The sequence below is a fragment of the Pseudomonas sp. KH_017 genome, from assembly GCF_057840285.1.
On sequence record NZ_CM174509.1, the window covers coordinates 1,179,819 to 1,236,873 of the forward strand.

Here is a 57,055-nt window from a genome sequence, read left to right on the forward strand (position 1 = left end):
AATTGCGGCTTGGCCGAGGTGTAGTGGAAGTGTGCGTACCACAGGGTTTGCGCCGGTTCGCTGCGCAGGTCGCGCACCTCGTACTCCTGGAGGAAATCCCGTCGTCCGTCCGGGCGTTTGCCCAGGTCGCGCAAACCGCCTTCCTTGCGGATGTCCACCACTTGCTGTTCAAGCAGATAGTCCAGATAACCTTCGGTCGGGGTTTTGCTGTTCATGCTTTGATCGATGCGCAGGGTACGCCCCGTGCGCAGCATTTCATCCGCCCGTGTGCGCAATTGCAGCGTCACGGCCTCGGCGGTGGACAACTGTTCGATGGCCTGGGCGCGCAGGGTCAACTCCGCAGCTTCGCTGCTCATCATGTGCTCAAGGTCGACCGGCAGCATGTTTTGTCGCGCGTAGCCTTCGACTTTGTGGGTGTAGGCGTTTGCCGCCTCCAGCCTTTTCCCGGCTTCTACCAGTAACGGCCTGACATCGGTCGGCAGTTCTGGCTGCGCGGATCCCGGTGCTTCGCTCAGGTGATATTTGCCGCTGGAGCGCGGGAGCCAGGTTTCCGTACGGCCATCGACGCCTTCGATGGTGAAGCGCTTTTGCCGGGTGACCGCGTCGGTGCTGGCGATGCCGATCAACAACTGGTTGTCTTCGGTCTCGAACAACTGCTGCCCGGGCCGTCCTTCCTTGGGAACCACCGAAGGGCGGGTCTTGATGGCATTGCGGGCAAGTCCTCGACCCTGTCCAGATTGTCCAGAAATACGGTGACTTGCTCCAGATCCAGGTGCTGCGAATAGCCGATGGTCCAAGCGCCCAACTGGCGGCGGAACTCGGTATAGGCAGCCAGGCAGTCTTCGAGAACTTTGTTGCGCTGGCTGACGGTGGCGCTCACCTGGGGCAGGTGATGTTGTGTCAGTAACGCGCGGCCGACCTTGTTGCGGGCTGTTTTCAACTGCACGTGGAAGTACGCCCAGGACAGGTCGGTTAACGCGTCATAGTGGGTGATGATTTCCAGGGTATGTGCCGTTTTCAGGTAGAAGTGATTGGCGTCGCTGAATTTTTCATTCACGGTCGCCATGTCCTGCGCCATCTTCGATTTTTGCATCCGATTGGTGATCCGGCGGTTCCATCGATTGGCCTCCTCGACCGTCGTATGGAGCTGATCGAAGTCTTTGAGAAAGTCTTTGCGGACCTCCTTGCGCTGCGCCATGAGTTGCAAGTGCATGGCGGTATCGGTGACCGGTGTGGTGTCTGAACGGGCGATCAACTGATCGACACGGTCGAGGTGCTCCAGCAGCCGTTCCTTGACCAGGCTGATCCGCTGCAACGAACGGTCGACGATGATCCAGGCACAGCGGCTTTGAATGTCTTCGATCTGCACACGTTTGCGGCCATGGCTGTACAGCATCAGCTCATCGAGATTCAGGTATTGGGCCTGGGCAAGGTCGATATCGTTCGCGCAGGTGATATCGGCACGGGCGCGAAGGGCCGGGCGCTGCTGGAGTTCGAGACCGAAGTAGTGCTCCAGCGTGACGTTGCTGCTGCGGGTCTGGGTATCGAGCCGTCGCAAGTAGGCGTCGGCGGTATGAGTCAGGGTCAACTGCCGACGCAAGGCCCGATCCGTCCACCAGCGTGGCAGCCAGCGGCGAATGGCGACGGGCCAGAGAGGGTCCAATCCATCGGCCATGTGCCCAAGCACCGCGCCACCTCCCACGCCGCCGCCTTCGATCACGGTGCCGTACACCGCGTAGTGGGTGTTCCAGTGGCCTGACTCATCGAGGGCGACCGGCTGTTTGTAGGTCCGGTTGCTGGTGCCGCTCAAGCGCCAGCGAGGTGGTGTGCCTTCCAGCTCGATGCGATAGATTCGCCCCTGGCTGACCATGAAATGGCCGTCAGCGTGACGATACACCTGGTGATAGAGGCCCTCGGTGCCCGGTTGCAGGCCTGCGAGGGAGATCATCGGTTCGTATTCATAGCCCTTGAAACGTTCCAGGGTTCGTTGTGCCTGGCGCTGAGTCGAACTGCGCAGGGCGCCGACGCTTTTGCTGACGGCGCGCAACTGGCGCTGGCGGGTGATGGCAAGCGCTGCCGAAGGTGCTGCACTGGCGCCGGGCAGCACATCCATGGCCGCGTCGATAAATGACAACAGCACCGCTTCGACCTCCGCCAGCCCGTGACCAACATCCCCACGCATGAACGCCGCCACCGCCAGGTTGGCGCTGTTCCAGGCGTCGTACAGGGCGATGGCCGTACCGACGAAAGGCAGCATGCCCACGGCCATTTTCAGGTAGTTGAACATCGCGCCGGACTTCAGGGCGACTTGCTCCAGGTACAAGGCGTCGTTGGAGCGCGATGTCGCTCGATGAGCCTCCAGCAAACGGCCCATGTGCACGTTCAGCAGATGCGCCGCCAGGGAGGTGCTGGATGGCCAAGGCGTACCTACGCCGATCAGGCCGTCGAAGTTTCTCACTCGTGCCTCGTTGATTCGGCTGACGTGACGGGCGAACTCTCCGGTCAAGGCCCGTCCGGCGAGATAGGTCACCATGGAGCTGCGCAGGCAATCGTTGAACAGCCGCATCCGCGCCTGCTCAAGGTTGTCGAACTGGCGCACAAACACACCGTCCGGGCTGTCCGGCAGGTAGAGCAGGGTCAGGCCGCTGATCCGCTCGACAATGAAGGTCACGCCGGACAGGGTGCTCGGCCCTTGGCCAGGAGTGTCCTTGCCGCCCACCGTCAGGTGCGCCGGCAGCAGTTCGATGCGTTTGCCATTGGCACTGAAGGCTTCACGGCTGCTGGCATCGATGGCGATGTCCAGGACTTGTTGGCCATCGGCATTGATGTCTTTGGCGAGCACGGCGAACTCGCCTTGCAGGCGCAGCATCAGGCGCCAGGGTTCGCTCAGGCATTCGTGGCGGTATTCATTGCTGAAGGCCGGCGCGGTCGAGGTGCCGAGGAAGGTTTCACGGATCAGCGTTTCATACTGTCCGGCCAGGTCCAGTTCGGTGACCATCTTGCGCAGCCAGGTCGGGGTGATGCCTGTTTTCAGCTTCTGTTGATCTGTTTCCTCACCGCCACTGGTCTCGACTTGCATGAACGACAGTCGCCACGACATCGCCTGATCAATGTTGCCTTGCGCCAGGTCGCCGAGGGACAACTTGCCGCGTTGCTGGCTGGCGACCAGCTCGCTTTTCTGGGGTGTCCCCGGTGCCGCCCCCTCGGTGACGACCTTGCGCCAGGTGGTGGAGTCAGGCACGTCCAGCAGCACGTCAACGTTGCGGGTCAGGCCGAACGCCTGGCGCAGGTGGGCATCAATGGCCTTTTTGCTGAAGGCGTCGCGGGGCGGCAGCTCGCGCGCCAGCCATTCATGGGAGCGCTTCATGGCCGTGATGTATGAGGTGAACAGCGTCTTGATCCGCTCACGTTGCTCGGCGGACAAGGCGCTGTGCCACGCCGGCAAGCGTGCGGCCAGCGCACTGCTGTGAACTTGCTCGACAATGTGCTGGTGCGCCAGCTCCCGGGCTGCGGGCACAGGAACCGTCAGGCAGGCGAGGGTCTGTTCGCGCAGTTTTTCCAGTTCCGTCTCGCGTTGACTGGCGCGAGACGGAACCGGGTTGGCGGTCAGCAGCCGGGCCACTTGTTGTTCACAGCTGTGAAGCTGGTTCTGCAAGGCGTATTCGAACGGGTTTGCAGTCAGTGGCAGCAGATGCAGTGCTTGATTGCTGTCGTTGGCCGCCAGTTTGAACAGCGTCTGTTCCAGCGCCTGTCGAGAGGCGAACCGTTGCAGGCCACCGAAACGTCCGGGCCAGTAGAGCAGCAGGCTTTCGGTCGAGGACGGCAGCAGGGCCGACGGTTGGGCAAACAGCAATACACCGTCCAGCTCCTGGGATTGTGTGCGGGTGGTGTCACCTTCGGTGTCCGTCATCGACAACACCAGGCGCGCCACCACCACCCCGGCCGGGCGTGGTTGATCTGGTGCATCCAGCACGCTGATCAGCCATTGATGTTCCTCGTGGCTGATCTGGTTCAGGCTCAATTGCAGCCCGGCTTCGGCGCGCAGGCCGTCCAGGCGCGCCTGGTGGAGGGCGGCGTAGTGCGGGCGGTTTTTGTGGCGCAGTTCCAGCATTTCCTGCGCACTGTCGCTGTGCAGCAGTGCGGTTGCGGCGGTGGTGCTGGCCTGCTCGGCCTTAGTGAGGGCGTCCATTTGCTGCTGCAGACGTTGCAAGCGCGGGTCAGTGTGGTCGCCCTGAAAGTTCTCGCCCAGCAAGGTATCCAGTGCCGTGAGCTGTTGCACCAGTGCCTGGCGACGGATGCCCAGTGGAATATTGGGGCTTAACTGGCTGAACAGGACATCTTCGTCGTTGGTATCCGCGTCCGGCAGGGTGGCGGGCAGGGCCAGGATCAATTCGTTGCGCGATCGGTCGTCAGGTGCGACGAGCAGGCGCGACCACAGGGATTCGGCGCTGCTCTGCAGCACTCTCTGCTCAAGTACTGTGTAATCGACACTGACTGTACCTGTCGGTAGCCGGGTTTGGCCGAACGTCTGCGGCTGATGTTCGATCAGCCAGCTTTCCATTTCATCGCGACTTTGAAAGGTCATCCAGACGGTTGTCTGGTAAGGCAAGTACAGCAGTTGAGTGACCGGTTGCTTCGTGTCCCGGGTGATGACCAGCGCGCCCGATAGCTCCACTGATCGCGCAGTGTCATCCTTGAGACGCAGTTGCTCGACGTAGAAGCGCGGGGTGCCAGGTGTTGCCGCCTGCACGGGCGGGTCGATGATCGCCTGCAATGTCTTGATCTGTTCGGCTTGCAGAATGCCTTGCGCAAACGCCCATTGGCTCGACGCCTCGAAATGCTGGCGGTACAAGCGGTTTGCCTGTGCCTTGCGTGACTGATCCGTACCGCGCGCACGGGCATTCCACCAAGTGCTGGCGAGCGGCGACTGCGGGTTTTGCGCCATAAGGGCTCGCCACTGTTCACAGCATTCATTCCAGCGTTCCGAGGCGCTCAGGGTCAGACCTTGATCAGGGTTGGTGGGCAAAAGGAAGGCAAGGCCGAAATAGGCCGTTAGGGGGGTGTTTTCGTCAACCATGACGATGAGTCTCCAAAAGGCCGGGCCGTGCCGGCGGTACGGGCATTAGGAGGCAGTCGTCAAACGGTCGGGTGGTACATAGTTATCGCCAGGCTGAATCTGCCGCCGGATGACCGCCCGGCACTCTTCATCAAACTGTCATGGAACTGTGGCAGCGCGCTTGAACAAACTTCATCAGACTCGCGCTCTACTGGGGTTCTGCGTTTTGGTGTTTTTTCATGGGTGCTTCATTCTTTTCACGAGTCGTATTGTTGGCCGCGCTGTTGTTCGGCCTGCCGTCCCTGGCGGCTTCGCGTTGTGACGTCAATGTTCCGACCGAACGGGTGGATCTGGCCCAGGTAAGCCTGGCGTACCAGAGTATCGGCCGTGCGTCGGATCCGGCATTGCTGCTGGTGATGGGCCTGGGCGGGCAATTGATTCACTGGCCGGACGAGGTGGTGGTCGCCCTGTGCCAGCAGGGATTCCGGGTGATCCGCTATGACAATCGCGATGTCGGCCTGTCGACCTGGCGGCAAGCACCGGCCGAAGCCAACCTGACCTTCGAAGTGTTGCGTTACAAACTCGGATTGCCGGTGTCGTCGCCGTATTCGCTGACCGACATGGCCGACGATGGCCTAGGACTGATGGACGCCTTGCACATCGATCAATTCCACGTGTTGGGCGCCAGCATGGGCGGGATGATCGCCCAGCACATGGCGGCCATGGCACCGCAACGGATCGAGAGCCTGACCCTGATCATGACCACCTCCGGCGCCGAAGGCTTGCCGGCGCCGAGTGCGGCGCTGGTGCAGTTGTTGGCCCGGCGCGGTGCACCGAACCGCGAAGTGGCCCTGGAGCAACAAGCCGACTTGCTGGCGGCGCTGGGCAGCCCGATGGTCACCGATGATCGTCAGTCGCTGCTGCATCAGGCGGCACTGTCCTATGACCGGGCGTTCAATCCCGAGGGCGTGAAACGCCAGATCATGGCCATTCTCGCCGAGCCGAGCCGGGTGACCCTGCTCAATCAATTGCGGGTGCCGGCGCTGGTGGTGCATGGCACGGCCGATCCGCTGCTGCCGGTGATGCACGGGGTGCATCTGGCGGCGCATCTGCGTGGCAGTCAGTTGGTCTTGATTCCGGGCCTGGCCCATCGCTTCCAGGAGGCGTTCAAGGCGCCGTTGCTGGGGGCGGTGTTGCCGTATTTGCGCGAGCACCGTGAAGACACTTCACATTGGGCGCAGATCGAGCCTGTGGCCGATCGCAACCTCCTCTAAACCCTCGATCCAATGTGGGAGCGGGCTTGCTCGCGAAAGCGCTGTATCAGTCGACATCATTGCAGGCTGACACAGCGCTTTCGCGAGCAAGCCCGCTCCCACAGGAGAATGCATTTAACCGTGAAAGTGTAACCAGGCAGTCACCAAGGCAGTGGCCGCCATCAATCACACCACCACCACCGATCAGGTCCACGCATTAATGGCTCAGGCCGTACTTTTTCACTTTGTCGAACAGCGTGGTCTTGGCCATGCCCAGTTCCTGGCTGGCCTGGGTCAGGTTGCCGCCGCTGCGTTGCAAGGCGTCGCTGAGCAGGTTGCGCTCGAACGCTTCCACTGCTTCGGCAAAGGCCAGGCCCTGATTGCCGCCGCCGGCACCGGTTTTCTTGAACGCCGGCAGGCCCAGGGCAAAGCGCTCGGCAACGTTGCGCAGTTCACGCACGTTACCCGGCCAGTCGTGGCTCATCAGGTTCGAAACGGTCTGGTTGTCCAGCTCCGGCACCGTGCGGTCGAAGCGCAGGGATGACAGCTGCAAAAAGTGTTCGAACAGTTGCAGGATGTCCTCGCGGCGCTCGCGCAGCGGCGGCAGTTCCAGGGTCACCACGTTGAGGCGGTAATACAGGTCGCTGCGGAACTCGCCGGCCTTGCTCGACTCGACGAGGTCGGATTTGGTCGCCGCGATGACGCGGCAATCCACCGCTACGCTCTGGTTCGAACCGAGGCGTTCGAGGGTGCGTTCCTGCAACACCCGCAGCAATTTGATCTGCAGGGGCAGGGGCATGCTTTCCACTTCGTCGAGGAACAATGTGCCGCCGTCGGCGTGTTCGATCTTGCCGATCCGCCGTTTTCCCGCACCGGTAAAGGCGTTGGCTTCGTGGCCGAATATTTCACTTTCGAACAGGTTTTCCGGCAGGCCGCCGCAGTTCAGCGCGACGAATTGCTTGGTGTGCCGTCGACTGAAATCATGCAGGCAGCGCGCAACCAATTCTTTGCCGGTGCCGGTCTCACCTTCGATCAGCACGTTGGCCGAGGTATCGGCAACGTTGGCGATCAGTTCCCGCAGGTTCTGCATGGCCGGCGAGCGACCGATGATCCGCCCTTCGAGGGAATCGCGCTCGGCCAGTTGCCGACGCAACGACGACACCTCCCGCGCCAGGCTGCGTTGCTCCAGGGCGCGGCGGGCGACGTCCACCAGGCGTTCGGGGGAGAAGGGTTTCTCCATGAAGTCGTAGGCGCCTTTCTGCATCGCGCCGACGGCCATCGAAATGTCGCCATGGCCGGTAATCAACACCACCGGCAAGCTGCGATCACGCTCCTTGAGTCGTGTCAGCAATTCCAGGCCATCGATGCCCGGCAGGCGAATGTCGCTGACGACAATGCCGGCGAAGTTGTCGCCGACCCGCTCCAGGGCTTCTTCGGCGCTGCCCACGCCAATGCAGGGAATGTCTTCCAGGGTCAGCGCCTGTTGGCAGCCGAGCAGCACATGGGGGTCGTCTTCGACGATCAATACACTAAGGTCGTTGTTCATATTGGCTCGGCGGGAGTGGGGCTTACCAACGGTAAACTGAGGACGAATGCGGTACCACCGCTGGCCGGGTGCTCGACACCCAGGTGACCGCCGGTGGCGGCGGCGAGGCTGGCGGAAAGGGTCAGGCCCAGGCCCAGGCCCTGTTCGCCGGGTTTGGTGGTGAAGAACGGTTCGAACAGGTGCTTGCGCGCTTCGGCGTCGATGCCGTGGCCGTTGTCACGCACCCGCAGGCGGTATTTGCCATCGAACGCTTCGCCTTCGAGCCACAACTCGGGTTGCGGCTGCGCTTGCATGGCGTCGAGGGCGTTGCCGATCAGGTTGACCAGAATCTGCTCCAGGCGGGTCTGGTCGATCTGCACCTGCACATCGGTGAAATCGCGGTGCAGTTGCAGGTGAATGTTTTCCACCCGGCCTCCGAGCAATTGCAGGGCCGCGTCCACCGCTTTGCCGAGGCAGGCCTGGCCCTTGTCGTCCCCGCGCCGGGCGAACGAGCGCAGGCTGGCGGTGATCCGGCCCATGCGGTCGATCAGTTCGTTGATGGTCTTGAGGTTGGTGCTGGCCACGTCGAGCTGGCCACGTTCGAGGAAGCGCACGGTATTGCCGGACAAGGTGCGCAACGCCGCCAGCGGCTGGTTCAGTTCGTGGGCGATGCTGGTGGACATCTGGCCGATGGCCGCGAGTTTTCCGGCCTGTACCAATTCATCCTGGGCGCGGCGCAAGGTCTCTTCGGCCTGCCGGCGCTCGCGGATCTGGCCCTTGAGCCGTTCGTTGCTGGCGCGCAGGTCGGTGGTGCGTTCGGTAATCCGACGCTCCAGCTGATTGTTGGCTTCCTGCAAGGCTTCCCGGGCCGCGAGGCGAGTGGCGATCACCTTGCGCCGCTCGTTCCAGGCGATCAACAGGAATGCCAGGAGGGCAAACGCCACGGCCACCAGGATCCCCTGGTTGATCGCTTCGCGGCGCAAGTCCTGGAGTGGCGTGAGCAGGGTGAAATTCCACGGCGTATCGCCGAGCGGCCGGGTTTGCGCCAGGTAGCTGATGTTTTCGTCGTCGGACACCAGCTCGCTGTTGGCCGGGAATGTGAGTTTTTCCACGCCTTCGGACAGGGTTTCCCGGGCCAGCGGCTGCAATTCGTTGAGCGGGAACCAGTAGTACTGCAGGCTGCGGGCGAGTTTTTCCTTGGTTTCTTCGCTCAGCGGCACCACCGATTTCAAGCGTCGCGCCGGATCGCTGGACAGAATGATGATGCCGTTTTCATCGCTGACGAAGGCTTCCAGGCGCGCCCGTTGCCAGCGTTCTTCCATGGCTTCCAGGCGTACCTTGACCACCGCGACGCCGATGATCTTGCCGTGTTCTTCCAGGCCATGGGCCAGGTAGTAACCGGGTTCGCCGTTGGTGCTGCCGATGCCGTAGAAACGCCCCGGCTGACCGCGTACGGCGTTCTGGAAATAGGCGCGGAAGGACAGGTCTTCACCCAGGTAACTGTCGACATCGCGCCAGTTGCTGGTGGCCATGACGCGGCCGGTGGTGTCCATCACGTAGATGGCCCGACTGCGGCTGCGCCGGTTCAGGCCTTCGAGGTAATCGTTGACCGTCTGCCGGTGTTCCGGGGTCGGGTCGGCCAGCAACTGCGGAACGCTGGTTTCGAGTTCCAGCAGGCTGGGCAGGTAGGTGTATTTGCTGATTTCGCTTTCGACGGCGCGGGCGTGCAGTTCCAGCTGACGCTGGCCGTTTTCGCTGAGACTGCGGATGCCGTAGTGCTCACTGATCCAGAAGCCGACATAGCCCAGGCCGATCATCATGGCGATGATCAGCGGCGGCAGGAACAAATGACGAACCAGACGGGGTTTCACGGCGAGTGATGGCATTGCTGCGCGATAAAGAGTGGGGTCGCATTTCATCACAGATGCCTTGGGTCAACCACAACACAAATCTCAAGATCATCACTGAACCAGTGTGGGAGCGGGCTTGCTCGCGAAAGCGGTGTGTCAGTCACATCTATGTTGGATGTGCCGCCGTCTTCGCGAGCAAGCCCGCTCCCACATTTGGGGAACGGTGTTTGCTTAGTGCTGCAGAATCTTGTTGAGGAAGTGCTGCGTACGTTCGGCTCGGGCGTTGATGTCGCCGAAGAACTCTTCTTTCTTGCAGTCTTCGATGATCTTGCCCTGGTCCATGAAAATCACCCGGTCCGCCACTTTACGGGCGAAGCCCATTTCGTGGGTCACGCACATCATGGTCATGCCTTCGTGGGCCAGTTGCACCATCACGTCGAGCACTTCGTTGACCATTTCCGGGTCCAGCGCCGAGGTCGGTTCGTCGAACAGCATGACGATCGGGTCCATCGCCAGCGCACGGGCAATCGCCACACGCTGTTGCTGACCACCGGACAGTTGGCCTGGATGCTTGTGGGCATGGGCCGAGAGACCGACGCGTTCGAGTAGTTGCAGGCCTTTCTTGGTGGCTTCTTCCTTGCTGCGGCCCAGCACCTTGATCTGCGCGATGGTCAGGTTTTCGGTGATGGTCAGGTGCGGGAACAGCTCGAAGTGCTGGAACACCATGCCCACGCGCGAACGCAGTTTCGGCAGGTTGGTCTTCGGGTCGGCGATGGAGGTGCCGTCGACCACGATGTCGCCTTTCTGGAACGGTTCCAGGGCGTTGACGCACTTGATCAGGGTCGACTTGCCGGAACCGGACGGCCCGCACACCACGATCACTTCGCCTTTTTTGACCTCGGTGCTGCAATCAGTCAGTACCTGGAAGTCCCCATACCACTTGTTGATGCTTTTGATAGAGATCATACGGCGAACCTTTTTTGCAGACGCTTGACCAGCTGCGAGGCGGCAAAGCTGATGATGAAGTACACGAGACCCGCGAAAATCAGGAACTCATTGGAGCGGCCAATGATGTCGCCACTGGCGCGCGAAGCATTGAGGAAGTCCACCAGGCCGACGGCGTAGACCAGCGAGGTGTCCTGAAACAGGATGATGCTCTGTTGCAGCAACAGCGGGGTCATCTTGCGGAACGCCTGCGGCAGGATGATCAGGCGCATCATCTGCCCGTAAGACATGCCCAGTGCCTGGGCAGCGCCCATCTGGCCCTTGGGAATCGACTGCACACCGGCGCGGACGATTTCGCAGAAGTACGCCGCTTCGAACATCATGAAGGCCACGATGCACGAGGCGAACGCACCGATCGGCGTGTCTTCGCCGGTGATCCAGCGCAGCACGAACGGCACCGCCAGGTAGAACCAGGTGATCACCAGCAGCAAGGGGATCGAGCGGAAATAGTTAACGTACGCGCCGGCGATGTTCGACAGCAGCTTGCTGTGGGACAGACGCATCAACGCCAGGAGGGTGCCGAGGATGATCCCGCCGACCACGCCCATGGCCATCAGCTTGAGGGTCATGACCATGCCGTTCCACAGTCCCGGCAGGGACGGGATGATGCCCGAGAAGTCGAATTCCATCATTTACCCCCTACGGAGATCAGGCCCGGTACGGCGACTTTCTTCTCGACCAGGCGCATCAGCAACATCAGGCTCATGTTCAGGGTGAAGTAGATCAGCGTTGCCAGGGTAAAGGCTTCGAACAGGTTGGCGGAGAACTCGGCGGTCTGCTTGGTCTGCGCGAGCAATTCCATCAAGCCGATCAGCGAGGCCACGGAGGTGTTCTTGAAGACGTTCAGGAATTCCGAGGTGAGCGGCGGAATGATGATCCGGTAGGCCTGGGGCAGCAGCACGTTCCAGTAGATCTGCGGCAGCTTGAAACCCATGGCGCGGGCCGCGGATTCCTGGCCTTTTGGCAGGGCCTGGATACCGGTGCGCACCTGTTCGCAAACCCGGGCGGTGGTGAACAGGCCCAGGCACACGACGACGCTGAGGAAGGCCGAGGTGGTCGGGTTCAGATCCTGCTTGTACCACTCTTGCAGGTCCGCCGGCAGCAGGTCGGGTACCAGGAAGTACCAGATGAACAGCTGAACCAGCAGCGGCACGTTACGGAAGAGTTCGACGTAGCAGGTGGCGATGCCCGATACGATGCGGTTCGGCACGGTACGCATGACGCCCAGGATCGAGCCCAGAGTCAGGGCGATGATCCAGGCCGCGATGGCGATGCCGATGGTCCAGGCCAGACCGGACACGTACCAGTCGAAATAGGTCTCGCTGCCCACGCCGGTGGACTTGAAGAACACGCCCCAGTCCCAGTTGTAATTCATTAGGGTCTCCCCTCAGTTCAATCGATGTACAAGTGCCCGCTTGGGGGAAGCTCCGTTCCCGCCTGTCCTTGAGGGACAGGCACACGCGCTCGGCTCGACAGCCACCGGTTCGAGTGTTTCCAAAAAATGCCAGCAGGAAGTGACCACCTCCTGAAAGGGCCAGAGCCCTCTCAGGAGATAAGGTTAGTCAGAAATCAGGACTTCTTGTCGTCAGCCGCTTTATCAGTCGGTTTGGCGATCAGGACCTTGAGTTCTTCGCTCATCGGGAAGTTCAGGTTCAGGCCTTTTGGCGGGATTGGCTGCATGAACCATTTTTCGTAGATCTTGTTGATCTCGCCCGATGCGTAGGTGGCCTTGATGGCGTCATCCACAGCCTTTTTGAACGGCTCGTCGCCTTTGCGCACCATGCAGCCGTAGATTTCGTAGGACTGTGGAGTGCCGGTCACGGCCCAGTCGCTTGCCTTCTTGGCCTTGGCGGCTTCACCGGCCAGCAGGGCGTCGTCCATCATGAAGGCCACAGCGCGGCCGGTTTCCAGCATCTGGAACGACTCGCCGTGGTCTTTGGCGGAGATGACGTTCATGCCCATCTGCTTGTCGGCGTTCATCGCCTTGAGGATGCGCTCGGACGTGGTGCCGGCGGTGGTCACGACGTTCTTGCCGGCCAGGTCAGGGAAATCCTTGTATTTGGAGTCTGCCTTGGACAGCAGGCGAGTACCGATTTCGAAGATGCCAACGGAGAAGTCAACTTGCTGCTGACGCTCGACGTTGTTGGTGGTGGAGCCGCACTCGAGGTCCACGGTGCCGTTCTGCACCAGCGGGATACGGGTTTGCGAAGTCACCAGGTTGTACTTGACCTGGAGGTTCGGCATGTCGAGGTCTTTTTTCAGCGCTTCGACGACTTTCAACTGGATGTCGTGGGAGTAGCCGACCGGTTTGCCGGAAGCATCCGCGATATAGGAAAACGGAATGGAAGCGTCGCGATGGCCCAGGGTGATGGTGCCGGACTCTTTGATCTTCTTCAGGGTGCCGGTGAGTTCGGCGGCGAAAACTGGCGTGCTGATCAGAGCGGCAGCAATGGCTGCGCCCAGGATATGGGGAACGATGCGCATCAAATTTTCCTCGACATTGTTTTTTTTATGGAGCCAGTTCATCGGCCCTTTTGTGCTGCAAAACACCTGAGCGCTATTGAGAGTCGGCGCAAAGGACATTCGTCGAAGAAGTGTAGAGCATGACTCGTGCCAGACCAGTGCTAATTGATCAAAATATTGATTTATAAGGGAATTAAATATTTTTTGCGTTGAGATTTCACTGAGATGATCCGGTTAACCGAACCGACCCACAGGTCGCGTTCGGAAAACCGAATGGTGGCAGGGTGCTACCCGATCATCAGGTGTACTTGCGCTTGTCGGGAGCCGGCGGGAAGTACTGGTACAACCAGGTTTCACTCAGGGTGCGGTCGTTGGTGCGAATGAACAGGCGCAGCTCCACAGGCTCGACGCTGTCATTGGTCGGGTACCAGTCAAACAGGATGCGGTAGCCCTTGATGTCATCGAGCTTCAGGATGCTGAAATCCTTGACCTCGCCGTTCGAGCAAGAAACGACCGGCTCGATGCCCGTACCTTCGGGCAAGCGGTCCAGGCCGCCACCGGTGAAGTCCACGGCAAAGCGCCGCGCCCACACTGGCGGGTAGTGTTCGCCTGGCGCCCAGCCTTCGGTGAAGCCGCCCATGCCCGAACGAGTCGCGTTGACCCGTGCCAACGGCGTTCCGACTGGCGGCAATGCGCTCCAGTACAGTTTGTAGCCGTAGTTCAGCGAATCCCCCGCAGCCACCGGTTTCTTCGGCGTCCAGAAGGCGACGATGTTGTCCATGGTTTCGCCGGTGGTCGGAATCTCCAGCAGATCGACCGAGCCTTCGCCCCACGCGGTGGTCGGTTCGACCCACAGGCTCGGGCGGCGGCTGTACCAGTCGACCGTGTCCTGATAGCTGGCGAACTCGTGGTCGGTCTGCACCAGGCCGAAGCCCTTCGGGTCGGTATCGGCAAAGGCATTGAATTGCAGCGTCGCCGGGTTGTTCAGCGGACGGCAGATCCACTCGCCGTTGCCGCGCCACATGGCCAGGCGGTCGGAGTCGTGGATTTGCGGGTGAATGGTGTCGCACATCCGGCGTTCGTGGGTGCCGCAACTGAACATGCTGGTCATCGGCGCGATGCCCAACTGGTCGATGGCGGTACGTGCATTGACGTGGGCATCGACCTCCATCACCACGCGCTCGGCCTGGCAATCGATATCGAAACGGTAGGCACCGGTGGCGCTCGGCGAGTCGAGCAGGGCGTAGACCACGAAGCGGGTGCTGTCCTTGTTCGGTGTCTCGAACCAGAACTTGGTGAAGTCAGGGAATTCTTCACGCTTCTTGGCGTAGGTGTCGATCGCCAGTCCGCGGGCCGACAAGCCGTACTGGCCGGTGGCGTCCACCGCACGGAAGTAACTGGCGCCGAGGAAGGACACGACATCGTGCTTGTCCAGTTCCGGGGCCTTGAACAGCTTGAAGCCGGAGAAACCCAGGTCGCCCTTGAGCTGTGCGGTGTCGACCGTGGTGTTTTCATAGTTGAACAGCGACGGGCGGAAATGCACCTCGCGGGCCATCCGGGTTGTCGGATCGACGCTGTACATGCGCACCGGCTGCTTGAACCCCATGCCGACGTGGAAGAACTGCACGTCCAACTGGCCCTTGAGCTCTTTCCACAACGAATGATTGCCGTCGTAGCGAATCGCATTGAAGTTCTGCGGCGTCATGGTCGCCAGGGTCGGCGGCAACTGTTGCTTGGTGTCCTGGTAGCGATTGCTGGCGAGCTGTTTGGCCTGGAGCTTCAGCGCCTCGAAATCGAACGCGGTGGCCTCGCCATCAGCGGTGCCGCCACTGGCGGCCCAGGCCTGGGCGGCCAACAGGCCCGTGGCGGACAAGCCGGTGTAGGCCGCGATGGCCATGGAGGCTTTGAGCAAGTTCCTGCGGTGCATAAATACAACCTGTCGTGAGCAATCCCGCGCCGTTCCTGGCACGTGCTGGATCAGAAATATCGGTTCGGACATGCCTTCGGCCAAACGCAACGGACTTTTAAACAGATGCCCGATAGCTTAAACCGTTCGATTGCAGAGCAAAATTGATTGATGGCACTGCGCCGGCTCGGCAATGAAACAAGACATGTCGGGAAACAATTCCGACAGGGGTTTCTGATTTACAGGGCATTTCTGCTTTTTTCGACTAATTACTCTAAAAACTGCTTTTCAGCGCCCGGAATATTTCTATTCTGTGCACATGACCGGTTTATGCCCGAAAGACCGGTGCGATTCAGTCGGCACGATGCGGCTGCTGAAAAGGGGGAGGGCGATGCGGTTTTTTGCAGTTTTCTTTGACGTTTAGAAGGACATCGTCCATGTCGAAAGTACAAGGCATCACCGAAATGTTGGGAATCTTTCCGTGTCTGGCCCTGGGGCGACGAACACGCCGGCTCAATAGCGAGGAAATGAAACTGGTGGAACGCTATCGGGAGCTGTCGGAGAGCGACAGGATCGCGATGAGGTATCTGGTGGATGCGATGAGGAGTGTTTCGAGGTTTTGAAGCAATGGGGCATCCCGTCCTGGCTGGATGCCCTCATCTACCAATCCTGGGAACGCTCGGATCGCTGATGCAGCACGCGCAGAACTTGTACCTGGCCTTGGGAAAATCGGTAAGGGGCGATAAAGGGAAAACGGCCAAGTACCAACTCTCGGACATCGGGCATGCCAGAAGGCCTGCCCGAGCCGGGAAACTGTTCCAACAGTTCAAAGGATTGCAACATCGTGGAAATGATTTCGAGAGCGGCTTTTGCGCCAACTACCTTTCGGTAGTGCTCGTGAATGGCATCAAAATCGCTATCGGCTTTTTCAGTCAGTACTACGCTCGGCACGTTTTGCCCACTTAGCCTTCACGGCATCCAGATCGGTGAGTTTCCCCGCGTCGGCATCGGCGATGCCGTCACTGATGGCTTGCAGATGCCAGGACTCGGCTTCCACATATCGAACCAATGCACGCTTGAGATGGTACTGACGATCTCTGTCGGTCGCCGCAGCCAATAAATCCAGCTGATGTGCCAATTGTTCTTCGACGCGAAAAGACAAAACGGGTGAGGCCATGATGGCTCTCCTAAGGTGTATACGCTGTAAACGACGTAAACACCCTAGGCCGAGCCAGAGTTTTCGTCAACCGCAGGCGTGCATGGGCTGCACGAAACTCTAGTGCGGCGAACACGAACGAGAGAGAGGGATGTGTTGCCAGATGCTAACGCAACGAGATGGGGTTAACCGACTCAACGCCCGTCGGGGGGGGGGATATCCATATTCAATCCTTGGTGGTTTTTTCAGATCGCCCCGGTACCACGACGGCGCCGGGGCGAATGCCGTTACCGGCTGACTTTCCAGGCATCGCCCGCCGGGGCGGTGCCATGGTCATATGGCTTGGCGATCCACATGTAGAGCAAACCCAGACCAATCACGATGGCCGTGCTCAGCACCATCGCGTAGTTGATGTACCACGCGGCATCCGGGGTGCGTGGCCAGGCCATGTTGATGATGGCGCCGACACCATAGACCAGCGCGCCGATGTTCACCGCCCAGCCCCAGGCGCCGAGGGTGAATTTGCCGCTGGGTTTCCAGCCCTTCAGGCGGGCGTACAGGGCCGCGAGTACGATCATCTGGAACGCCAGGTAGATGCCGATGGCCGCGAAGCTGACGATGGTGGCGACAGCGTCTTGCAGGAAGAAGCCGAGGATGATGATCAGTGCCGGCAGGACACCAGAGACGAACAGAGCCGCGACAGGAACCTGAGTCGTAGGGGAAATCTTCTTCAGCAGTCGGCTGCCGATGACCATTTCGTCACGGGCGTAGGAATACAGCAGACGACTGGCCGCCGCTTGCAGGCTGATCACGCAGGAGATGAAGGAAATCATCACCACACCCATCACCACTTTCGAACCGACCGGGCCGAAGGCGTTGTTGAGGATGGTGGTGACCGGATCCTTGTCGGTGCCGTTGATCACCGCTTGCATGTCCGGCACAGCCAGGATCAGCGCCAGGCAGGCGAACATCGCCGCGATGCCGCCGATGTAGATGGTCATGCGCATGGCCACCGGGATTTTCTTGCTCGGGTTCGGGGTTTCTTCGGCCACGTCGCCGCAAGCCTCGAAGCCGTAGTACAGGAACATCCCCGCCAGCGACGCGGTGAGGAACGCCGGCAGGTACGAGCCGTCGACGCTGATATCAAAGGTGTTGAACAACACGCTGATGGGCTGATGACGCTCGAAGATCAGCAGGTAAACGCCGACGATCACTGCGCCCACCAGTTCGCAGAGGAAGCCGAACATGGCAATGCGCGCCAGCACTTTGGTGCCGCTGAGGTTGACCAGGGTGGCGAACAGCGTCAGGAACAGGGCGATGATGATGTTGGTGTTGTTGCTCGGTTCAAAGCCCATCATGGCGGCGAGGTACGGACCGGCACCGACCGCAACGGCGGCGATGGTTACGCACAGGGCAATGGAGTAGATCCAGCCGACCATCCACGCCCAGCGCTTGCCCACCAAGCGGCGAGCCCACGGGTACACACCGCCGGAAATCGGGAACTGCGAAACCACTTCACCGAAGATCAGGCACACCAGCAACTGGCCGCAACCAACCAGCAAGTAAGCCCAGAACATCGGTGGCCCGCCGGCGGCCAGGCACAGGCCGAACAGGGTATACACCCCGACGACCGGGGACAGGTAAGTGAAGCCCAGGGCGAAGTTTTCCCACAGGCTCATGCTGCGATTGAAGTTGGAGGTGTAACCCAGCTTGCGTAGTTGCTCGGCATCGCTGTCGGCAAGGGCTACAGAGAGATCGGGTGATGCACTCATGTGTGATTGCTCCGGAAAATCGGCAGATTTCGGATGTCCGAAACCGTGACGGGGCCTTGGGGGCGCCGCCCGGATCGGTGGTTATTGTTTTGTCTTCTTTGGGGTGGAGCCTGGTGGTGCGTACTGCCGGTTTCTGCCTTGAAACCGAGGTGACCCGTTCGCTGTAGGAGCGAGCTTGCTCGCGAAAAACCTGAGGACACCGCGGGGCGTCAGGATCCCCGCGTCATCGTTGACGTCCATCGTCGGAACGCCGCCCGGAGCAAGCTCGCTCCTACAGGCGATGCGTTTCTTAGTGCTTGAACATCACATGCCGCACAACGGTGTAGTCCTCGAGCCCGTACATGGACATGTCCTTGCCATAGCCGGACAATTTCTGACCGCCGTGGGGCATTTCGCTGACCAGCATGAAGTGCGTATTCACCCAGGTGCAGCCGTACTGCAAACGGGCCGACAGGCGATGGGCGCGGCCGACGTCGGCGGTCCACACGGAAGAGGCCAGGCCGTACTCCGAATCGTTGGCCCAACCCAGCACCTGTGCTTCATCACTGAATCTGGTCACCGACACCACTGGCCCGAACACTTCGCGACGCACGATCTCGTCGTCCTGCTGCGCATCGGCCAGTACCGTCGGTTCGAAGAAGTAGCCGTTGCCCTCGACAGCCTTGCCGCCAGTGATCAAACGAATGTGCGGCTGGGCGATGGCGCGCTCGACGAAACCGGCAACGCGGTCGCGGTGTTGCGCGGTGATCAGCGGGCCGAGTTCGGTCGACGGATCGTCCTGCAAGCCGTACTTGATGCTGCTGACGGCGGCGCCGAGTTTCTCCACGAACTTGTCGTAGATGCCTGCCTGGGCATAGATGCGGCAGGCGGCGGTGCAGTCTTGCCCGGCGTTGTAGAAACCGAAGGTGCGGATGCCTTCGACGGCGGCGTCGATGTCGGCGTCGTCGAAGATGATCACCGGGGCCTTGCCGCCCAGTTCCATGTGCATGCGTTTGACGCTGTCGGCGGTGCTGGAAATGATGTTCGAGCCGGTGGCAATCGAACCGGTCAGCGACACCATGCGCACTTTCGGGTGGGTGACCAATGGGCTACCGACGGTAGGACCACGGCCGAACACCAGGTTGAGCACGCCGGCCGGGAAAATGTCCGACGCCAGTTCGGCCAGGCGCAGGGCGGTCAGCGGGGTTTGTTCCGACGGCTTGAGCACCACGGTATTACCGGCGGCCAGGGCTGGGGCGATTTTCCAGGCGACCATCATCAGCGGGTAGTTCCACGGCGCGATGGAGGCGATCACGCCGACCGGGTCGCGGCGGATCATCGAGGTGTGGCCGGGCAGGTACTCGCCACCGGCCGAACCGCTCATGCAGCGGCTGGCGCCGGCGAAGAAGCGGAACACGTCGGCAATCGCCGGGATCTCGTCGTTCAGCGCGGCGCTGTAGGGCTTGCCGCAGTTGTCTGATTCCAGTTTGGCCAGCTCTTCGCCGTGGGCTTCGATGGCATCGGCGAGTTTGAGCAGCAGCAGCGAGCGCGCTTTCGGCGGGGTATGCGACCAGCTGTCGAACGCGGCGTCGGCGGCACGCACGGCGGCATCGACCTGGGCTTCGCTGGCTTCGTTGATTTCCACCAGCACACTACCCAAGGCTGGGTTGAATACGGGTTGGGCGGGACCTTCGCCGCTGAGCAGTTGGCCGTTGATCAAGAGTTTGGTTTGCATGGCTTTGTCCTCTTCGGAACTGTTGTTTTTTCTCTGTGGAAACCGGCTCTAACTGTGGGAGCGGGCTTGCTCGCGAAAGCGGTGTGTCAGGCACCATCACTGTTGAATGTGATGGCCTCTTCGCGAGCAAGCCCGCTCCCACATTGAATTCGGCTCCTACCGGGAGTAATCGTTGTCAGTTACTTACCGCCACTCCCCGCAACGCTCTCACCACCCCGGGTCAGGTAATAGGCGCCGAGGATCGGCAGCATGGTCACCAGCATCACCAGCATCGCCACGACGTTGGTCACCGGCACATCCCGTGGGCGGCTGAGCTGGTTGAGCAGCCACAGCGGCAGGGTGCGTTCATGGCCGGCGGTGAAGGTGGTGACGATGATTTCGTCGAACGACAGGGCAAACGCCAGCATGCCGCCGGCCAGCAACGCCGAGCCGAGGTTCGGCAGGATGATGTAGCGGAAGGTCTGCCAGCCGTCGGCGCCGAGGTCCATCGAGGCTTCGATCAAACTGTGGGCGGTGCGGCGCAAGCGAGCGATGACGTTGTTGTAGACGATCACCACGCAGAAGGTCGCGTGGCCGACGATGATGGTGAACATCCCCGGCTCGATTCCCAATGTCTTGAAGGTTGCCAGCAGCGCGATCCCGGTGATGATCCCCGGCAGGGCAATCGGCAGGATCAGCATCAGCGAGATGCCTTGTTTGCCGAAGAAGTCGCGGCGGTACAGCGCGGCCGAAGCCAATGTGCCAAGGACCATGGCGATCAGGGTGGCAATCGAGGCGATCTGCAACGACAGCTTGATCGCTTCGAGCACGTCCGGCCGCGAGAACGCCACGCTGAGCCAATTCAGAGTGAAGCCCTTGGGCGGAAAACTGAACGCCGCGTCTTCGGTGTTGAAGGCGTACAGGAAGATGATCAGGATCGGGAAGTGCAGGAACACCAGCCCGCCCCAGGCTGCTATGCGTAGCCCGAGAGATGCTTTCTCAGAGTGCATCGAAGGCCCCCATTCGTTTGACGATGGACAGGTAGATGGCGATCAGCACGATCGGCACCAGGGTGAAGGCGGCAGCCATCGGCATGTTGCCGATCGCGCCTTGCTGGGCGTACACCATGCTGCCGACGAAGTAGCCGGGCGGGCCGACCAGTTGCGGCACGATGAAGTCGCCCAGGGTCAGCGAGAAGGTGAATATGGAACCGGCGGCAATGCCCGGGATCGACAGCGGCAGAGTCACTTGCATGAAGGTCTGGCGCGGCTTGGCGCCGAGGTCGGCGGAGGCTTGCAGCAGCGAGGGCGGCAGGCGTTCCAGCGAGGCCTGGATCGGCAGGATCATGAACGGCAGCCAGATGTAGACGAACACCATGAAGCGCCCCAGGTGCGAGGTCGACAAGGTACTGCCGCCAACCCCCGGAATGCCCAGCACGAACTGCAGGACCGGCTCCAGCCCCAGGTGCTGCACGAACCACTGCGCCACGCCGCCCTTGGCCAGCAGCAGTGTCCAGGCGTAGGCCTTGACGATGTAACTGGCCCACATCGGCATCATCACCGCGATGTAGAAAAACGCCTTGGTCTTGCCGGTGGTGTAGCGCGCCATGTAGTAGGCAATCGGGAACGCGACAATGGCACTGGCGATGGACACCACAACCGCCATGCCCAGGGTGCGCAGGATGATGTCGAAGTTCGACGGCTGGAACAGCGCGGTGAAGTTCGCCAGGGTCAGGTCGGGAGTGACCGCCATGGTGAAGTCGTCGAAGGTGTAGAAACCTTGCCACAGCAACGTCAGCAACGAGCCGAGGTAGATCGCGCCGAACCACAGCAACGGCGGCACCAGCAGCATCGACAGGTACAGGTTCGGCCGGCGATACAACAGGTTGGAAAACCTGCGCAACGGCGAGCCGCCTGACGAGGTTTGAGTAATAGCCAAGGTGCTCATCTCACACCCCGCCTGCAAGGGTGTCGTGCAACTGGACCATCGCTTCCCGCGCCCAGCGTGCGTTGAGGCGCTGCCCGGTCTGGTGTTGCGCGCTGCTGTCGATCCACTGATTGTTGGCCTGGCTGATGTTCAGGGTCTGGCCGTTTTCCAGTTTCAACTCATAACGGGTGGCGCTGCCCTGGTACTGAATGTCGTGGAGCAAACCGCTGACCTCGATCTCGTGGCTGGCCAGCGGTCCTTCGGCGAAACGCACATGTTCCGGGCGAATCGAGAACGGCTGCGGATTGCCACTGAGCTGCTTGGCCAGCTCGCCGCGAATCACGTTGGAGGTGCCGACGAATTCCGCCACGAAGGTGGTGGCCGGTTTCATGTACAGGTTACGCGGGCTATCGACTTGTTCGATGCGGCCCTTGTTGAACACGGCCACGCGGTCGGACATCGACAGCGCTTCGGTCTGGTCGTGGGTGACGAAGATGAAGGTGATGCCGAGCTGGCGTTGCAGCTTCTTCAACTCGCCCTGCATTTGCTCGCGCAACTTCAGGTCGAGGGCGCCGAGAGGTTCGTCGAGCAGCAGCACCCGCGGACGATTGACCAAGGCGCGGGCCAAGGCCACACGCTGGCGCTGACCACCGGAGAGCTGAACCGGTTTACGCTCGCCGTAGCCGCCGAGGGCGACCATGTCGAGGGCTTCTGCGGCGCGCTTGAGGCGTTCATCCTTGGCGACGCCTTTGACTTTCAAACCATAGGCGACGTTGTCGCGAACGTTCATGTGCGGGAACAGCGCGTAATCCTGGAACACGGTGTTCACGTCGCGCTGGTACGGCGGCAGGCCGGCGGCCTCTTCGCCATGAATGCGGATGGAACCCGCGCTCGGTTGTTCAAAGCCGGCGATCAGGCGCAAACAGGTGGTCTTGCCCGAGCCGGACGGCCCCAGCATGGAGAAGAACTCGCCGTCCTGGATGTCGATGGAAACCCGGTCTACGGCTTTCACTTCGCCGAATTGACGGGAGACGTTGGTGAACTGGACTGCAAGCGTCATGGTGCGGTGCTCCAAAAAGGCGAAGGCCGTCGCAGCGGCCCTGCCTGGACTTCTGAAAAACGAACATCGGGTTTCTGCACTTCTGTGGGAGCGAGCTTGCTCGCGATGGCGGCTTGTCAGTCGATAGAGATGTTGACTGTAATGCCCTCATCGCGAGCAAGCTCGCTCCCACAGGGTAGGGCGGGTTATCTACCGCCCATGATCGCGATGTAGTCCTGGGTCCAGCGGCTGTACGGCACGAACTTGCCGCCTTCAGCCTGCGGGGTTTTCCAGAAGGCAATCTTGTCGAACTGGTCGAAACCGTTGGTCTTGCAGCCTTCGGCGCCGAGCAGTTCACTCTCTTTGCACGCTGCCGGCACCGCTGGCAACGAGCCAAACCAGGCCGCTACGTCACCCTGGACTTTCGGTTGCAGCGACCAGTCCATCCACTTGTAGGCGCAGTTCGGGTGCTTGGCCTCGGCATGCAACATGGTGGTGTCGGCCCAACCGGTGGCCCCTTCTTTCGGGATGGTCGAGGCGATTGGCTGCTTCTCGTTCATCAGGCCGTTGACCTGATACGGCCAGGCACCTGAGGCGACCACGCCTTCGTTCTTGAAGTCACTCATTTGCACGGTGGTGTCGTGCCAGTAGCGGTGGATCAACGGCTGCTGGGCGCGCAGCAGATCGAGCACGGCCTTGTACTGGGCTTCGCTCAGTTCGTAGGGGTTCTGGATGCCCAGTTCCGGCTTGGCGGTCTTCAGGTACAGCGCCGCATCGGCGATGTAGATCGGGCCGTCATAGGCCTGCACGCGGCCCTTGTTCGGCTTGCCGTCCGGCAGGTTTTCCGCATTGAACAGCACGCCCCAGCTGGTGGGCGCGGTCTTGAATACGTTGGTGTTGTACATCAACACGTTCGGGCCCCACTGATAAGGGGCGCCGTAGGTCTGCTTGTTGACCACGTACCACGGCGCATCTTTCAGGCGTGGGTCGAGGTTCTTCCAGTTCGGGATCAACGCGGTGTTGATCGGCTGCACACGCTTGCCGACGATCAGGCGCAGGGAGGCGTCGCCAGACGCCGTGACCAGGTCGTAACCGCCCTTGGCCATCAGGCTGACCATTTCATCGGAGGTGGCGGCGGTCTTGACGTTGACCTTGCAGCCGGTTTCCTTCTCGAAACCGGTCACCCAGTCGTAGGCTTTGTCGCTCTCGCCACGTTCGATGTAGCCGGGCCAGGCCACAATATCCAGTTGGCCTTCACCCGCCCCGACAGCTTTGAGCGGCTCGGCGGCCTGGACACTGGCACTGGCCAGCAGCGCGGTGGTGATTGCACTGAGCAGTGCGGTCTTGTGCACGAACATGGGAATTCCCTCTTCTTTAAATTATGGTCGGGGCAGTTGTGAACGTGGTGAAGCATGCCGTTGGCGGCTTGTTATTAGCGTAGTCAGAGATGCTCGCCATGTCGGGCCATGATGTGCCGCACCACGCTGTAGTCCTGAAGCGAATCGCTGGACAGGTCTTTGCCGTAGCCCGAACGTTTCAGGCCGCCATGGGGCATTTCGCTGACCAGCATGAAGTGGCTGTTGATCCAGGTGCAGCCGTACTGCAAGCGCGCCGCGACCTGCATGGCCTTGTCGAGGTTCTGGGTCCAGACCGACGAGGCCAGGCCGTATTCCGAATCGTTGGCCCAGTCCACCGCTTGTTCGAGTTCATCGAAGCGGGTCACGGTGACCACCGGCCCGAACACTTCGCGCTGGACGATCTCGTCACTTTGCTTGCAACCGGCGAGCAGGGTCGGCTGGTAATAGAGGCCGGCGCCGGAATGCACCGCTGCGCCGGTCACCCGCTCGATGTGCGGCTGGCCGAGGGCTCGCTCGACAAAACTGGCCACGCGGTCGCGCTGGCGGGTGCTGATCAGCGGGCCGATTTCGTTGTCGGCGTCGCGCTTACCGGCGAAACGCAGGCTGCTGACGGCTGCGCCGAGCTCGGCCACCAGACGGTCATGAATCCCGGCCTGGGCATAAATGCGGCAAGCGGCGGTGCAATCCTGGCCGGCGTTGTAATAGCCGTAAGTGCGCACGCCTTCGACCACGGCCTGAATGTCGGCATCGTTGCAGACGATCACCGGGGCCTTGCCGCCGAGTTCGAGGTGGGTACGTTTGAGCGTTTTCGATGCGGCCTGGAGAATCTTCTGGCCGGTGACGATATCGCCGGTCAGTGACACCATGCGCACTTTTGGATGGCTGACCAAATGGCTGCCGACGCCTTCGCCGCCACCGCAAACGATGTTGATCACACCCCGTGGCAGGATTTCGGCCAGCGCCGGGGCCAGGGCCAGGATCGACAGCGGCGTGTGTTCCGAAGGCTTGAACACCAGGGTGTTGCCGGCGGCCAGGGCCGGGGCGATTTTCCACGCGGCCATCATGATCGGGTAGTTCCACGGCGCAATCGACGCCACGACCCCGATAGGATCGCGCCGGACCATGCTGGTGTAGCCCGGCAGGTATTCGCCGCTGAGCTGGCCGGTCTGGCAACGCACGGCACCGGCGAAGAAGCGGAACACGTCGACCGTGGCATTCAGGTCATCCTGACGGGCCAGGTGCAACGGCTTGCCGCAGTTCATGGATTCGAGGCGGGCCAGCAGGTCGGCGTTTTTTTCGATGGCGTTGGCGATCTCCAGCAACAGGTTCGAACGCTGTTGTGGTGTGGTCCGTGACCAACCGGCAAAGGCGCGGTGGGCGGCGAGGATCGCGGCTTCGACTTGCTCGGTGCTGGCTTCGGCGATCCGGGTCAGGACTTCCCCTGTGGCGGGGTTGAGAATCGGCTCGACGCAGCCTTGACCGGCAACTAATTCACCATCGATCAACAATGCGGTGAACAACGGGGTCTGCGCGCCAGCCATTTTTCGGGTTCTCGTTTTTTGTGTGGCTTGTTGTGTAGACATGGCAGTGCTCCCTGTAACTGGGGCCCGGCCGTCTTTATTGGATGCAACAAGACTAGTTCGCGGACCCGAGGACAACAAATACTAAATACTGAAGGTGGCGTTCGATTAAATAGATGGCTTGCGCCCGCCGTGGGGTTGTTCGCGGGCGACCGTGAGAAACGGGTCCACCAGCGCCGGCCGAGCGGTGCCGCGACGCCAGGCCAGGCCGACATCGAGGGTCTGGCTGAGGTCGGCGATCGGCCGCGCTTCGATGATGTCGCCCTCCAGTGACCACGGGCGATACGTCATGTCGGGCTGGATCGACACGCCCAAACCGGCGGCCACCAGGCTTCGCACCGCTTCGGTCGAGGCCGTGCGCAGGGTGATGCGCGGCTGCAAGGAGGCTGCCGACCACATGCGTTGGGCGTTGCGGTCCATTTCATCGACGTTCAGTTGAATCAATGGCTCGCCGGCCACGTCGGCGAGGTTGATGCTGTCGTGTTCCAGCAACGGGTGCTGGGCCGGCAGCCATAGCCGGTGAGGCGAGTGGGTCAGCACTTCGGTCTGCAGGGCGTGGCGGTCCTCGAGGTTGGAGAGGATCAACACGCCGACATCGATCTCGCCGCTGACCAGCAAATGCTCGATGTACGGGCGCTCATCTTCCATCACGCGGATTTCCACGTTGGGGTAGGCGCGTTGGAAACGGGTGAGCAGATCCGCCAGGTAGTAACCCGCCACCAGGCTGGTCACGCCGACGATCAGTTGCCCGGCGACCTGGTCGGTGCTCTGTTGCAGGCTGCGCTTGGCGTTATCCACCGTGGCCAGGATCAAGTGCGCCTGACGCAGGAATTGATGCCCCTGGTGGGTCAGGGTCATGCCCTTGGCGTGGCGGCTGAACAGGCTGACGCCGATTTCCTCTTCCAGTTGCTGGATCGCCAGGGTCAGGGTCGATTGGGAAATGAACGCGGTTTGCGCGGCGGCCGAGATCGAGCCGGTCTCGGCCACGGCGATGAAGTGACGGATCTGACGCAAGGTCATCATGGGAAAGTACCCGGTGGGCTGTTTTTATCGATTGGCAGGAGTGTATATCGTTTTTTCTGATAGGCCGGAGCGAGCGGCAATGGGCGCATTGAGGCAATGCAACATCTGGAAGCACTCTCGCCCACGGGGCGTGGGCACTTTCGTTTTAGGCTGGTGGTCTTGGTTTCAGGTTAAACGTCTTGTGGAGGCGGTAAATGAACACCCGTGGATTGCTCGATCAACTACTCAAGTCCGGCCAGGACCTGTTGCAGAACAAGGCCGGCAGCCCGCAGCAAAAGGGCGCGAGCGGTGGCAACGGTGCCCTCGGCAGCTTGCTCTCCGGCGCGAGTGGCGGGGCATTGGCGGCAGGCGCCATGGGCTTGCTGCTCGGCAGCAAAAAGGCCCGTAAAGTCGGGGGCAAGGTCGCGGTCTACGGCGGTCTCGCCGCGTTGGGCGTGCTGGCCTATAAAGCCTATGGTAACTGGCAGGCGCAGCAGGGCGGTGCAGCCGGTACGGAGCCGCAAACCCTGGACCGCGTGCCGGCCGCGCAAGTCGAGCTGCACAGTCAGGCGATTCTCAAGGCGCTGGTGGCCGCGGCCAAGGCTGATGGTCATGTCGATGAGCGCGAGCGTGCCTTGATCGAAGGCGAATTCACCCGGCTCGACTGCGACCAGGAACTGCAACACTGGCTGCACGCCGAGCTCAACAAGCCGCTGGACCCGAGCGATGTCGCCCGCGCCGCTCGCTCCCCGGAAATCGCCGCCGAGATGTACATCGCCAGCGTGATGATGGTGGACGAGGAGAACTTCATGGAGAAGGCCTACCTCGACGAACTGGCGCGCCAGCTCAAGCTGGAGCCGGGGTTGAAAGCCGAGCTGGAGAAGCAGGTTCGCCAGGCTTCCCTGTAAACCTTCAGACTGCATTCGCGAGCAGGCTCGCTCCCACATCAGGTCTTCAGTGATCACAGATTCTGCGTACGCCAGAGATTCAATGTGGGAGTGAGCCTGCTCGCGATGGCGTTTTCGGCCACACCAGCTCCCCCAATGGTCATTGCACGGTCCCTTTCTGCCCAATCACCCCAGGCACCCATCCCGCCTTTTTTCAACGGGATGAGAAGTGGCGCGCAACCGTCTTATAAATGAAACACCGCCCTCGGCTATACTCCCCGCATTTCGAATCAGGCCCGAGGATTGACTGTGAAGAACTGGACGTTACGCCAACGCATTTTGGCGAGCTTTGCGGTAATTATCACCATCATGATGCTGATGGTCGTCGTGTCGTTTTCCCGTTTACTGTCGATTGAGTCCAGTGAGAACGTTGTGCGCTCGGACAGTGTTCCCGGGATTCACTACAGCTTCCTGATTCGCGGTGCCTGGGTCGATGATTACGTGCTGACCCAGCAACTGATCGGGCTGGGGGGCGGTCGAGGCATGACCCAGGCTGACAAGGATATGTACCAGGGTATTGAGGAACGGCTGCAACGCGCGATGGCCAGCTACCAGGGTACCATCTTCGAGAAGGATGATCGGGCAAGGTTCGAGGCGTTTGAAAAGCTGCATGATCAATATGACAAGCTGCTCGAAGAGGTACTCGATGCCTACCAGCAAAAGGACTTCGAACAGGCCCGTCGCATCCTCGCCGAACAGTTGACCCCGGCATGGGCTGCCGGCCGCAAACAGCTGGATGAACTCATTGAGTTCAACAGGGAGGCGGCTGAGGCGGCCACTGACTCGATCATTTCATCGGTAGCGGTGGCGAAGCTGATCATGGGCATTTCGTTGCTGGTCGCAGTCATTAGTGCCGGGTTGTGTGGTCTTTTGCTGATGCGCGCCATCATGGCGCCGATGAACCGCATCGTGAGAATCCTCGAAATCATGCGCACCGGTGACCTCAGTAGCCGCCTGAACCTGGAGCGCAAGGACGAATTCGGCGCGGTAGAGACCGGCTTCAACGACATGATGACCGAGCTGACGTCCCTGGTGTCCCAGGCCCAGCGTTCGTCGGTGCAGGTGACCACGTCGGTGACCGAGATCGCCGCGACGTCCAAGCAGCAACAAGCCACCGCCACCGAAACTGCCGCCACCACCACGGAAATCGGCGCGACCTCCCGTGAGATCGCCGCCACTTCCCGGGATCTGGTGCGCACCATGACCGAGGTCTCCACCGCCGCCGATCAGGCTTCAGTGGCCGCCGGCTCCGGACAACAGGGCCTGGCGCGCATGGAGGAAACCATGCACTCGGTGATGGGCGCGGCCGATCTGGTCAACGCCAAGCTGGCGATCCTCAACGAGAAGGCCGGCAACATCAATCAGGTGGTGGTGACCATCGTCAAGGTCGCCGACCAGACCAACCTGTTGTCGCTCAATGCCGCCATCGAGGCCGAGAAGGCCGGGGAATACGGACGCGGCTTTGCCGTGGTTGCCACCGAAGTGCGGCGTCTGGCGGACCAGACGGCCGTGGCCACCTACGACATCGAGCAAATGGTGCGCGAGATCCAGTCGGCGGTATCGGCCGGGGTCATGGGCATGGACAAGTTCTCCGAAGAGGTGCGTCGCGGCATGTCCGAGGTGCAGCAGGTCGGCGAACAGTTGTCGCAGATCATCCATCAGGTCCAGGCGCTGGCGCCGCGGGTGCTGATGGTCAACGAAGGGATGCAGGCCCAGGCCACCGGTGCCGAGCAGATCAACCATGCGCTGGTGCAGTTGGGTGATGCCAGCAGCCAGACGGTCGAGTCTCTGCGCCAGGCCAGTTTCGCCATCGATGAGCTGAGCCAGGTGGCCGTCGGGCTGCGCAGCGGCGTTTCGCGATTCAAAGTCTGATGAGCGAAATCACGGCCAAACGCTCTGTCGTGGTGCAGGCGCTACATGCATTGTTTCTGGTGTTTCGCATCGGCAACGAGCGCTATGCCTTGAAGGCTATCGAAGTGGCTGAAGTGCTGCCGCGCCTGCCCTTGAAGCCCATTCCCCATGCCCCCGCCTGGGTCGCCGGGGTGTTCGCCTATCGGGGCGCCGTGGTGCCGGTGATCGACTTGAGCGCACTGACCTTTGGTACGCCTGCACAGGCCCGTACCAGCACGCGACTGGTGCTGGTCAACTATCGCCCGCATGAAACCGTCGAGACACAGCTGCTCGGACTGATTCTGGAACAGGCGACTGATACCGTGCGCTGCGATCCGGCGGACTTTCAGCCTTACGGCCTGGACAATCGCCACACGCCTTACCTCGGGCCGGTGCGCAAGGACGAGCAAGGCTTGCTGCAATGGGTACGGGTCGGCGATCTGCTGGACGATCAGGTGCGCGCCTTGTTGTTTCCCTCGCCGCCAATGGATCCGGCGCTGCTGCAGGAGCGGCCATGAACAGCGACCAGCGTTTTTTCGACTTCCTCAAGGAAACTATCGGACTCGACGTGACCTCGGTAGGGCCGGCGATCATCGAGCGAGCAGTGCGCCAGCGCAGCATCGTTTCGCAAGCAGTGTCGGCCGATGAATATTGGTGCACCTTGCAGGGCTCGCGGGACGAGCAGCAGGCGTTGATCGAAGCGGTGATCGTTCCGGAAACCTGGTTCTTCCGCTATCCGGAGTCCTTCGTCACCTTGGCGAAACTGGCGAGCAAGCGTCTGGCCGCGATCAACAACCTGCGCGCACTGCGGATTCTCAGCCTGCCGTGCTCCACCGGCGAAGAGCCGTACTCGATCGCCATGGCGTTGCTCGATGCCGGGCTCAAACCGCACCAGTTCAAGGTCGACGGCCTGGACGTCAGCCCGTTGTCAGTGGAAAAAGCCCGGCGGGCGTTGTACGGCAAGAATTCCTTTCGGGGTGACGACATTACGTTTCGCGACCGTCATTTCATTGCCGAAGGCGAGAGCTATCGCCTCGATCAGTGCGTGCTTGAGCAAGTGCGCCTGCAGGTCGGCAACTTGCTGGATCCGGCCTTGCTGGCCGGTGAACCGCCCTTCGATTTCGTGTTTTGTCGCAACCTGCTGATCTATTTCGACCAGCCGACCCAGAAGCAAGTCTTCGAAGTGCTCAAGTGCCTGACCCACCTTGACGGCGTGCTGTTTATCGGTCCGGCCGAGGGCGGTCTGCTGGGGCGTTTGGGGATGCGCTCGATTGGTATCGCACAGTCCTTCGCGTTCAGTCGGCAAGGGATGCCGGACCCTGAACCCTTGCCGGCATTCGTTCCAGCGCCATTGCCAGTGCCGCAACCGCTGCGCAATCCACCGCCTGCGCCAGTGCGCAGTCGTCCGTTTGCACGAGTTGCGCCGCTGCAGGCTGCGCCTGCAATCTCAGGTGCCGATACTGCCGCGCTGCTGGCCAATATCGCCGTGCTGGCCGATGAAGGCAAAAGCGCCGATGCGCGAGCGGCGTGTGAAAGCTACTTGCGCAGCCATGAGCCGGTGGCTCAAGTCTTTTATTGGTTGGGACTGCTCAGCGATGTGGCCGGTAATACCCTTGAAGCCCAGGGTTTTTACCGCAAGGCGTTGTACCTCGAACCGCAACATCCTGAGGCGTTGATGCACCTGGCCGGGTTGCTGCAGGCCCAGGGCGATGCGATGGGAGCCAGACGATTGCAGGAACGTGCCGCCCGCAGTGCACGCGCCGCCGACAGTGAGCGTAAACGATGATCGCCGCCGACACTTTTAGCGTCACCCGGGATGCGCAGGCCATCGACGATTGCTGGAACCGCATCGGTATCCACGGCGACAAGTCCTGCCCGCTGCTCAGCGAGCATATTCATTGCCGCAATTGTGCGGTGTATTCCGCGGCCGCCACACGCTTGCTCGATCGCTATGCGTTGCAGCAGGAAGATCGCGGGCCCGTGTCCGCCTCGGTCGAGAGCGAGGTGAAAACCCGCTCACTGTTGATGTTCCGTCTGGGTGAAGAGTGGCTGGGGCTCGCGACCCGTAGTCTGGTAGAGGTGGCGCCGCTGCAAGCGATTCACTCTTTGCCGCATCAACGTTCCCGGGCCTTGCTCGGCGTGGCGAATGTGCGCGGCGCGCTGGTCGCCTGCCTGTCGTTGGTGGAGCTGCTCGGCCTCGACGGCACCAGCAACGTGGCTCCCGGCGCGAGGGTCATGCCACGCATGTTGATCATCGCCGCCGATGGCGGGCCGGTGGTGGTGCCGGTGGACGAGGTCGACGGGATTCACGCCATCGATGAGCACATCCTCGATGCCGCGTCGCGCTCGGGTGCTCAGGCCAGCGCCAAATACACCCGTGGCGTATTGCAATTCAAAGGTCGCAGCCTGCGTTGGCTGGATGAAGAACAGCTGCTGTCCGCCGTGACCCGGAGCCTCTCATGACCCCCGAGCAAATGCGCGACGCCTCTCTGCTGGAGCTGTTCAGCCTGGAGGCCGAAGCCCAGACCCAGGTCTTGAGCGCCGGCCTGCTGGCGCTTGAGCGCGATCCGACTCAGGCCGATCAACTTGAATCGTGCATGCGTGCGGCGCACTCGCTCAAGGGGGCGGCGCGGATCGTTGGCGTCGATGCCGGGGTCAGCGTTGCCCATGTGATGGAAGATTGCCTGGTCAGTGCCCAGGAAGGCCGCCTGTTGCTGCGCCCCGAGCACATCGATGCGTTGCTGCAAGGCACCGATTTGCTGATGCGCATCGCCACACCGAACAACAACCCGGAGGCCGCGGATATCGAGGCCTACGTGGCGTTGATGGCGCGGTTGCCGGACCTGACGGCCTCGTTGGTTGCACCTGCCATATCGGTGATGGCCGAACTTCAGCTCGAAGCACCCGCGCCCAAGGTCGAGCCGCCGGCACCTGCCGTCGAACCGCCATCGGCGCCAACCCCGAGCAAGTCCAAACGCACCACCGAAAACGGCGAACGTGTACTGCGTGTCACCGCCGAGCGCCTGAACAGCCTGCTCGATCTGTCGAGCAAATCCCTGGTGGAAACCCTGCGGCTCAAACCGCACCTTGCGACCATGCAGCGACTCAAGCGCATGCAGAGCAACAGCCTGCGCGCACTGGAGAATCTCAATGTGCATCTCAAGGATCACGCCTTGAGCCTGGAAGCTCAGGAGACCCTTGAGGATGCGCGGCGATTGCTCGCGCAATCCCAGCAACTGCTCATGGAAAAGAACGCCGAACTCGATGAGTTCGCCTGGCATGCCAGCCAGCGGGCACAGGTGTTGTACGACACGGCGCTGGCCTGTCGCATGCGGCCCTTTGCCGATGTGTTGACCGGGCAGGTGCGGATGGTCCGGGATCTGGGGCGCGATCTGGGCAAACAGGTGCGGCTGGAAATTGAAGGCGAAAAAACCCAGGTCGATCGCGACGTACTGGAAAAGCTCGAAGCACCGCTGACTCACCTGTTGCGCAATGCGGTCGACCACGGCATCGAAACCCCGGAGCAGCGCCTGCTGGCGGGCAAGCCGGCTGAAGGTTTGATTCGCCTGCGCGCTTCTCATCAGGCCGGTTTGCTGGTGCTTGAATTGAGCGATGACGGCAACGGCGTGGACCTGGAAAAGCTCCGCCGAAGCATCGTTGAACGAAGTTTGTCGCCCGCGCAAACCGCAGCTCAGTTGAGCGAAGAGGAGTTGCTGACATTCCTGTTCCTGCCCGGTTTCAGTCTGCGCGACACGGTCACCGAGGTGTCCGGTCGCGGCGTCGGCCTGGATGCAGTGCAGCACATGGTCCGGCAGTTGCGCGGCGCGGTGGTGCTGGAGCAGGTGGCGGGCGAGGGCAGTCGTTTCCACCTTGAGGTACCGCTGACCCTGTCGGTGGTGCGCAGCCTCGTGGTGGACGTCGGCGACGAAGCCTATGCCTTCCCGCTGGCCCATATCGAGCGCATGTGCGACCTGGAGCCGGCGGATATCGTGCAGGTCGAAGGCCGCCAGCATTTCTGGCACGAAGGCCGGCATGTCGGCCTGGTGGCAGCCAGTCAGTTGCTGCAACGTCCGGCCAGCCAGAACAGCGGGCAAACCCTGAAAGTCGTGGTGATTCGCGAGCGCGAAGCGATCTACGGGGTGGCGGTGGAACGGTTTATCGGTGAGCGGACGTTGGTGGTGCTGCCGCTGGATGAGCGTCTGGGCAAGGTGCAGGACATTTCCGCCGGGGCTCTGCTCGACGACGGTTCGGTAGTGCTGATCGTTGATGTCGAAGACATGCTGCGTTCGGTGGAGAAGCTGCTCAACACGGGGCGTCTGGAGCGCATTGCCCGTCACAGCAATCAGGTGGTCGAGGCGGCCCGCAAACGCATTCTGGTGGTGGATGATTCTCTGACCGTGCGAGAGTTGCAGCGCAAGCTGTTGCTCAATCGCGGCTACGACGTGGCGGTTGCCGTGGACGGCATGGACGGCTGGAACGCGTTGCGTTCGGAGGATTTCGACCTGCTGATCACCGACATTGATATGCCGCGCATGGACGGTATCGAACTGGTCACGCTGCTGCGTCGGGACAATCGCCTGCAATCGCTGCCGGTGATGGTGGTGTCCTACAAGGATCGTGAAGAGGATCGGCGCCGTGGACTGGATGCCGGGGCCGACTATTATCTAGCCAAGGCCAGTTTTCATGACGATGCCTTGCTCGATGCGGTGGTCGAGCTCATTGGGGGAGCGCGGGCATGAGGATTGCAATCGTCAACGATATGCCCATGGCGGTGGAGGCCCTGCGCCGCGCCGTGGCATTCGAGCCGGCACACGAGGTGGTCTGGGTCGCCGGCAATGGCGCCGAGGCGGTGCGCCAGTGCGCGCTGGACACGCCGGACCTGATTCTGATGGACCTGATCATGCCGGTGATGGACGGTGTCGAGGCCACGCGGCGGATCATGGCCGAGACGCCGTGTGCCATCGTCATCGTCACCGTGGATCGCCAGCAGAATGTGCACCGGGTGTTCGAGGCCATGGGCCACGGTGCGCTGGACGTGGTCGACACCCCGGCCCTTGGCGCCGGCAATGCCCAGGAAGCGGCCGCGCCGTTGTTGCGCAAGATCCTGAACATCGTCTGGCTGATCGGCGACAAGGGCAACCGCCCGCGCCCGACGCTGGCACCGTTGCGCAGTTCGGGTTCACGCCAGAGCCTGATCGCCATTGGCTCATCCGCGGGCGGGCCGGCAGCGCTGGAAGTCTTGCTCAAGGCACTGCCGAGTGATTTCTCTCCGGCCATCGTGCTGGTGCAGCACGTTGACCAGGTGTTTGCCGCCGGCATGGCTGAATGGCTCGGTAGCGCCAGCGGACTCAACGTGCGGTTGGCTGAGGAAGGTGAGCCGCCGCAAAGCGGCACAGTATTGCTGGCCGGCACCAATCACCATATTCGCTTGCTGAAAAACGGCACGCTGGCCTACACCGCCGAACCGGTCAACGAGATCTACCGGCCCTCCATCGATGTGTTCTTCGAGAGCGTGGCCCGTTACTGGAGCGGTGACGCCGTGGGGGTTTTGCTCACCGGCATGGGGCGTGATGGCGCCCAGGGGCTTAAACTCATGCGCGAACAGGGCTACCTGACCATCGCACAAGACCAAAGCAGCTGTGCGGTGTACGGCATGCCGAAGGCGGCCGCGGCCATCGATGCTGCCGTGGAGATTCGCCCGCTGGACAAGATAGCACCACGATTGCTGGAGATTTTCGCCAAATGAGCACCTTTTCCCTCATTCCTGGCTCAGGTAGTACTCAGGTGACCGCACATGACTGAATTACAGCTCGACGACTTCAAGACCGACGAAAACGCCGCCATGGTGTTGCTGGTGGACGATCAGGCGATGATCGGCGAAGCCGTGCGCCGAGGCCTGTCGAACGAAGAGAATATCGATTTCCACTTCTGCGCCGACCCGCACCAGGCCATCGCCCACGCGGTGCGCATCAAGCCGACGGTGATTCTTCAAGACCTGGTGATGCCGGGGCTGGACGGCCTGAGCCTGGTGCGCGAATACCGCAATCACCCGGCGACCAAGGATATTCCGATCATTGTCCTGTCGACCAAGGAAGACCCGCTGATCAAGAGCGCGGCCTTTGCCGCCGGGGCCAACGATTATCTGGTCAAGCTGCCGGACAACATCGAACTGGTTGCACGCATCCGCTATCACTCGCGCTCCTACATGACCCTGCTGCAACGGGACGCGGCGTACCGCGCACTGCGGGTCAGCCAGCAGCAACTGCTCGACACCAACCTGGTGCTGCAACGCCTGATGAACTCCGATGGCCTGACGGGGCTGTCGAACCGTCGGCACTTCGACGAGTACATGGAACTCGAGTGGCGCCGCGCTCTGCGTGAGCAGAGCCAGATGTCGTTGCTGATGATCGATGTGGATTACTTCAAGACCTACAACGACACCTTCGGCCACCTGGAAGGTGATGAAGCCCTGCGCAAGGTCGCCACCGCAATCCGTGAAGCCAGTGCCCGGCCTTCGGACCTGCCGGCCCGCTACGGCGGCGAAGAGTTCGCCCTGGTGCTGCCCAACACCTCCCAGGGCGGTGCGCGACTGATGGCGGAAAAGCTGCGCATGACCGTGGCAGCCCTGAAGATCCCGCACATTTCACCGAGCGAAGGGTCGAGCCTGACCATCAGCATCGGCCTGTCGACCATGACGCCGACAGCGGGCAGCAATTGCCGCGAATTGATTTCGGCGGCGGACAAGGGGCTGTATTCGGCGAAGAACAATGGGCGTAATCAGGTGGGGGTTGGATAAACCGTATCCCCTTGTAGGAGCGAGCTCGCTCGCGATGGTCGTGAACGATAACGCGTAGAGCCAGATGCCCAGCGGTGCTTTCGGCTTTTTCGCGAGCGAGCTCGCTCCTACAGGGTTCTGCGTCCTTGCAAAGATTGCCTGTAACCTGCCTTTTCAGCCAAGCGGACTGCCGTTGCCGACCGTTTCCCGGTATACTCGCCGGCTTTCAAAAGTTCGCCAACGAGTGCTGCCCGTCATGGAAATCAACCCGATCCTGAACACCATCAAGGACCTGTCCGAGCGCTCCGAAACTATTCGGGGGTATCTTTGACTACGATCAAAAGCATGAGCGTCTGACCGAAGTCAATCGCGAGCTTGAAGATCCGAGTGTCTGGAACAAACCTGAATACGCCCAGGAACTGGGCCGCGAGCGCGCTGCGCTGGCGCAAATCGTCGATACCCTCGACGAGTTGAACACCGGTCTGGCCGATTGCCGCGACCTGCTGGACATGGCCGTTGAAGAGAACGACGAAGGCGCAGTTGGCGATGTCGTCGCCGAGCTGGCCCGTCTCGAGGAAAACCTCGCCAAGCTTGAATTCCGCCGCATGTTCAGCCACGAAATGGACCCGAACAACGCCTACCTGGACATCCAGGCCGGTTCCGGCGGCACCGAAGCCCAGGACTGGGCCAACATCCTGCTGCGCATGTACCTGCGCTGGGCCGACAAACGCGGTTTCGACGCGACCATCATGGAGCTGTCGGCCGGTGAAGTCGCCGGGATCAAGGGCGCCACCGTGCACATCAAGGGCGAATACGCGTTTGGCTGGTTGCGGACCGAGATCGGCGTGCACCGTCTGGTGCGCAAGAGCCCGTTCGACTCCGGCAACCGTCGCCACACCTCGTTCTCCGCGGTGTTCGTCTCGCCAGAGATCGATGACAAGGTGGAAATCGAAATCAACCCGGCAGACTTGCGGATCGACACCTATCGCTCCTCCGGTGCCGGTGGTCAGCACGTAAACACCACCGACTCGGCCGTACGTATCACTCACGTACCGACCAACACCGTGGTCAGCTGCCAGAACGAACGTTCCCAGCACGCCAACAAAGACACCGCCATGAAAATGCTGCGGGCCAGGTTGTACGAGCAGGAAATACAGAAGCGCAACGCGGCGTCCCAGGCGCTGGAAGACACCAAGTCCGATATCGGCTGGGGTCATCAGATCCGTTCGTACGTGCTCGATGCCTCGCGGATCAAGGATCTGCGCACCAACATCGAACGCAGCGACTGTGACAAGGTGCTCGATGGCGACATCGACGAATACCTGGAAGCGAGCCTGAAGTCCGGGCTGTAAGCAATGCAATACCGGATCGCCTGACACACCGCGATCCTTGTAGGAGCGGGCTTGCCCGCGATCCCCAGCCGCAGGCTGGGGACAACGAACCTGATGGAATTTTTAAAGACATGAGCGACCTAGAACTCGACCCGCAAGCCCTGCAACAGGAAGAAAACTCCCTGATCGCCCTGCGCAAGGAAAAGCTTGCTGCCGAGCGCGCCAAGGGCAATGCCTTTCCGAACGACTTCCGCCGCGAAAACTACTGCGAACAACTGCAGAAACAGTACGCGGACAAGACCAAGGAAGAGCTGGCAGAGGCTGCGATTCCGGTCAAGGTTGCCGGTCGCATCATGCTCAACCGTGGCTCGTTCATGGTGATCCAGGACATGACCGGGCGAATCCAGGTCTACGTCAACCGCAAGACCCTGTCCGAAGAAACCCTGGCCGCGGTGAAAACCTGGGACATGGGCGACATCATTGCAGCCGTTGGCACCCTGGCCCGTTCCGGCAAGGGCGACCTGTACGTTGAAATGACCAGCGTGCGCCTGCTGACCAAATCCCTGCGCCCGCTGCCGGACAAGCACCACGGCCTGACCGACACCGAACAGCGCTACCGCCAGCGCTACGTTGACCTGATCGTCAACGAAGACGTGCGCCAGACGTTCCGCGTGCGTTCGCAAGTCATCGCCCACATCCGCAGCTTCCTGATGCAGCGTGACTTCCTGGAAGTGGAAACGCCGATGCTGCAGACCATTCCGGGCGGCGCGGCAGCCAAGCCGTTCGAAACCCACCACAATGCGCTGGACATGGGCATGTTCCTGCGTATTGCGCCGGAGCTGTACCTCAAGCGCCTGGTTGTTGGCGGGTTCGAGAAAGTGTTCGAGATCAACCGCAACTTCCGTAACGAAGGCGTTTCGACTCGTCACAACCCTGAATTCACCATGTTGGAGTTCTACCAGGCCTACGCCGACTACGAAGACAACATGGACCTGACCGAAGAGCTGTTCCGCGAACTGGCGCAGCTGGTTCTGGGCGGCACCGACGTGCCATACGGCGACAAGGTGTTCCACTTCGGCGAGCCGTTCGTGCGTCTGTCGGTGTTCGACTCGATCCTCAAGTACAACCCTGAGCTGACCGCCGATGATCTGAACGACATCGACAAGGCTCGCGCCATCGCCAAGAAGGCCGGCGCCAAGGTGCTGGGCTTCGAAGGTCTGGGCAAGCTGCAGGTGATGATTTTCGAAGAGCTGGTCGAGCACAAGCTGGAACAGCCGCACTTCATTACCCAGTACCCGTTCGAAGTGTCGCCGCTGGCTCGTCGTAACGACGACAACCCGAACGTCACCGACCGTTTCGAGCTGTTCATCGGTGGTCGTGAAATCGCCAACGCCTACTCCGAGTTGAACGACGCGGAAGACCAGGCCGAGCGCTTCATGGCCCAGGTGGCCGACAAGGACGCCGGCGACGACGAAGCCATGCACTACGACGCCGACTTCGTTCGTGCGCTGGAGTACGGCATGCCGCCAACGGCGGGTGAAGGCATCGGTATCGACCGTCTGGTGATGCTGCTGACCAACTCTCCGTCGATCCGCGACGTGATCCTGTTCCCGCACATGCGGCCGCAAGCGTAAGTGTTTCAAATAAAAAGCCGCCTTTGAGGCGGCTTTTTATTGCCTGTCTGGTACAAACGTATCAACTTGTTACTTTCATCTGAGAGGAAATACCTGTCGTGATTCGTGCAATAGCTCAAGAAGGTGCAGCGGGTGTCGCCACTGCGGTCGCTGAAAGTGTTCAGTACCAGGGCCGCAAGGCCAGCCGACAGGGCAGCGAACAGCGACGACAGGATATCCTGGACGCCGCCATGCGCATTGTCGTGCGTGACGGTGTACGGGCCGTACGGCACCGTGCGGTGGCCGCCGAGGCGCAAGTGCCGTTGTCGGCGACCACTTACTATTTCAAGGATATCGATGACCTGCTCACCGATACCTTCGCCCAATACGTGGAACGCAGTGCGGCGTACATGGGCAAACTGTGGGTGAACAATGAGGGCCTGCTGCGCGATATGATCGACAGTGGCGACGGCAGCCCGCAGGCGCGCTCGAAACTGGCGGATGATATTGCACGGCTGATGACCGATTACGTTCACCGGCAACTGGTCAATCGCCGTGAACATTTGATGGCCGAGCAGGCGTTCCGTCAGGAGGCATTGCTCAACCCGCGCCTGGCCGAACTGGTGCGCTCGCATCAGCAAATCCTGTTGCAGGGCTCTTGCCAGCTGTTCCAGGTGTTGGGCTCGCGCGAGCCGCATCAGGATGCCAAGGTGTTGACGGCGATTATCGGCCGGATGGAATATCAGGGCCTGCTCAACGTAGACGAGCCTGCCGCCGAAGAGGAAATGCTCGGCATCCTGACGCGCTACATGCACCTGGTGCTGGCGTCGGTATAGGCCCGGCTGGTGCATTACCTGTGGGAGCGGTTTTGCTCGCGAAAGCGGTGAATCAGTCGACTTAAGTGCTGAATGTTGAACTGCCTTCGTCGGAACGCCGCCCGGAGCAAGCCCGCTCCCACAGGGTGAAGCCGTGTGATCTTCAAGGGAGTATTGAATGAAAGCCTGGCGTGTCGTTGTGATCGCCTTGTCGTTCCTGCTGCTCAGTGGCTGTCTGGTGACCTTCAAGGAACCGCTGCCTGCAAGCGAACCCGCGCCCAAGGGATTGCTCGGCAAATGGACCAGCACCAATGCCTGGGGCGAGCCGCTCAACCTCGAACTGACCCGCATCGGCGACAACCGCTATCAGGCCGTCAGCTATTACCGGGCCAGGCCCAAGGAGCGGGAGGCCTATCCTTTCACGGTGTCACGCCATGGCAACCGCTGGTATCTGTCGGCGAAGGTACCGGCGCAGTTCGGCGGGCATTTCACCCTGGCCGGTTTTGAGCTGACCGACAAACATGAGTTGGTGGTTTACAACCTCGATCTCGAACAGATCAATCAAGCCATCAAGCAGGAAGCCCTGAGCGGTGAAAGCTTCCAGACCAACGACGGCGAAGGCGTATTGATCGACAGCCACATGGATCAGGTCGCTGCCTACCTCGACGACCCGGCCAATTCCGATGTGTTCGTCGAAGCCGTACGCTACCAGCGTCAGGCCAAAGCCAAATAAGCAGCACAAACAGGTTTCTACAGGAGTTTCGGGTGGACGATTACCAACAGTCGATACGCATTTTGTCCGACCGCATCGTGCTGGCGCAGACGCCGATCCGCGTCCTCGATGCGGTCAAGTGGGACGACAACATTCGTAAGGGTTTCCTCAAGGCCAAGGGCAAGGAAATGCCGGCGGTGGACCGCGACTACTACCTCAACCGGCCGCTGGCGTTCGACTCCAGCAAAGTGAAGCTGGAGTTCCAGAACATCGAGCGCGACATCACCCGCCAGCTCGGCCAGTTCAACCCGGTCGGCCAGATCATGCGCCGCATGTGCAAGGAATACCGCATGGTGGTGCGCATGCTCGAAGCGCGTGGCACCGAGGATTTCGGCCTGATCTCCCAGGAACTGTACGGCGCCGCGTCCGACGCGTTCCACGCAGGTGACCCGACACTGTCCGACCTGGGCATGATGTTGTCCGAATACCTGAACAACATCGACGGCCGTGGCGACCTCAAGGATGAGCCGAAGACCCTGACGGCCAAGGATGCGGTCGACATGCTCCAGCATCGCTTGAACAAGGTTTTTGGCGAAGCCGAGGAAACCATCCGGGTGTTCGAGTCCGACGGCATCGTCGCCGATGCGGCGGCCGGCGCCGACTACATCAAGATCCGCTCCGACGCGATGTTCAACGACCGCGACGTGCGGGCGCTGGAAGTTCATGAAGGGTTGGTGCATGTCGGCACCACCCTCAACGGCCTGAACCAGCCAATCTGCACCTTCCTCTCCAAGGGGCCGCCCTCGTCGACGGTGACCCAGGAAGGCCTGGCGATCCTGATGGAAATAATCACCTTCGCCTCGTACCCGAGTCGTCTGCGCAAACTGACCAACCGCACCCGCGCCATTCACATGGTGGAGGAGGGGGCCGACTTCCTGCAGGTGTTCGAGTTCTTCCGCGAGCAAGGCTTCGAAATGCCCGAGAGCTACAGCAACGCCAGTCGCGTTTTCCGCGGCTCGGTGCCGACAGGTCTGCCATTTACCAAAGACTTGTCCTACCTCAAGGGCTTCATCATGATTTACAACTACATTCAGCTGGCCGTGCGTAAAGGCAAGCTGGAGCAGATACCGCTGTTGTTCTGCGGCAAGACCACCCTGGAGGATATGCGTACCTTGCGCCAGTTGGTGGACGAAGGCCTGGTGGTACCGCCCAAGTACCTGCCGGAACAGTTCCGCGACATGAACGCGCTGTCGGCGTGGATGTGCTTCTCCAACTTCCTCAACCACCTGAGCCTGGACCGGATCGAGGCGGATTACTCCAACATCCTCTGAGGCTGGTGTTATCCCCCTGTGGGAGCGGGCTTGCTCGCGAAAGCGGAGTGTCAGCCAACTGAGATGTTGAATGTTAAACCGCATTCGCGAGCAAGCCCGCTCCCACATTGAACCGTGTTCCACCATTTTTTCGCGAGGTTTCAACGGATGAGAATCCTCGGCGTCCTCTGCCTTCTCCTGGCCTTGACCGGTTGCAGTTCACTGCTGTTCTACCCTGAACCCGGCCAGTTGTTCACCCCGGAAAAGGTCGGGCTCGAATACCGCACAGTCACCCTGATCACCGCCGATGGCCTCAAGCTGAATGCCTGGTGGCTGCCAGCGAAGAAGGGCGTCGAGGTCAAAGGCACGGTGCTGCACCTGCACGGCAACGGCGGAAACCTGTCCATGCACCTCGGCGGGAGCTTTTGGTTGCCGAAAAATGGTTACCAGGTGTTGCTTGTGGACTATCGCGGTTATGGCTTGTCCGAAGGCGAACCGAGCCTGCCGGCGATCTATCAGGACATCGACGCGGCCTTCAAATGGCTCGACCAGGCGCCGGAGGTCAAAGGCAAGCCGCTGATCCTGCTCGGCCAGAGCCTCGGTGGCTCGATGGCCGTGCATTACCTGGTCCAGCATCCGGAACGGCAGAAACAACTGAAGGCTATTGTCCTCGACGGTGTGCCCGCCAGTTACCGAAGCATCGGTCAGTTTGCCTTGAGTACTTCATGGATGACCTGGCCGTTCCAGGTGCCGTTGTCGTGGCTGGTACCGGACGGCGACAGTGCGATCAACTCCATGGCGCAACTCAAGGACGTGCCGAAACTGATCTACCACAGCATCGACGATCCGATCGTGCCTCTTTCCAACGGCATCCGACTGTATCAAGCTGCGCCGCCGCCACGGGTGCTGCAACTGACCCGTGGCGGTCATGTGCAGACGTTCGCCGACCCGGTCTGGCGCAAAGTCATGCTGCGTTATCTCGATGACCCGCAACATTTCAACGGCCTGCGCCGCCTGGGTGAGATTCCCAATTACCCGGCGCCCCCGAATTCAGAAGATGAACCACCAGAGAGTCCGCAATGAGTGAAGAACGCAACGCCATCCCGCTGATCATCACCGGTATCTGCAGCATCCTCGGCACCGTCGGTGCCCTGTGGTGGTACGGCTACCTGCACTTCGCCAAGCCTGAGGATGCGTTGCTGCTCAACGAATTCACCATGCTCAAGACCGTGCCGGGTGAAGACTACAAAGTCTCCCTGGAACCGGCCGCCCAAGTGGCGCAGTGCATCGATGGCGTGCTGGTGCTGTTCGACATGGAACAGAAAGGCCTGACTGGCGTGCTGGTCGACAGCAAGAAAAAAGCCGTGCGCTGCATGGGGCAGGAAACCCCGCAGAAGCTGGAGCAGTAACCCGGTATTTGTTGGCAATAGAGATCAAATGTGGGAGCGGGCTTGCTCGCGAAAGCGGTTTAACGTTCAACAATAATGTTGACTGATACACCGCCATCGCGAGCAAGCTCGCTCCCACATTGGTTTGTGTTGTGGCTGATTATTGGGTGTATGAACTCACCGCCGAACGCGGCATCACCGGCTGACTGTCATTGGAGATGGTCACCTCCACCCGACGGTTCATCGCCCGGCCCGAGGTGCTGCTGTTATCCGCCACTGGGTACTCCTTACCGTAACCCTGGGCGACGATACGCGCCGGATCAACGCCCATCTTCACCAGTGCCGCACGCACGGAGCCCGCGCGACGCTCCGACAGCGACTGGTTGTGCGACGCTGTACCGGTGCTGTCGGTATAGCCCTCGACAATCACTTTGCGCTCGGGGTTTTCCTGGAGGTACTGCGCCAGTTTGTTGATGTTCATCAGGCCGGTCGACTTGAGTTCAGCCTTGTCGGTGGCAAACAACACATCACCGAAGGTCACCAGCGTCCCGCGATCGGTCTGCCTGGCGTTGAGGCTGTCCTTCAACTGTTTGATCTGCTGATCACGGGCGTCGAGGCGCGCCTGAGCCCGTTGCGCCGAGGCATCTTTCAGACTGGCCTCGGCGGTGCGCAGGGCGATGGTCTGCCTGGCCACTTCGACGCGCTGGTTGGTCAAATAGGCAAGTTGGTCAACCCTGGCCGTGTCCTCCTTGTCCCTGTAGGCCTTATCGGCCAAATCCAGATAGTCGCTGGCCTCCTTGGTTTCCAGCGCAGCGACTTTACTGGCCTGCGGATCGGCTTGCAGGCCGGTGTAGTTGCTGCGGGCCTGTTCGAGGTTGGCGTTCGGTGGTGTGGAGCAGGCTGCCAAGGCTACGGTGACAGCCAGCAGGGCAGGGATCATCAATTGATTGGGTTTCATGATTTCGTCCTTTTAGTCGAGTGGGAATGCGTGGTGCCGCGCCGCTTACTGAACGGTGCGCTGGCTTTCCTGACGCAATTCCTGAACGCCTTTCTGCGCGTCCTTCACTGATTGTTCGGCCTTCATCGCCTGGGCCTTGCGCTCGGCAACGCGAGCGTCCCACTCGGCCTGTTCGGCGAGCATCCGGGCCTGGTCGTATTGCTTGTCGTGCATGGCGATTTCGGCTTGCTTGAGCTTGTCCTGGGCCGACTTCATTTCCACGGCGGCGAACTCGGTGCCGCCGGCGCTGACGGCGTCGTTGACGGCCGATTGGGTGACCGCGTACTGCTCGGTCGGCGGGTTACCGGCACAGCCGGCCAGCACGAGGCTGCTGCCCAGGGCCAACGCCGCTAGTCTGAGGCTTTGCGAACAGGTAAATGAGGGGGTTCCGGTTCGGGTTTTCATGGTCTTCAACTCCATTGGGCCAGTTCCTGAAAAACGTCGAAGTCCACCCTGGGCAAGGCGCTGGAACCATCAATTGCGGGGTGTTTTGAAACGCTCGTCCCAGGCGTGGCTACTTGGGTTGACCCGAGGCTTTTTTTGAAAGTTCAGAGAATTTAGCCGGCTATCGAAAAAGCCGTGATCGAATGGACAGGGCTCTAAGACGGGGATTTACAGGACGCGAAGCGCTATGCCGGGCCTTTTACAGGTCCGGAGAAGCGCAATTTTCGAAGTGAAATACAGGCCAATGTGGGAGCGGGCTTGCTCGCGAAAGCAGTGTATCAGTCAACGTATATGTCGAATGTTAAACCGCTTTCGCGAGCAAGCCCGCTCCCACAGGTTCTGTGGAGAATCAGTGTTTCTGTTTGTCGTCAGGCATCGACAAATCGTGCAAATGCCGACGGGACAGCGCCAGAAAGCGCGGGGTCGGTCCGATGTCTTCGTACAGCGGATCGCCTTCTTCATCGGTGGCGACCACAGTCGTGCCTTTGACGTACGGGAAGCTTCTTTCCAGCTCCTCCAGTGCGGCGCCGATCAGATCGCCGAGCAGTTCTTCGGGATGCCGCTTGGGGTACATCTCGACGAGCGCGGCCAGGCGTGCGGCAGACTCCACGTCCAGATGTATCGAGTAGCCGGTGTCGGTCAGGCGCCCCTTGGCGTTTTCTTCCCAGTGGTGGGCAAGCTCGCGGATTTTCATATTGACCTCATTGCGCGCCCGCTCGTGGCAGGCAGGGTGAGTGTCCGGCACTGCCGGTGACAACCGTTGTACGGCTTACCGTTCAGACTAGCCTCAACAGGCAAGGTTTACAGTCCCTTCGTCGTCTTGCTTGTAAGAACCGGTCTGGGGCGGCACTCTCTAGGTTCTTAGCCGCCCGGATTTTTTGCTGGAGACCTGCTGATGACCGATATTGATGCACGCTTGCGCGAGGACGTTCACCTGTTGGGTGAGCTGTTGGGCAACACCATTCGTGAGCAATATGGCGACGGTTTTCTCGACAAGATCGAGCAGATCCGCAAGGGCGCCAAGGCTGACCGGCGCGGCTCGATGGACGCCGAACTCAGCGCCAGCCTCAATCAGCTGAGCGAAGACGAGTTGCTGCCGGTGGCGCGGGCGTTCAACCAGTTCCTCAACCTGGCCAATATCGCTGAGCAATATCAGTTGATTCACCGCCGCGAGGAATCCCAAGAGGCGCCGTTCGAAGCCCGGGTACTGCCGGAGTTGCTCGCGCGCCTGTGCGCCGAAGGGCATGGCGCCGACGCGCTGGCCCGGCAACTGGGTCGGCTGGAGATCGAACTGGTACTCACGGCGCATCCCACCGAAGTTGCACGCCGCACACTGATCCAGAAGTACGACGCCATCGCCGCGCAACTGGCGGCTCAGGATCACCGTGACCTGACCAGTGCCGAGCGCGAGCAGATCAAGACCACCTTGCAGCGCCTGATCGCCGAAGCCTGGCACACCGAGGAAATCCGCCGCACGCGTCCGACGCCGGTGGACGAAGCCAAGTGGGGTTTCGCGGTGATCGAGCATTCACTGTGGCAGGCCATTCCCAATTATCTGCGCAAGGCCGATCAGGCCCTGCACACCGCCACCGGCCTGCGCCTGCCACTGGAGGCGGCACCGATCCGCTTTGCCTCGTGGATGGGCGGCGACCGCGACGGCAACCCGAACGTGACGGCGGCGGTGACCCGAGAGGTTTTACTGTTGGCGCGCTGGATGGCGGCTGATTTGTACCTGCGCGATGTCGATCGCCTGGCCGCCGAGCTGTCGATGCAGCAGGCCAGCGATGAATTGAAGGCCAAGGCGGGAGACAGCGCCGAACCGTACCGGGCACTGCTCAAACAGCTGCGCGAACGTCTGCGGGCCACGCGTAATTGGGCACACGCCGCGTTGTCGACGCCAGCGCCGGCACCGACCGATGTGCTGCAAGACAACCGCGAACTGCTCGATCCACTGGAGCTTTGCTACCGCTCCCTGCACGAGTGCGGCATGGGCGTGATCGCCGACGGGCCGTTGCTCGATTGCCTGCGTCGGGCAGTGACATTCGGTCTGTTCCTGGTTCGTCTGGATGTACGCCAGGACTCGTCGCGGCACACCGCGGCGATGACCGAAATCACCGACTACCTCGGCCTGGAACGCTACGAGGACTGGAGCGAGGAAGAGCGCATCGCCTTCCTTATGCGCGAATTGAGCAATCGTCGGCCCTTGTTGCCGTCGTACTTCAAGCCTTCCGCCGACACGGCCGAAGTGCTGGCGACCTGCCGGGAAATTGCCGCTGCGCCGTCGGCGTCCCTCGGTTCCTATGTGATTTCCATGGCCGGTGCGGCTTCCGATGTACTCGCCGTGCAGTTGCTGCTCAAAGAGTCCGGCGTGTTGCGGCCGATGCGCGTGGTGCCGCTGTTCGAAACCCTGGCCGACCTCGACAACGCGGGGCCGGTGATCGAGAAGCTGCTGCTGTTGCCGGGCTATCGCGCGCGCCTGCAAGGGCCGCAGGAAGTGATGATCGGCTACTCCGACTCGGCCAAGGACGCCGGCACCACTGCGGCGGCCTGGGCGCAGTACCGGGCGCAAGAGCGATTGGTGGATATCTGCCGTTCGCACGACGTCGAGCTGCTGTTATTCCACGGTCGCGGCGGCACCGTGGGGCGAGGCGGCGGCCCGGCCCACGCGGCGATCCTGTCGCAGCCACCGGGTTCGGTGGCGGGGCGTTTCCGTACTACCGAACAGGGAGAAATGATTCGATTCAAGTTCGGCCTGCCGGACATCGCCGAGCAGAACCTCAATCTGTATCTGGCCGCCGTGCTGGAGGCGACCTTGCTGCCTCCGCCGCCACCTACGCCTGAGTGGCGCCATTTGATGGACGAACTGGCCGCAGACGGTGTCAGCGCCTACCGCGCCGTGGTGCGGGAAAACCCGCAGTTCGTGGAGTATTTCCGCCAGTCGACGCCGGAGCAGGAACTCGGTCGCTTGCCGCTGGGCAGTCGTCCGGCCAAGCGCCGGGCCGGGGGGATCGAAAGCCTGCGGGCGATTCCGTGGATCTTCGGCTGGACCCAGACGCGTCTGATGCTGCCAGCCTGGCTGGGCTGGGAAGCGGCCCTGAGCAAGGCACTGGAGCGTGGCGAAGGCGAACTGCTGGGGCAAATGCGTGAGCAGTGGCCGTTCTTCCGCACCCGCATCGACATGCTGGAAATGGTCCTGGCCAAGGCCGATGCCGACATTGCACAGTCCTACGATGAGCGTCTGGTGGAGCCGAATCTGTTGCCATTGGGTGCGCACTTACGCGACCTATTGTCGCAGGCGTGCACCATCGTTCTCGGCCTGACCGGGCAGTCGCAGCTGCTGGCACATAGCCCAGCGACCCTTGAGTTCATCCGCTTGCGCAACACCTACCTCGACCCGCTTCATCTATTGCAGGCCGAGTTGCTGGCCCGTTCAAGAGTGCAGGACGTGGCGCAGGGCAGCCCGGTAGAACAGGCCTTGCTGGTGTCTGTGGCGGGGATTGCCGCCGGTTTGCGTAACACCGGCTAAGGTTTTTGCCCTGGGGTCAGGCATCCGGCAGGTGAGCCGGATGCCGCCGTTTGACGGGTGGAAAAGTGCTGTCAGGCGACAGTTAATGATGGGGTTGCGACTTGGGAAACTGTGCGCAATGGTCGCAAGAGGCAGCGGTTTCTCCGACTTTTGGCGTCTTGTGTGGGCGCAGCCTGCTGTGTATCTTGAGCAGCCTTTGACCGTTTGGGCGGTCACGACCCTATTTTTGAGATTGGCCCCACGAGGCGAATCTGACGTTATCCATATAAAAATTGAGGAGCACATCGATGCGCGTCATTCTGCTGGGAGCTCCCGGGGCCGGTAAAGGTACTCAGGCTAAGTTCATCACCGAAAAATTCGGCATTCCGCAAATCTCCACCGGCGACATGTTGCGTGCAGCGGTCAAGGCCGGCACCGAGCTGGGCATCAAGGCCAAGAGCATCATGGATGCCGGCGGCCTGGTGTCCGATGACCTGATCATCGCACTGGTCAAGGACCGCATCGCCCAGTCCGACTGCGCCAACGGTTTCCTGTTCGACGGCTTCCCGCGCACCATTCCCCAGGCTGAAGCCCTGGTGACGGCCGGCGTCGAGCTGGATGCAGTGGTTGAAATCGCCGTCGAAGACGAAGAAATCGTCCAGCGTATCGCCGGTCGCCGCGTTCACGAGGCCAGCGGCCGCGTGTACCACATCGTCTACAACCCGCCGAAAATCGCTGGCAAAGACGACGTCACCGGTGAAGAGCTGGTGCAGCGCAAGGACGACACCGAAGAAACCGTGCGTCATCGCCTGTCGGTCTACCACTCCCAGACCAAGCCGCTGGTGGATTTCTACCAGAAGCTGTCGGCTGCCAATGGCAAGCCGCAGTACAGCCATATCGAAGGCGTCGGTTCGGTTGAAGCGATCACCGCCAAGGTGCTTGCAGCCCTGAGCTGAAAAGTCTGATCCGCTGCATCATCCACGGCCCGCTTGCGGGCCGTAGTTGTTTATACTGACGCACTTTTTTCTGATCTCTCTTGTGGATACATCGATGAGCACCTTGCTGGCCCTGGACACCGCGACTGAAGCTTGCTCCGTTGCCTTGCTGCATGACGGCAAGGTCACGAGCCATTACGAGGTGATCCCGCGCCTGCACGCGCAGAAGCTGTTGCCGATGATCAAGCAATTGCTGGCCGATGCGGGCACCACGCTGCAAGCGGTCGATGCCATCGCGTTCGGCCGTGGCCCGGGCGCCTTCACCGGCGTGCGCATTGCCATCGGCGTGGTGCAGGGCCTGGCGTTTGCCCTGGATCGCCCGGTGTTGCCGGTGTCGAACCTGGCCGTGCTGGCGCAACGTGCGCTGCGCGAACACGGCGCCACTCAGGTTGCCGCCGCCATCGATGCGCGCATGGATGAAGTGTATTGGGGTTGCTACCGCGAAACGGCCGGGGAGATGCGCCTGGTGGGGGCGGAAGCGGTACTGCCGCCGGAGTCCGCTCGATTGCCGGCCGATGCCAGCGGCGAATGGTTCGGCGCAGGCACCGGATGGGGTTATGGCGAGCGTATTGCCGTCAGCCTGAGCGGGCAGGACGCGGGCATGTTGCCCCACGCCGCAGACCTGCTGACTCTGGCGCGATTTGCCTGGGAACGCGGCGAGGCGATCGTGGCCGACGAGGCGCAGCCGGTTTATCTGCGTGACAAGGTGGCGACGCCGAAGGCGCGTTGATTCACGCAGTACCTGTGGGAGCGGGCTTGCTCGCGAAGGCGGTGTGTCAGACAACAGAAATGTTGAGTGTGATACCGCTTTCGTCGGAACGCCGCCCGGAGCAAGCCCGCTCCCACAGGGATAGTGTTCTGCTCTAATTCTGCCAACCGTCAGTTTCTAACCTCAGCTTTTAAACCTTTTGCCTTTTATGTGTTCTAGTTATCACTCGGCGGTTTGCGAAGCGGGAAGTGCGCCACTAAACTGCCATCACTGATTCCGAGTATGCACCTATGCGTATAGACGGCGTTTCCTCTCAGTCCTACCCCATCAAGCGCAAACCTCGCACAGGCCGCGTGGTGGAAGACGACGCCATTGATATCGAAGGCGAGCTGGAATTCCCGACTGAAGAGCAACTGGCTGCCCGTGCCGCCAAAGCCTCTGCGCAAAAACTGAGCAATCTCCCCGCCCGTCAGCAAGACATGATTTACCACCGTGCCATGAGCAAAAGCGTGGCGACAGCCCTGGCCAGCTACCTGAGCACCGCCGGTTTCGTCGATTGGGAAGCGGATGTGCTGGGTCTCGACCTGTACATCTGATGTTGCTGCCGTATTACCTCGGATGCCCGTCCTGGAGCGAAAACGCCTGGCGCGACTACCTGTATCCGCCGGACGCCAGACCCGCCGATTTTCTTGATCTCTATTCCCGGGTTTTCAATGCCGTGGAAGGCAACACGACCTTCTACGCGAGCCCGGCTGCCAGCACCGTGCAGCGTTGGGCCGAGACCATGCCCGAACACTTTCGCTTCACCGCCAAGTTTCCCGGCGAGATCAGCCACGGTGGCGATCTGCGCGAGCAGCTGACCGCCGCCGAGACCTTCACTCAGTTACTCAGCCCTCTCGGTGAGCGGGTGTCGCCGCTGTGGTTGCAGTTGTCGAAAAGCTTCACGCCCCAACGTTTGCCCGAACTGGCCGGATTTATCGATGCCTTGCAGCGGCCGCTGGCCGTGGAAGTGCGGCATGACGAGTTTTTCGCCAAGGGTGACAGCGAGCGAATGCTTAACCGCCTGCTGCTGGATCGCGGTGTCGAACGCATCTGTCTCGATCCCCGTGCGCTGTTCAGTTGCACCTCGACCGAGCCATCGGTACTCCACGCCCAATCGAAGAAACCCCGAGTGCCACCGCGCCCTGCGGCATTCACGCAATTCCCGCAGGTGCGTTTTATCGGCCACCCGACGCTTGAGGCCAACGATGCGTTCCTGGAGCCGTGGGTCGAGAAAATCGCGTTATGGATCGAAGAAGGTCGCACGCCGTATATCTTCCTGCACACCGCCGACAACCTGTTGGCCGCAAAACTGGCGCAGCGTTTTCACGCCAGGCTGATGCTGCGTTTGCCTGGCTTGCCAGCGCTGCCTGAGCTATACAGAGAACCCGTCGCCGAGCAACTTGGCCTGCTCTGAGGCGGATTCCTTCCCCTCTTCAGGAGCCTGCCCAATGGATGCGCAAACCCTTCGAGCCCAGGCGTTCAAAGCCCTTCACGAACGCCCCGGGGCTTTTGTGATTCCCAATCCGTGGGATGCCGGCTCGGCGAAAATGCTCGCCAGCCTCGGCTTCGAGGCGCTGGCGACCACCAGTGCCGGATATGCCTTTTCCCAGGGCCGTGCCGATGGCGGATTGACCCTCGACGACACCCTGATGAACGTTCAAGCCATTGTCGCCGCCACCGACCTGCCGGTTGCCGTGGACCTGGAAAACGGTTTTGCCGACAATCCGGATGATTGCGCGAAAAGTATCTTGCGCGCAGCAGAGGCTGGAGCCATCGGTGGTTCGATCGAAGATGCCACCGGCCGCGAAGAAGGCCCGATCTACTGTTTCGAACACGCCGTGGCGCGCATCGAAGCCGCTGTGGCTGCCGCTCGCAGCTTGCCGTTCCACTTTACGTTGACTGCCCGGGCGGAAAACTTCCTGCACGGCAATCCCGATCTGGCCGACACCATCCGCCGCTTGCAGGCTTTCGCTGAGGCCGGTGCCGACGTGCTCTATGCGCCTGGCCTGCGCAGCGCCGAGGACGTGCTGGCGGTGGTGCGTGCCGTGGCGCCCAAACCGGTGAATGTGTTGATGTCGGGCGGCTTGAAGCTGACGGTCGCGCAGTTGGGTGAGATGGGCGTCAAACGCATCAGCGTCGGTTCGGCGCTGGCATTGGCGGCCTATGGCGAATTCTTTCGCGCCGCCGAAGAAATCCAGACGTCAGGCACGTTTGGTTTCACCTCCCGGTCGATGCCGTACCAGAAGGCCAATCAGTTTTTCAAAGGCTGAGGGAAGAGGGCACGGCTGAGGGTCAGGCGGCGATACGCAGGTTCTGCAGGATGATCGGGCGCGCCCAGCCATTGTCGAAATCGAGTTGTTTCTGCTGTTCCACCCGTTCTTCTGGCGAGAACGGTGGGAACGGCTTGTCGAGCAGGTCGAGTTCGAACTCGGCGATGGGCAGGTGCAGCGGGCGCGGTTGCGGGGCAGGCCCTGCTTCGTATACCGGCTGACCGGCTTTCAGCACGATCGGGCGAACCCAGCCGCTTTCGAAGTCCTGCTGTTTTTGCTGGGTGACGATTTCATCCGCCGGGAACGGTGGGCGTGGCTTGTCGGCCAGGTCCATTTCGAATTCGGCAATTGGCAGGAACAGCGGCTCGGGCGGGCGGATTACGTTGTCCTTCACGTCGCATTCGCGCTGAGACACGATGTGCTCCAGCAGCTCGCTGCCGACCGTGGGTTCAACAGGACTTTCGAGATCGACCGGTGGAAAACTCAGAGATTGCGGCAGCACTTCACCCGACTGTTCGGCCAGCGCTCGGGCAAAGAAATCCTGCCAGATGTGGCTGACGCCGCTCAGTGCCTGGGTGTTTCGCAGGTTGTAGTCGCCATAGGGCGAGATAAAACCTGTGATTGTGGGTTGAATGTCTGACATTTCTCTCGGTCGACGCTCAGCTCTGGCAAAATGCTCGATAGTTTTGTTATCGGCAGTTTTTGCCGATCATTAATTTTTTGAGCGTGTTTTCCGATGATTGATCAACCTGCGGCCTGCCGCATCCATGTCCAGGCCCTCGACGCGGCTTTCGAGCCTCAAGCCGAGCAATGGGCCGAGCGCCTGGGCTTGCCAATGCAAGTGGCGGACGGCGAATTTGCCTTGCAGGTGGGTGACATGGGCTTGCAGCTGCAACAGCTGGGGCCGGATGCACCCGGCCCGGTGCGGGTGGACTTCGTCGAGGGCGGTGCGGCCCATCGCCGGTTGTACGGCGGCGGCAGCGGACAGATGATCGCCAAGGCTGTTGGCGTCGCCCAAGGCGTGCGCCCGCGGGTACTGGACGCCACGGCAGGCCTGGGCAAGGACGCGTTCGTGCTGGCCAGCCTCGGTTGCGAGATGAGCCTGATCGAGCGTCAGCCGCTGATCGGTGCCTTGCTGGAAGACGGACTGGCCCGTGGCGCGGAAGATTTCGACGTGGCGCCGATCGTGGCGCGCATGCGCTTGCTCAAAGGCAACTCGATCGAGGTCATGCGCAACTGGGAGGGCGAGCCGCCGCAGGTGATCTACCTTGACCCGATGTTCCCGCACCGTGAGAAAACCGCACTGGTGAAGAAGGAAATGCGCCTGTTCCGGCCGCTGGTGGGCGATGACCCGGATGCGCCGGCTTTGCTCGAGGCCGCCTTGGCCCTGGCCAGCCACCGGGTGGTGGTCAAGCGTCCGCGCAAGGCGCCGTGCATCGAAGGGCCGAAGCCGAGTCATGCGCTGGATGGCAAGTCCAGCCGGTATGACATTTATCCGAAGAAGGCGCTCAAGCCTTAAGACCGCGGTGCCTGCTTCGCGAGCAAGCCCGCTCCCACATTTGACCGCGTACTGTCTGACGGAACCGGGTCATCTGTGGGAGCGGGCTTGCTCGCGAAGGCGTTAGATCAGACAGCCAATATCCATCAGGCTCACTCCGGCCGATAAGCCCGCATAAACAACCCCACCACCTCCCGCACATGGCTCTCCGCCGCCTCGCCAACCAGAGGCTCGCCGCAGCCATACAGCAATCGGAAATTCCCGGCGCCCTTGAGCAGGCAGAAGAAGTGCTCGGCCGCGTTGTGCGGCTTGTCGATGCGCAACACACCGCTTTCATCGATCTTGCTCAGCAGGCGTTCCATGCCATGCAGCATGCGCTCCGGCCCGGCTTCGAAGAATATCTGCGACAGCTTAGGGTCCTGGCTGCCCAAGGTCATCATCAAGCGGTGCAGGTTCACCGATTCATCACTGTTGATCAACTGATGAAAACCGCGCGCGATGTTCAGCAGCACGGTTTCTACGGCGACGCCTTCCGGCAGTTCGAAGAACAGCGGTGGCAACTGTTCCTCGCACTTGGCCATCACCGCAGAGGAGAACAGCGTCTCCTTGTCGTTGAAGTGGCTATAGACCGTCAGCTTCGACACACCGGCCTCGGCCGCGACGGCATCCATGCTGGTATTGGCATAACCCTTACTCAGAAACAGCGCTTTGGCTGCATCGAGAATCGCCTGGCGCTTGACCAGGTCCTTGGGTCTGCCTGGGCCATTGGGTGCTGAAAGATTGTTTGGCATATTCGTTTTTATTACTGGACTGGTGAGTTTGCTATTAATAACATACTGCTCAGTATAATTATTCAAAGCACCATTAGCGAAAGGTCCTTCACCATGTTCCGCTATGCCTTGCCCCTCGCGTTGCCAGTCACCCTGGCTTTTTTATTGTCTGCGTGTGGTCACGAAGAGGCGCCGCAGGTCAGCGTTCGCCCGGCCATGGTGGTCCAGCCAGAGCCTTCGGCGCAGGCCATGGAAAGCTATCCCGGTGAAGTTCGCGCGCGGTATGAGCCGGACCTGGCGTTCCGTATCGGCGGCAAAGTCAGCCGACGACTGGTCGAGGAAGGGCAGCGGGTCAAGGCCGATCAACCCTTGGCGGAGCTCGACCCCCAAGACGTGCGCCTGCAACTGGAGGCCACTCGGGCCCAGGTCGCAGCCGCCGAAGCCAATCTGAACCTGGTGCGTTCCGAGCGTGATCGCTACAAGACCCTGATGGAGCGTCAACTGGTCAGTCGTTCGCAATACGACAACGCGGAAAACCTCTACCGCTCCGGCGAAGCGCGCCTCAAGCAAATCAAAGCCGAATTCAACGTTTCCAATAACCAGGCCAGCTACGCCGTGTTGCGTGCGCCGCAGGACGGCGTCGTGGCCAAGCGCCTGGTGGAGGTCGGGCAAGTCGTGGCTGCCGGGCAAACGGTGTTCACACTGGCAACCGATGGCGAGCGTGAAGTCCTGATCAGCCTGCCGGAGCAGAACTTCGGCCGCTTCAAGGTCGGTGAGCCGGTGTCGGTGGAACTCTGGACCCAACCCGATCAGCGATTCGAAGGGCGTATCCGTGAACTGTCGCCGTCGGCTGATCCAAAATCGCGCACCTTCGCGGCCCGCATTGCCTTCAGTTCCGGCAAGGTTCCTGTCGAACTGGGCCAGAGTGCCCGAGTGTTCGTGCAGGCCGCCGACGTGGTTCCACTGTCCGTTCCGCTGTCTGCGCTGACGGCGGAAAACGGCGTGACCTATGTCTGGATCGTCAGCGCCAACAACACCTTGAAAAAGGCCCCGGTGCGGGTCGGTGCCTTCGGCGAGAAAACCGTACCGGTGCTTGAAGGACTCAACGCCAGCGACTGGGTGGTGGCCGCCGGTGTCCATGTGCTTCTCGAAGGGCAGCAGGTGCGCCCGGTGGACCGCTCCAATCGCGTGGTCAATCTGGCGGACAAGGAGTAAGCCCCGATGCGCTTCAACGTTTCCGAATGGGCGCTGCGTAATCGCCAGATCGTCCTGTTCCTGATGCTGTTGCTGGCCATTGTCGGCGCACTTTCCTACACCAAGCTCGGCCAGAGTGAAGACCCGCCGTTCACCTTCAAGGCCATGGTGATTCGCACCAACTGGCCGGGGGCGACCGCCGAGGAAGTCTCGCGCCAGGTCACCGAACGCATTGAAAAGAAGCTGATGGAAACCGGCGAGTACGAGCGCATCGTGTCGTTCTCTCGCCCCGGCGAATCCCAGGTGACTTTCATCGCCCGCGACTCCATGCACTCGGTGGAGATCCCGGAGCTCTGGTATCAGGTGCGCAAGAAGATCAGCGACATCCGTCATACCCTGCCTCCGGGAATTCAGGGGCCGTTCTTCAACGATGAATTCGGCACCACGTTCGGCAATATCTACGCCCTGACCGGCGAGGGTTTCGACTACGCCGTGCTCAAGGATTACGCCGACCGCATCCAGATCCAGCTGCAACGGGTCAAGGATGTGGGCAAGGTCGAACTGCTGGGGTTGCAGGACGAGAAAGTCTGGATCGAACTCTCCAACGTCAAGCTCGCCACCCTCGGCTTGCCGCTGGCTGTCGTCCAGCAAGCCCTTGAAGAACAGAACGCGGTGTCCACGGCAGGTTTCTTCGAAACCAGCAGCGAGCGATTGCAGCTACGGGTGACGGGAAATTTTCAGACGGTCGACGAGATCAAGAACTTCCCGATCCGCGTCGGTGATCGCACCTTCCGCATCTCCGACGTGGCCGACGTGCGCCGTGGTTTCAACGATCCACCGGCGCCGCGCATGCGCTTCATGGCGCAGGACGCCATCGGCCTTGCGGTGGCAATGAAGGACGGCGGTGACATCCTGGTGCTGGGCAAGGCGCTGGAAATCGAGTTCGCCCGCATCCAGAAAAACCTCCCGGCCGGTATGGAGCTGCGCAAGGTTTCCGACCAACCGGCGGCGGTGAAAACCGGTGTTGGCGAGTTCGTGCAAGTGCTGGTCGAGGCGCTGGCCATTGTGTTGCTGGTGAGCTTCTTCTCCCTCGGCGTGCGCACCGGCATGGTGGTGGCGCTGGCGATTCCGCTGGTGCTGGCGATGACGTTCGCCTGCATGTATTACCTCGGCATCGGCCTGCACAAGATCTCCCTCGGCGCGCTGGTACTGGCCCTGGGCTTGCTGGTGGACGATGCGATCATCGCCGTGGAAATGATGGCGATC

50 protein-coding genes (2 of these 50 only partly in view) are annotated in these 57,055 nt (G+C 61.2%); 26 read left to right on the plus strand and 24 right to left on the minus strand.

Annotation, left to right across the window (positions count from 1 at the left end; translation table 11 throughout):
- A protein-coding gene (locus AC3IT6_RS05275; RefSeq protein ID WP_489354521.1) for a hypothetical protein crosses the window boundary here: on the minus strand, window positions 1-653 show its 5' portion. It extends 157 nt beyond the left edge of the window; 653 of the gene's 810 nt are visible here — the first part of the coding sequence; its start codon is at window positions 651-653; the stop codon falls past the left edge of the window.
- Window positions 623-5,077 carry a dermonecrotic toxin domain-containing protein gene (locus tag AC3IT6_RS05280; protein WP_489354522.1) on the minus strand — a complete coding sequence of 1,485 codons (4,455 nt, stop codon included), beginning with the start codon at window positions 5,075-5,077 and terminating at the stop codon, window positions 623-625. Before AC3IT6_RS05280 ends, AC3IT6_RS05275 begins: the two co-directional genes overlap by 31 nt.
- A 218-nt stretch (window positions 5,078-5,295) precedes the next feature.
- On the opposite strand from AC3IT6_RS05280, the gene AC3IT6_RS05285 reads away from it, so the two are divergent.
- On the plus strand, window positions 5,296-6,330 hold the full coding sequence (locus AC3IT6_RS05285) for an alpha/beta fold hydrolase (RefSeq protein WP_489354523.1): 1,035 nt from the start codon (window positions 5,296-5,298) through the stop codon (window positions 6,328-6,330).
- Between the two features lie 196 nt (window positions 6,331-6,526).
- Here AC3IT6_RS05285 and aauR read toward each other — a convergent pair whose 3' ends face one another.
- The 7 genes from aauR to AC3IT6_RS05320 all read right to left on the minus strand — a co-directional run bounded on the left by aauR (window position 6,527) and on the right by AC3IT6_RS05320 (window position 15,079).
- Window positions 6,527-7,807, minus strand: a complete 1,281-nt coding sequence (gene aauR, locus AC3IT6_RS05290; RefSeq protein ID WP_353743022.1) for a two-component response regulator AauR — start codon at window positions 7,805-7,807, stop codon at window positions 6,527-6,529.
- Between the two features lie 44 nt (window positions 7,808-7,851).
- Window positions 7,852-9,753 carry a two-component sensor histidine kinase AauS gene (gene aauS / locus AC3IT6_RS05295; RefSeq protein ID WP_489354524.1) on the minus strand — a complete coding sequence of 634 codons (1,902 nt, stop codon included), beginning with the start codon at window positions 9,751-9,753 and terminating at the stop codon, window positions 7,852-7,854.
- A 162-nt stretch (window positions 9,754-9,915) separates the two neighbouring features.
- Entirely contained in the window at window positions 9,916-10,650 is a 735-nt protein-coding gene (locus tag AC3IT6_RS05300) for an amino acid ABC transporter ATP-binding protein (protein WP_057716227.1), read from the minus strand.
- A complete protein-coding gene (locus tag AC3IT6_RS05305) occupies window positions 10,647-11,318 on the minus strand; it encodes an amino acid ABC transporter permease (protein WP_489354525.1) in 672 nt (223 codons plus the stop codon). The genes AC3IT6_RS05300 and AC3IT6_RS05305 overlap by 4 nt, the downstream gene beginning before the upstream one ends.
- Window positions 11,318-12,064, minus strand: a complete 747-nt coding sequence (locus AC3IT6_RS05310) for an amino acid ABC transporter permease (protein WP_111281261.1) — start codon at window positions 12,062-12,064, stop codon at window positions 11,318-11,320. The genes AC3IT6_RS05305 and AC3IT6_RS05310 overlap by 1 nt, the downstream gene beginning before the upstream one ends.
- Window positions 12,065-12,258: 194 nt before the next feature.
- A complete protein-coding gene (locus AC3IT6_RS05315; RefSeq protein WP_489354526.1) occupies window positions 12,259-13,173 on the minus strand; it encodes a glutamate/aspartate ABC transporter substrate-binding protein in 915 nt (304 codons plus the stop codon).
- Window positions 13,174-13,450: 277 nt separating this feature from the next.
- Window positions 13,451-15,079, minus strand: coding sequence for a glucan biosynthesis protein D (locus AC3IT6_RS05320; protein ID WP_489354527.1), 1,629 nt, complete (start codon window positions 15,077-15,079; stop codon window positions 13,451-13,453).
- A gap of 416 nt (window positions 15,080-15,495) precedes the next feature.
- On the opposite strand from AC3IT6_RS05320, the gene AC3IT6_RS05325 reads away from it, so the two are divergent.
- Window positions 15,496-15,681, plus strand: coding sequence for a hypothetical protein (locus AC3IT6_RS05325; protein WP_489354528.1), 186 nt, complete (start codon window positions 15,496-15,498; stop codon window positions 15,679-15,681).
- Window positions 15,682-15,718: 37 nt separating this feature from the next.
- Here the strand turns inward: AC3IT6_RS05325 and AC3IT6_RS05330 are convergent, their stop codons facing one another.
- From AC3IT6_RS05330 to AC3IT6_RS05375, 10 genes are all read right to left on the minus strand, one after another.
- Window positions 15,719-16,009, minus strand: a complete 291-nt coding sequence (locus AC3IT6_RS05330; RefSeq protein WP_489354529.1) for a type II toxin-antitoxin system RelE/ParE family toxin — start codon at window positions 16,007-16,009, stop codon at window positions 15,719-15,721.
- Window positions 15,987-16,235, minus strand: coding sequence for a CopG family ribbon-helix-helix protein (locus AC3IT6_RS05335; RefSeq protein ID WP_489354530.1), 249 nt, complete (start codon window positions 16,233-16,235; stop codon window positions 15,987-15,989). Before AC3IT6_RS05335 ends, AC3IT6_RS05330 begins: the two co-directional genes overlap by 23 nt.
- Before the next feature lie 266 nt (window positions 16,236-16,501).
- Window positions 16,502-17,986 (minus strand): APC family permease, encoded by a 1,485-nt coding sequence (locus AC3IT6_RS05340; protein WP_489354531.1) that lies wholly within the window; start codon window positions 17,984-17,986, stop codon window positions 16,502-16,504.
- Between the two features lie 289 nt (window positions 17,987-18,275).
- Window positions 18,276-19,700, minus strand: coding sequence for a gamma-aminobutyraldehyde dehydrogenase (locus AC3IT6_RS05345; protein WP_489354532.1), 1,425 nt, complete (start codon window positions 19,698-19,700; stop codon window positions 18,276-18,278).
- Between the two features lie 179 nt (window positions 19,701-19,879).
- A complete protein-coding gene (locus AC3IT6_RS05350) occupies window positions 19,880-20,689 on the minus strand; it encodes an ABC transporter permease (protein ID WP_489354533.1) in 810 nt (269 codons plus the stop codon).
- Entirely contained in the window at window positions 20,679-21,626 is a 948-nt protein-coding gene (locus AC3IT6_RS05355) for an ABC transporter permease (RefSeq protein ID WP_489354534.1), read from the minus strand. The genes AC3IT6_RS05350 and AC3IT6_RS05355 overlap by 11 nt, the downstream gene beginning before the upstream one ends.
- 1 nt (window position 21,627) lies before the next feature.
- Window positions 21,628-22,665, minus strand: coding sequence for an ABC transporter ATP-binding protein (locus tag AC3IT6_RS05360; protein WP_489354535.1), 1,038 nt, complete (start codon window positions 22,663-22,665; stop codon window positions 21,628-21,630).
- Between the two features lie 185 nt (window positions 22,666-22,850).
- Window positions 22,851-24,002: a putative ABC transporter substrate-binding protein YdcS gene (gene ydcS, locus AC3IT6_RS05365; RefSeq protein ID WP_489354536.1), complete on the minus strand. Its 1,152-nt coding sequence runs from the start codon at window positions 24,000-24,002 to the stop codon at window positions 22,851-22,853.
- Between the two features lie 83 nt (window positions 24,003-24,085).
- Window positions 24,086-25,585, minus strand: a complete 1,500-nt coding sequence (locus tag AC3IT6_RS05370) for a gamma-aminobutyraldehyde dehydrogenase (RefSeq protein WP_489354537.1) — start codon at window positions 25,583-25,585, stop codon at window positions 24,086-24,088.
- A gap of 105 nt (window positions 25,586-25,690) precedes the next feature.
- The gene (locus AC3IT6_RS05375) at window positions 25,691-26,605 is read right to left on the minus strand and encodes a LysR family transcriptional regulator (protein WP_489354538.1); all 915 of its coding nucleotides are present in this window, start codon (window positions 26,603-26,605) and stop codon (window positions 25,691-25,693) included.
- A 194-nt stretch (window positions 26,606-26,799) separates the two neighbouring features.
- On the opposite strand from AC3IT6_RS05375, the gene AC3IT6_RS05380 reads away from it, so the two are divergent.
- From AC3IT6_RS05380 to AC3IT6_RS05450, 15 genes are all read left to right on the plus strand, one after another.
- Window positions 26,800-27,492, plus strand: coding sequence for a tellurite resistance TerB family protein (locus tag AC3IT6_RS05380; protein WP_489354539.1), 693 nt, complete (start codon window positions 26,800-26,802; stop codon window positions 27,490-27,492).
- A 288-nt stretch (window positions 27,493-27,780) separates the two neighbouring features.
- Complete coding sequence (locus tag AC3IT6_RS05385; protein ID WP_489354540.1) at window positions 27,781-29,403, plus strand: methyl-accepting chemotaxis protein; 1,623 nt, start codon at window positions 27,781-27,783, stop codon at window positions 29,401-29,403.
- Window positions 29,403-29,939, plus strand: a complete 537-nt coding sequence (locus AC3IT6_RS05390) for a chemotaxis protein CheW (RefSeq protein WP_489354541.1) — start codon at window positions 29,403-29,405, stop codon at window positions 29,937-29,939. The genes AC3IT6_RS05385 and AC3IT6_RS05390 overlap by 1 nt, the downstream gene beginning before the upstream one ends.
- Window positions 29,936-31,207 (plus strand): CheR family methyltransferase, encoded by a 1,272-nt coding sequence (locus tag AC3IT6_RS05395; protein WP_489354542.1) that lies wholly within the window; start codon window positions 29,936-29,938, stop codon window positions 31,205-31,207. Before AC3IT6_RS05390 ends, AC3IT6_RS05395 begins: the two co-directional genes overlap by 4 nt.
- Window positions 31,204-31,884: a chemotaxis protein CheW gene (locus AC3IT6_RS05400; protein ID WP_489354543.1), complete on the plus strand. Its 681-nt coding sequence runs from the start codon at window positions 31,204-31,206 to the stop codon at window positions 31,882-31,884. Before AC3IT6_RS05395 ends, AC3IT6_RS05400 begins: the two co-directional genes overlap by 4 nt.
- A complete protein-coding gene (locus tag AC3IT6_RS05405) occupies window positions 31,881-34,160 on the plus strand; it encodes a hybrid sensor histidine kinase/response regulator (protein WP_489354544.1) in 2,280 nt (759 codons plus the stop codon). Before AC3IT6_RS05400 ends, AC3IT6_RS05405 begins: the two co-directional genes overlap by 4 nt.
- Window positions 34,157-35,167: a chemotaxis response regulator protein-glutamate methylesterase gene (locus AC3IT6_RS05410; RefSeq protein ID WP_489354545.1), complete on the plus strand. Its 1,011-nt coding sequence runs from the start codon at window positions 34,157-34,159 to the stop codon at window positions 35,165-35,167. The genes AC3IT6_RS05405 and AC3IT6_RS05410 overlap by 4 nt, the downstream gene beginning before the upstream one ends.
- A 48-nt stretch (window positions 35,168-35,215) precedes the next feature.
- Window positions 35,216-36,217, plus strand: coding sequence for a diguanylate cyclase domain-containing protein (locus AC3IT6_RS05415; protein ID WP_489354546.1), 1,002 nt, complete (start codon window positions 35,216-35,218; stop codon window positions 36,215-36,217).
- 235 nt (window positions 36,218-36,452) lie between these two features.
- A protein-coding gene (gene prfB / locus AC3IT6_RS05420) for a peptide chain release factor 2 (protein WP_115947770.1) occupies window positions 36,453-37,548 on the plus strand; the annotation gives its coding sequence in 2 pieces (ribosomal slippage) (window positions 36,453-36,524 and window positions 36,526-37,548; 1,095 coding nt in all).
- Window positions 37,549-37,658: 110 nt separating this feature from the next.
- Window positions 37,659-39,161 carry a lysine--tRNA ligase gene (gene lysS / locus AC3IT6_RS05425; protein WP_489354547.1) on the plus strand — a complete coding sequence of 501 codons (1,503 nt, stop codon included), beginning with the start codon at window positions 37,659-37,661 and terminating at the stop codon, window positions 39,159-39,161.
- Window positions 39,162-39,259: 98 nt separating this feature from the next.
- Complete coding sequence (locus tag AC3IT6_RS05430) at window positions 39,260-39,976, plus strand: TetR/AcrR family transcriptional regulator (RefSeq protein ID WP_489354548.1); 717 nt, start codon at window positions 39,260-39,262, stop codon at window positions 39,974-39,976.
- 157 nt (window positions 39,977-40,133) lie between these two features.
- Window positions 40,134-40,688 carry a hypothetical protein gene (locus tag AC3IT6_RS05435; RefSeq protein WP_489354549.1) on the plus strand — a complete coding sequence of 185 codons (555 nt, stop codon included), beginning with the start codon at window positions 40,134-40,136 and terminating at the stop codon, window positions 40,686-40,688.
- A gap of 32 nt (window positions 40,689-40,720) precedes the next feature.
- On the plus strand, window positions 40,721-41,998 hold the full coding sequence (locus AC3IT6_RS05440) for a flavohemoglobin expression-modulating QEGLA motif protein (protein ID WP_150728239.1): 1,278 nt from the start codon (window positions 40,721-40,723) through the stop codon (window positions 41,996-41,998).
- Window positions 41,999-42,145: 147 nt separating this feature from the next.
- Window positions 42,146-43,060, plus strand: coding sequence for an alpha/beta hydrolase (locus AC3IT6_RS05445; protein ID WP_489354550.1), 915 nt, complete (start codon window positions 42,146-42,148; stop codon window positions 43,058-43,060).
- Window positions 43,057-43,386 carry a PA3694 family proteiin gene (locus AC3IT6_RS05450; protein WP_046041078.1) on the plus strand — a complete coding sequence of 110 codons (330 nt, stop codon included), beginning with the start codon at window positions 43,057-43,059 and terminating at the stop codon, window positions 43,384-43,386. The genes AC3IT6_RS05445 and AC3IT6_RS05450 overlap by 4 nt, the downstream gene beginning before the upstream one ends.
- A gap of 139 nt (window positions 43,387-43,525) precedes the next feature.
- On the opposite strand, the gene lptF is transcribed toward AC3IT6_RS05450, so the two are convergent.
- The 3 genes from lptF to AC3IT6_RS05465 form a co-directional block, all read right to left on the minus strand.
- The gene (gene lptF / locus AC3IT6_RS05455) at window positions 43,526-44,323 is read right to left on the minus strand and encodes a lipotoxin F family OmpA-related lipoprotein LptF (RefSeq protein WP_489354551.1); all 798 of its coding nucleotides are present in this window, start codon (window positions 44,321-44,323) and stop codon (window positions 43,526-43,528) included.
- Window positions 44,324-44,368: 45 nt separating this feature from the next.
- Window positions 44,369-44,782: a DUF4398 domain-containing protein gene (locus tag AC3IT6_RS05460; RefSeq protein WP_489354552.1), complete on the minus strand. Its 414-nt coding sequence runs from the start codon at window positions 44,780-44,782 to the stop codon at window positions 44,369-44,371.
- Between the two features lie 373 nt (window positions 44,783-45,155).
- On the minus strand, window positions 45,156-45,500 hold the full coding sequence (locus AC3IT6_RS05465; protein ID WP_150754222.1) for a pilin assembly protein: 345 nt from the start codon (window positions 45,498-45,500) through the stop codon (window positions 45,156-45,158).
- A gap of 201 nt (window positions 45,501-45,701) precedes the next feature.
- Between AC3IT6_RS05465 and ppc the strand changes: the two genes are divergently transcribed.
- From ppc to AC3IT6_RS05495, 6 genes are all read left to right on the plus strand, one after another.
- Window positions 45,702-48,332, plus strand: a complete 2,631-nt coding sequence (gene ppc, locus AC3IT6_RS05470) for a phosphoenolpyruvate carboxylase (protein WP_489354553.1) — start codon at window positions 45,702-45,704, stop codon at window positions 48,330-48,332.
- 287 nt (window positions 48,333-48,619) lie between these two features.
- Entirely contained in the window at window positions 48,620-49,267 is a 648-nt protein-coding gene (gene adk / locus AC3IT6_RS05475; protein WP_223442674.1) for an adenylate kinase, read from the plus strand.
- Between the two features lie 94 nt (window positions 49,268-49,361).
- A complete protein-coding gene (tsaB, locus tag AC3IT6_RS05480) occupies window positions 49,362-50,036 on the plus strand; it encodes a tRNA (adenosine(37)-N6)-threonylcarbamoyltransferase complex dimerization subunit type 1 TsaB (protein WP_489354554.1) in 675 nt (224 codons plus the stop codon).
- Window positions 50,037-50,305: 269 nt separating this feature from the next.
- The gene (locus AC3IT6_RS05485) at window positions 50,306-50,611 is read left to right on the plus strand and encodes a hypothetical protein (protein ID WP_489354555.1); all 306 of its coding nucleotides are present in this window, start codon (window positions 50,306-50,308) and stop codon (window positions 50,609-50,611) included.
- Window positions 50,611-51,471 (plus strand): DUF72 domain-containing protein, encoded by an 861-nt coding sequence (locus AC3IT6_RS05490; protein WP_489354556.1) that lies wholly within the window; start codon window positions 50,611-50,613, stop codon window positions 51,469-51,471. Before AC3IT6_RS05485 ends, AC3IT6_RS05490 begins: the two co-directional genes overlap by 1 nt.
- A 34-nt stretch (window positions 51,472-51,505) precedes the next feature.
- Window positions 51,506-52,327 carry an isocitrate lyase/PEP mutase family protein gene (locus tag AC3IT6_RS05495; RefSeq protein ID WP_489354557.1) on the plus strand — a complete coding sequence of 274 codons (822 nt, stop codon included), beginning with the start codon at window positions 51,506-51,508 and terminating at the stop codon, window positions 52,325-52,327.
- A gap of 22 nt (window positions 52,328-52,349) precedes the next feature.
- Here AC3IT6_RS05495 and AC3IT6_RS05500 read toward each other — a convergent pair whose 3' ends face one another.
- Complete coding sequence (locus AC3IT6_RS05500) at window positions 52,350-52,970, minus strand: energy transducer TonB (protein WP_489354558.1); 621 nt, start codon at window positions 52,968-52,970, stop codon at window positions 52,350-52,352.
- A gap of 93 nt (window positions 52,971-53,063) precedes the next feature.
- Between AC3IT6_RS05500 and AC3IT6_RS05505 the strand changes: the two genes are divergently transcribed.
- Window positions 53,064-53,846: a class I SAM-dependent methyltransferase gene (locus AC3IT6_RS05505; RefSeq protein WP_057716192.1), complete on the plus strand. Its 783-nt coding sequence runs from the start codon at window positions 53,064-53,066 to the stop codon at window positions 53,844-53,846.
- 131 nt (window positions 53,847-53,977) lie between these two features.
- On the opposite strand, the gene AC3IT6_RS05510 is transcribed toward AC3IT6_RS05505, so the two are convergent.
- Window positions 53,978-54,616, minus strand: a complete 639-nt coding sequence (locus tag AC3IT6_RS05510) for a TetR/AcrR family transcriptional regulator (protein WP_489354559.1) — start codon at window positions 54,614-54,616, stop codon at window positions 53,978-53,980.
- Window positions 54,617-54,709: 93 nt separating this feature from the next.
- Here AC3IT6_RS05510 and AC3IT6_RS05515 point away from each other — a divergent pair, with 93 nt between their 5' ends.
- Both AC3IT6_RS05515 and AC3IT6_RS05520 read left to right on the plus strand, forming a co-directional pair.
- Window positions 54,710-55,810: an efflux RND transporter periplasmic adaptor subunit gene (locus tag AC3IT6_RS05515; RefSeq protein ID WP_223442688.1), complete on the plus strand. Its 1,101-nt coding sequence runs from the start codon at window positions 54,710-54,712 to the stop codon at window positions 55,808-55,810.
- Between the two features lie 6 nt (window positions 55,811-55,816).
- Window positions 55,817-57,055, plus strand: the 5' portion of a protein-coding gene (locus AC3IT6_RS05520; protein ID WP_489354560.1) for an efflux RND transporter permease subunit. Its footprint extends 1,827 nt past the window's final position; only the first 1,239 of its 3,066 coding nucleotides appear in the window; it begins with the start codon at window positions 55,817-55,819; the stop codon falls past the right edge of the window.

What these genes read in the sequence shown, in the direction of transcription:
- AC3IT6_RS05310 (WP_111281261.1), bottom strand. Translation starts at nt 12,064, where the DNA reads ATGAATTACAACTGGGACTGGGGCGTGTTCTTCAAGTCCACCGGCGTG.
- AC3IT6_RS05390 (WP_489354541.1), top strand. Translation starts at nt 29,403, where the DNA reads ATGAGCGAAATCACGGCCAAACGCTCTGTCGTGGTGCAGGCGCTACAT.
- AC3IT6_RS05485 (WP_489354555.1), top strand. Translation starts at nt 50,306, where the DNA reads ATGCGTATAGACGGCGTTTCCTCTCAGTCCTACCCCATCAAGCGCAAA.
- AC3IT6_RS05315 (WP_489354526.1), bottom strand. Translation starts at nt 13,173, where the DNA reads ATGCGCATCGTTCCCCATATCCTGGGCGCAGCCATTGCTGCCGCTCTG.
- AC3IT6_RS05445 (WP_489354550.1), top strand. Translation starts at nt 42,146, where the DNA reads ATGAGAATCCTCGGCGTCCTCTGCCTTCTCCTGGCCTTGACCGGTTGC.
- AC3IT6_RS05460 (WP_489354552.1), bottom strand. Translation starts at nt 44,782, where the DNA reads ATGGAGTTGAAGACCATGAAAACCCGAACCGGAACCCCCTCATTTACC.
- AC3IT6_RS05505 (WP_057716192.1), top strand. Translation starts at nt 53,064, where the DNA reads ATGATTGATCAACCTGCGGCCTGCCGCATCCATGTCCAGGCCCTCGAC.
- AC3IT6_RS05300 (WP_057716227.1), bottom strand. Translation starts at nt 10,650, where the DNA reads ATGATCTCTATCAAAAGCATCAACAAGTGGTATGGGGACTTCCAGGTA.
- AC3IT6_RS05465 (WP_150754222.1), bottom strand. Translation starts at nt 45,500, where the DNA reads ATGAAAATCCGCGAGCTTGCCCACCACTGGGAAGAAAACGCCAAGGGG.
- lysS (WP_489354547.1), top strand. Translation starts at nt 37,659, where the DNA reads ATGAGCGACCTAGAACTCGACCCGCAAGCCCTGCAACAGGAAGAAAAC.
- lptF (WP_489354551.1), bottom strand. Translation starts at nt 44,323, where the DNA reads ATGAAACCCAATCAATTGATGATCCCTGCCCTGCTGGCTGTCACCGTA.
- AC3IT6_RS05395 (WP_489354542.1), top strand. Translation starts at nt 29,936, where the DNA reads ATGAACAGCGACCAGCGTTTTTTCGACTTCCTCAAGGAAACTATCGGA.
- AC3IT6_RS05500 (WP_489354558.1), bottom strand. Translation starts at nt 52,970, where the DNA reads ATGTCAGACATTCAACCCACAATCACAGGTTTTATCTCGCCCTATGGC.
- AC3IT6_RS05285 (WP_489354523.1), top strand. Translation starts at nt 5,296, where the DNA reads ATGGGTGCTTCATTCTTTTCACGAGTCGTATTGTTGGCCGCGCTGTTG.
- AC3IT6_RS05355 (WP_489354534.1), bottom strand. Translation starts at nt 21,626, where the DNA reads ATGAGCACCTTGGCTATTACTCAAACCTCGTCAGGCGGCTCGCCGTTG.
- tsaB (WP_489354554.1), top strand. Translation starts at nt 49,362, where the DNA reads ATGAGCACCTTGCTGGCCCTGGACACCGCGACTGAAGCTTGCTCCGTT.
- aauS (WP_489354524.1), bottom strand. Translation starts at nt 9,753, where the DNA reads ATGAAATGCGACCCCACTCTTTATCGCGCAGCAATGCCATCACTCGCC.
- AC3IT6_RS05400 (WP_489354543.1), top strand. Translation starts at nt 31,204, where the DNA reads ATGATCGCCGCCGACACTTTTAGCGTCACCCGGGATGCGCAGGCCATC.
- AC3IT6_RS05305 (WP_489354525.1), bottom strand. Translation starts at nt 11,318, where the DNA reads ATGGAATTCGACTTCTCGGGCATCATCCCGTCCCTGCCGGGACTGTGG.
- adk (WP_223442674.1), top strand. Translation starts at nt 48,620, where the DNA reads ATGCGCGTCATTCTGCTGGGAGCTCCCGGGGCCGGTAAAGGTACTCAG.
- AC3IT6_RS05415 (WP_489354546.1), top strand. Translation starts at nt 35,216, where the DNA reads ATGACTGAATTACAGCTCGACGACTTCAAGACCGACGAAAACGCCGCC.
- AC3IT6_RS05345 (WP_489354532.1), bottom strand. Translation starts at nt 19,700, where the DNA reads ATGCAAACCAAACTCTTGATCAACGGCCAACTGCTCAGCGGCGAAGGT.
- AC3IT6_RS05380 (WP_489354539.1), top strand. Translation starts at nt 26,800, where the DNA reads ATGAACACCCGTGGATTGCTCGATCAACTACTCAAGTCCGGCCAGGAC.
- AC3IT6_RS05340 (WP_489354531.1), bottom strand. Translation starts at nt 17,986, where the DNA reads ATGAGTGCATCACCCGATCTCTCTGTAGCCCTTGCCGACAGCGATGCC.
- AC3IT6_RS05360 (WP_489354535.1), bottom strand. Translation starts at nt 22,665, where the DNA reads ATGACGCTTGCAGTCCAGTTCACCAACGTCTCCCGTCAATTCGGCGAA.
- AC3IT6_RS05405 (WP_489354544.1), top strand. Translation starts at nt 31,881, where the DNA reads ATGACCCCCGAGCAAATGCGCGACGCCTCTCTGCTGGAGCTGTTCAGC.
- AC3IT6_RS05495 (WP_489354557.1), top strand. Translation starts at nt 51,506, where the DNA reads ATGGATGCGCAAACCCTTCGAGCCCAGGCGTTCAAAGCCCTTCACGAA.
- AC3IT6_RS05515 (WP_223442688.1), top strand. Translation starts at nt 54,710, where the DNA reads ATGTTCCGCTATGCCTTGCCCCTCGCGTTGCCAGTCACCCTGGCTTTT.
- AC3IT6_RS05320 (WP_489354527.1), bottom strand. Translation starts at nt 15,079, where the DNA reads ATGCACCGCAGGAACTTGCTCAAAGCCTCCATGGCCATCGCGGCCTAC.
- AC3IT6_RS05435 (WP_489354549.1), top strand. Translation starts at nt 40,134, where the DNA reads ATGAAAGCCTGGCGTGTCGTTGTGATCGCCTTGTCGTTCCTGCTGCTC.
- AC3IT6_RS05410 (WP_489354545.1), top strand. Translation starts at nt 34,157, where the DNA reads ATGAGGATTGCAATCGTCAACGATATGCCCATGGCGGTGGAGGCCCTG.
- AC3IT6_RS05370 (WP_489354537.1), bottom strand. Translation starts at nt 25,585, where the DNA reads ATGTCTACACAACAAGCCACACAAAAAACGAGAACCCGAAAAATGGCT.
- AC3IT6_RS05325 (WP_489354528.1), top strand. Translation starts at nt 15,496, where the DNA reads ATGTCGAAAGTACAAGGCATCACCGAAATGTTGGGAATCTTTCCGTGT.
- AC3IT6_RS05450 (WP_046041078.1), top strand. Translation starts at nt 43,057, where the DNA reads ATGAGTGAAGAACGCAACGCCATCCCGCTGATCATCACCGGTATCTGC.
- AC3IT6_RS05335 (WP_489354530.1), bottom strand. Translation starts at nt 16,235, where the DNA reads ATGGCCTCACCCGTTTTGTCTTTTCGCGTCGAAGAACAATTGGCACAT.
- AC3IT6_RS05375 (WP_489354538.1), bottom strand. Translation starts at nt 26,605, where the DNA reads ATGATGACCTTGCGTCAGATCCGTCACTTCATCGCCGTGGCCGAGACC.
- AC3IT6_RS05490 (WP_489354556.1), top strand. Translation starts at nt 50,611, where the DNA reads ATGTTGCTGCCGTATTACCTCGGATGCCCGTCCTGGAGCGAAAACGCC.
- AC3IT6_RS05280 (WP_489354522.1), bottom strand. Translation starts at nt 5,077, where the DNA reads ATGGTTGACGAAAACACCCCCCTAACGGCCTATTTCGGCCTTGCCTTC.
- AC3IT6_RS05510 (WP_489354559.1), bottom strand. Translation starts at nt 54,616, where the DNA reads ATGCCAAACAATCTTTCAGCACCCAATGGCCCAGGCAGACCCAAGGAC.
- ydcS (WP_489354536.1), bottom strand. Translation starts at nt 24,002, where the DNA reads ATGTTCGTGCACAAGACCGCACTGCTCAGTGCAATCACCACCGCGCTG.
- ppc (WP_489354553.1), top strand. Translation starts at nt 45,702, where the DNA reads ATGACCGATATTGATGCACGCTTGCGCGAGGACGTTCACCTGTTGGGT.
- AC3IT6_RS05350 (WP_489354533.1), bottom strand. Translation starts at nt 20,689, where the DNA reads ATGCACTCTGAGAAAGCATCTCTCGGGCTACGCATAGCAGCCTGGGGC.